General features: G+C 35.9%; 50 protein-coding genes and 1 pseudogene (2 of these 51 cut by a window edge). 20 read left to right on the top strand and 31 right to left on the bottom strand.

From position 1 onward, the window contains the following. On the top strand, positions 1-521 hold the 3' end of the coding sequence (locus CCZ01_RS03145) for a multicopper oxidase family protein (protein ID WP_112051782.1). The gene continues 1012 nt to the left of window position 1, outside the view; 521 of the gene's 1533 nt are visible here — the last part of the coding sequence; its start codon lies beyond the left edge, outside the window; it ends in the stop codon at positions 519-521. Positions 522-579: 58 nt separating this feature from the next. On the opposite strand, the gene CCZ01_RS03140 is transcribed toward CCZ01_RS03145, so the two are convergent. The 8 genes from CCZ01_RS03140 to CCZ01_RS03110 form a co-directional block, all read right to left on the bottom strand. Continuing rightward, positions 580-1014 carry a hypothetical protein gene (locus CCZ01_RS03140; RefSeq protein WP_112051781.1) on the bottom strand — a complete coding sequence of 145 codons (435 nt, stop codon included), beginning with the start codon at positions 1012-1014 and terminating at the stop codon, positions 580-582. Between the two features lie 65 nt (positions 1015-1079). Beyond that, the gene (locus CCZ01_RS03135) at positions 1080-2657 is read right to left on the bottom strand and encodes a class I SAM-dependent methyltransferase (RefSeq protein ID WP_112051780.1); all 1578 of its coding nucleotides are present in this window, start codon (positions 2655-2657) and stop codon (positions 1080-1082) included. A 73-nt stretch (positions 2658-2730) separates the two neighbouring features. Further along, a complete protein-coding gene (locus CCZ01_RS03130) occupies positions 2731-3489 on the bottom strand; it encodes a VTT domain-containing protein (RefSeq protein WP_181566291.1) in 759 nt (252 codons plus the stop codon). Positions 3490-3608: 119 nt separating this feature from the next. Further along, the gene (gene nusA, locus CCZ01_RS03125) at positions 3609-4742 is read right to left on the bottom strand and encodes a transcription termination factor NusA (RefSeq protein WP_112051778.1); all 1134 of its coding nucleotides are present in this window, start codon (positions 4740-4742) and stop codon (positions 3609-3611) included. 49 nt (positions 4743-4791) lie between these two features. Further along, on the bottom strand, positions 4792-6135 hold the full coding sequence (locus CCZ01_RS03120) for an MATE family efflux transporter (protein WP_112051777.1): 1344 nt from the start codon (positions 6133-6135) through the stop codon (positions 4792-4794). Then, on the bottom strand, positions 6132-7013 hold the full coding sequence (locus tag CCZ01_RS03115) for a carbon-nitrogen hydrolase (RefSeq protein ID WP_112051776.1): 882 nt from the start codon (positions 7011-7013) through the stop codon (positions 6132-6134). Before CCZ01_RS03115 ends, CCZ01_RS03120 begins: the two co-directional genes overlap by 4 nt. A gap of 8 nt (positions 7014-7021) precedes the next feature. Next, the gene (locus CCZ01_RS10315) at positions 7022-7180 is read right to left on the bottom strand and encodes a hypothetical protein (RefSeq protein WP_181566290.1); all 159 of its coding nucleotides are present in this window, start codon (positions 7178-7180) and stop codon (positions 7022-7024) included. A 16-nt stretch (positions 7181-7196) separates the two neighbouring features. Continuing rightward, entirely contained in the window at positions 7197-8765 is a 1569-nt protein-coding gene (locus tag CCZ01_RS03110; protein WP_112051775.1) for an autotransporter outer membrane beta-barrel domain-containing protein, read from the bottom strand. Between the two features lie 122 nt (positions 8766-8887). Between CCZ01_RS03110 and purH the strand changes: the two genes are divergently transcribed. The 3 genes from purH to CCZ01_RS03095 all read left to right on the top strand — a co-directional run bounded on the left by purH (position 8888) and on the right by CCZ01_RS03095 (position 13221). Further along, positions 8888-10420 carry a bifunctional phosphoribosylaminoimidazolecarboxamide formyltransferase/IMP cyclohydrolase gene (purH, locus tag CCZ01_RS03105; protein ID WP_112051774.1) on the top strand — a complete coding sequence of 511 codons (1533 nt, stop codon included), beginning with the start codon at positions 8888-8890 and terminating at the stop codon, positions 10418-10420. A 17-nt stretch (positions 10421-10437) separates the two neighbouring features. Further along, entirely contained in the window at positions 10438-11724 is a 1287-nt protein-coding gene (gene hemL, locus CCZ01_RS03100; RefSeq protein WP_112051773.1) for a glutamate-1-semialdehyde 2,1-aminomutase, read from the top strand. A gap of 609 nt (positions 11725-12333) precedes the next feature. Next, on the top strand, positions 12334-13221 hold the full coding sequence (locus CCZ01_RS03095) for a cation diffusion facilitator family transporter (RefSeq protein ID WP_112051772.1): 888 nt from the start codon (positions 12334-12336) through the stop codon (positions 13219-13221). On the opposite strand, the gene CCZ01_RS03090 is transcribed toward CCZ01_RS03095, so the two are convergent. Both CCZ01_RS03090 and CCZ01_RS03085 read right to left on the bottom strand, forming a co-directional pair. Continuing rightward, positions 13173-14558, bottom strand: a complete 1386-nt coding sequence (locus CCZ01_RS03090) for a UvrD-helicase domain-containing protein (RefSeq protein WP_112051771.1) — start codon at positions 14556-14558, stop codon at positions 13173-13175. The two genes, CCZ01_RS03095 and CCZ01_RS03090, sit on opposite strands and share 49 nt — an antisense overlap. Before the next feature lie 50 nt (positions 14559-14608). Then, entirely contained in the window at positions 14609-15874 is a 1266-nt protein-coding gene (locus CCZ01_RS03085) for an argininosuccinate synthase (RefSeq protein WP_112051770.1), read from the bottom strand. 90 nt (positions 15875-15964) lie between these two features. Between CCZ01_RS03085 and CCZ01_RS03080 the strand changes: the two genes are divergently transcribed. The 5 genes from CCZ01_RS03080 (at position 15965) to CCZ01_RS03060 (ending at position 21922) form a co-directional block, all read left to right on the top strand. After that, positions 15965-16216 carry an RNA-binding S4 domain-containing protein gene (locus tag CCZ01_RS03080; protein ID WP_112051769.1) on the top strand — a complete coding sequence of 84 codons (252 nt, stop codon included), beginning with the start codon at positions 15965-15967 and terminating at the stop codon, positions 16214-16216. 11 nt (positions 16217-16227) lie between these two features. Continuing rightward, a complete protein-coding gene (locus CCZ01_RS03075) occupies positions 16228-16584 on the top strand; it encodes a methionine-R-sulfoxide reductase (RefSeq protein WP_112051768.1) in 357 nt (118 codons plus the stop codon). A 73-nt stretch (positions 16585-16657) separates the two neighbouring features. Next, a complete protein-coding gene (gene tkt, locus CCZ01_RS03070; protein ID WP_112051767.1) occupies positions 16658-18631 on the top strand; it encodes a transketolase in 1974 nt (657 codons plus the stop codon). 28 nt (positions 18632-18659) lie between these two features. Continuing rightward, on the top strand, positions 18660-20969 hold the full coding sequence (locus CCZ01_RS03065; RefSeq protein ID WP_181566289.1) for a PD-(D/E)XK nuclease family protein: 2310 nt from the start codon (positions 18660-18662) through the stop codon (positions 20967-20969). A gap of 38 nt (positions 20970-21007) precedes the next feature. Beyond that, positions 21008-21922: an AEC family transporter gene (locus CCZ01_RS03060; protein ID WP_112051765.1), complete on the top strand. Its 915-nt coding sequence runs from the start codon at positions 21008-21010 to the stop codon at positions 21920-21922. Here CCZ01_RS03060 and CCZ01_RS03055 read toward each other — a convergent pair. The 7 genes from CCZ01_RS03055 to CCZ01_RS03025 form a co-directional block, all read right to left on the bottom strand. After that, positions 21907-23592: a lytic transglycosylase domain-containing protein gene (locus CCZ01_RS03055; RefSeq protein ID WP_258436497.1), complete on the bottom strand. Its 1686-nt coding sequence runs from the start codon at positions 23590-23592 to the stop codon at positions 21907-21909. The two genes, CCZ01_RS03060 and CCZ01_RS03055, sit on opposite strands and share 16 nt — an antisense overlap. A 19-nt stretch (positions 23593-23611) precedes the next feature. Next, complete coding sequence (locus tag CCZ01_RS03050) at positions 23612-24733, bottom strand: FkbM family methyltransferase (RefSeq protein ID WP_112051763.1); 1122 nt, start codon at positions 24731-24733, stop codon at positions 23612-23614. After that, positions 24726-25571: a bifunctional hydroxymethylpyrimidine kinase/phosphomethylpyrimidine kinase gene (gene thiD / locus CCZ01_RS03045; protein WP_112051762.1), complete on the bottom strand. Its 846-nt coding sequence runs from the start codon at positions 25569-25571 to the stop codon at positions 24726-24728. The genes CCZ01_RS03050 and thiD overlap by 8 nt, the downstream gene beginning before the upstream one ends. Before the next feature lie 144 nt (positions 25572-25715). Then, positions 25716-27200 (bottom strand): malate dehydrogenase (quinone), encoded by a 1485-nt coding sequence (gene mqo / locus CCZ01_RS03040; RefSeq protein WP_112051761.1) that lies wholly within the window; start codon positions 27198-27200, stop codon positions 25716-25718. Positions 27201-27369: 169 nt separating this feature from the next. Next, complete coding sequence (locus CCZ01_RS03035) at positions 27370-28824, bottom strand: efflux transporter outer membrane subunit (protein ID WP_181566288.1); 1455 nt, start codon at positions 28822-28824, stop codon at positions 27370-27372. An 11-nt stretch (positions 28825-28835) separates the two neighbouring features. Further along, on the bottom strand, positions 28836-31976 hold the full coding sequence (locus tag CCZ01_RS03030; RefSeq protein WP_112051759.1) for an efflux RND transporter permease subunit: 3141 nt from the start codon (positions 31974-31976) through the stop codon (positions 28836-28838). Then, positions 31976-33130 (bottom strand): efflux RND transporter periplasmic adaptor subunit, encoded by a 1155-nt coding sequence (locus CCZ01_RS03025; RefSeq protein WP_112051758.1) that lies wholly within the window; start codon positions 33128-33130, stop codon positions 31976-31978. The genes CCZ01_RS03030 and CCZ01_RS03025 overlap by 1 nt, the downstream gene beginning before the upstream one ends. A gap of 319 nt (positions 33131-33449) precedes the next feature. Between CCZ01_RS03025 and rpsT the strand changes: the two genes are divergently transcribed. After that, positions 33450-33725 (top strand): 30S ribosomal protein S20, encoded by a 276-nt coding sequence (gene rpsT / locus CCZ01_RS03020; protein ID WP_112051757.1) that lies wholly within the window; start codon positions 33450-33452, stop codon positions 33723-33725. A gap of 6 nt (positions 33726-33731) precedes the next feature. After that, positions 33732-34796, top strand: coding sequence for a peptide chain release factor 1 (prfA, locus tag CCZ01_RS03015; RefSeq protein ID WP_112051756.1), 1065 nt, complete (start codon positions 33732-33734; stop codon positions 34794-34796). Positions 34797-34832: 36 nt separating this feature from the next. On the opposite strand, the gene CCZ01_RS10310 is transcribed toward prfA, so the two are convergent. After that, the gene (locus CCZ01_RS10310; protein WP_181566287.1) at positions 34833-34976 is read right to left on the bottom strand and encodes a hypothetical protein; all 144 of its coding nucleotides are present in this window, start codon (positions 34974-34976) and stop codon (positions 34833-34835) included. A 134-nt stretch (positions 34977-35110) separates the two neighbouring features. Here CCZ01_RS10310 and tolB point away from each other — a divergent pair, with 134 nt between their 5' ends. Further along, complete coding sequence (tolB, locus tag CCZ01_RS03010) at positions 35111-36400, top strand: Tol-Pal system protein TolB (protein ID WP_112051755.1); 1290 nt, start codon at positions 35111-35113, stop codon at positions 36398-36400. Between the two features lie 44 nt (positions 36401-36444). On the opposite strand, the gene CCZ01_RS03005 is transcribed toward tolB, so the two are convergent. The 8 genes from CCZ01_RS03005 to CCZ01_RS02970 are packed head-to-tail and all read right to left on the bottom strand — an operon-like array spanning position 36445 to position 46901. Further along, a complete protein-coding gene (locus CCZ01_RS03005; protein ID WP_112051754.1) occupies positions 36445-38778 on the bottom strand; it encodes a PEP-utilizing enzyme in 2334 nt (777 codons plus the stop codon). Continuing rightward, on the bottom strand, positions 38778-40040 hold the full coding sequence (gene murA / locus CCZ01_RS03000) for a UDP-N-acetylglucosamine 1-carboxyvinyltransferase (RefSeq protein ID WP_112051753.1): 1263 nt from the start codon (positions 40038-40040) through the stop codon (positions 38778-38780). The genes CCZ01_RS03005 and murA overlap by 1 nt, the downstream gene beginning before the upstream one ends. Positions 40041-40048: 8 nt before the next feature. Then, complete coding sequence (locus tag CCZ01_RS02995) at positions 40049-40492, bottom strand: hypothetical protein (protein WP_112051752.1); 444 nt, start codon at positions 40490-40492, stop codon at positions 40049-40051. An 11-nt stretch (positions 40493-40503) separates the two neighbouring features. Next, positions 40504-41325, bottom strand: coding sequence for a UTP--glucose-1-phosphate uridylyltransferase GalU (galU, locus tag CCZ01_RS02990; protein WP_112051751.1), 822 nt, complete (start codon positions 41323-41325; stop codon positions 40504-40506). 8 nt (positions 41326-41333) lie between these two features. After that, complete coding sequence (locus CCZ01_RS02985; protein ID WP_112051750.1) at positions 41334-42104, bottom strand: ATP-binding protein; 771 nt, start codon at positions 42102-42104, stop codon at positions 41334-41336. Then, positions 42079-44616 (bottom strand): ATP-dependent Clp protease ATP-binding subunit, encoded by a 2538-nt coding sequence (locus CCZ01_RS02980; protein ID WP_258436528.1) that lies wholly within the window; start codon positions 44614-44616, stop codon positions 42079-42081. The genes CCZ01_RS02985 and CCZ01_RS02980 overlap by 26 nt, the downstream gene beginning before the upstream one ends. Before the next feature lie 3 nt (positions 44617-44619). Beyond that, on the bottom strand, positions 44620-44913 hold the full coding sequence (locus CCZ01_RS02975) for an ATP-dependent Clp protease adaptor ClpS (RefSeq protein WP_112051814.1): 294 nt from the start codon (positions 44911-44913) through the stop codon (positions 44620-44622). An 8-nt stretch (positions 44914-44921) separates the two neighbouring features. Then, on the bottom strand, positions 44922-46901 hold the full coding sequence (locus CCZ01_RS02970) for a cache domain-containing protein (RefSeq protein ID WP_112051748.1): 1980 nt from the start codon (positions 46899-46901) through the stop codon (positions 44922-44924). 366 nt (positions 46902-47267) lie between these two features. On the opposite strand from CCZ01_RS02970, the gene pepE reads away from it, so the two are divergent. After that, positions 47268-48092 (top strand): dipeptidase PepE, encoded by an 825-nt coding sequence (pepE, locus tag CCZ01_RS02965; RefSeq protein ID WP_112051747.1) that lies wholly within the window; start codon positions 47268-47270, stop codon positions 48090-48092. Positions 48093-48541: 449 nt separating this feature from the next. Here the strand turns inward: pepE and CCZ01_RS02960 are convergent, their stop codons facing one another. The 5 genes from CCZ01_RS02960 to CCZ01_RS02935 form a co-directional block, all read right to left on the bottom strand. Next, positions 48542-48742 carry a hypothetical protein gene (locus CCZ01_RS02960; RefSeq protein WP_112051746.1) on the bottom strand — a complete coding sequence of 67 codons (201 nt, stop codon included), beginning with the start codon at positions 48740-48742 and terminating at the stop codon, positions 48542-48544. A 77-nt stretch (positions 48743-48819) separates the two neighbouring features. Further along, positions 48820-49746 carry an ArsA family ATPase gene (locus tag CCZ01_RS02955; RefSeq protein WP_112051745.1) on the bottom strand — a complete coding sequence of 309 codons (927 nt, stop codon included), beginning with the start codon at positions 49744-49746 and terminating at the stop codon, positions 48820-48822. A gap of 12 nt (positions 49747-49758) precedes the next feature. Further along, positions 49759-50031, bottom strand: a complete 273-nt coding sequence (locus CCZ01_RS02950; protein ID WP_112051744.1) for a cory-CC-star protein — start codon at positions 50029-50031, stop codon at positions 49759-49761. Continuing rightward, a complete protein-coding gene (locus CCZ01_RS02945) occupies positions 50031-51716 on the bottom strand; it encodes a carbon starvation CstA family protein (protein WP_112051743.1) in 1686 nt (561 codons plus the stop codon). Before CCZ01_RS02945 ends, CCZ01_RS02950 begins: the two co-directional genes overlap by 1 nt. A 388-nt stretch (positions 51717-52104) precedes the next feature. Continuing rightward, positions 52105-53172, bottom strand: coding sequence for a Gfo/Idh/MocA family protein (locus CCZ01_RS02935; RefSeq protein ID WP_112051742.1), 1068 nt, complete (start codon positions 53170-53172; stop codon positions 52105-52107). A gap of 161 nt (positions 53173-53333) precedes the next feature. Here CCZ01_RS02935 and CCZ01_RS02930 point away from each other — a divergent pair, with 161 nt between their 5' ends. From CCZ01_RS02930 to mog, 7 genes and pseudogenes are all read left to right on the top strand, one after another. After that, positions 53334-53999 carry an LOG family protein gene (locus CCZ01_RS02930; RefSeq protein ID WP_112051741.1) on the top strand — a complete coding sequence of 222 codons (666 nt, stop codon included), beginning with the start codon at positions 53334-53336 and terminating at the stop codon, positions 53997-53999. 81 nt (positions 54000-54080) lie between these two features. Further along, complete coding sequence (gene ribA, locus CCZ01_RS02925; protein ID WP_112051740.1) at positions 54081-54641, top strand: GTP cyclohydrolase II; 561 nt, start codon at positions 54081-54083, stop codon at positions 54639-54641. A 9-nt stretch (positions 54642-54650) separates the two neighbouring features. After that, a complete protein-coding gene (locus CCZ01_RS02920) occupies positions 54651-55904 on the top strand; it encodes a molybdopterin molybdotransferase MoeA (RefSeq protein WP_112051739.1) in 1254 nt (417 codons plus the stop codon). Between the two features lie 15 nt (positions 55905-55919). Next, positions 55920-56147: a MoaD/ThiS family protein gene (locus CCZ01_RS02915; protein WP_112051738.1), complete on the top strand. Its 228-nt coding sequence runs from the start codon at positions 55920-55922 to the stop codon at positions 56145-56147. A 6-nt stretch (positions 56148-56153) separates the two neighbouring features. Then, positions 56154-56720: a molybdenum cofactor biosynthesis protein MoaE gene (locus CCZ01_RS02910; RefSeq protein WP_258436481.1), complete on the top strand. Its 567-nt coding sequence runs from the start codon at positions 56154-56156 to the stop codon at positions 56718-56720. Then, positions 56717-57217 carry a molybdopterin-guanine dinucleotide biosynthesis protein B gene (gene mobB, locus CCZ01_RS02905; protein ID WP_112051737.1) on the top strand — a complete coding sequence of 167 codons (501 nt, stop codon included), beginning with the start codon at positions 56717-56719 and terminating at the stop codon, positions 57215-57217. The genes CCZ01_RS02910 and mobB overlap by 4 nt, the downstream gene beginning before the upstream one ends. After that, a pseudogene (mog, locus tag CCZ01_RS10225) lies at positions 57217-57671 on the top strand (molybdopterin adenylyltransferase); its annotated part runs 73 nt beyond the window's last position; the annotation flags it as partial. The gene mobB and the pseudogene mog, both read left to right, overlap by 1 nt.

Genomic DNA, 57671 nt, shown 5'->3' with positions numbered 1-57671 from the left:
TACCTGAAACATTAAATCTTGCGACTATCAACCTAAATACAAACAACCAAAGTATCACGCAACTACCCAAAACATTACGCAAATTTCAAGCCTTAGAAAAGGCGATTAGTCACAAAAAAGTTATTCTTAGCGAAATGGATATGGATCATCATTCAATGGATGCAGAACATATGGCAACAATGCTCACCTCTATGTTTTTAATCAACGGAAAAACCTTTAGCTTAAATCATGTGGAATTCCAAAGTAAAATAGGAGAAGTAGAAGAGTGGGAAATTATTAATGAATCGCACATGGACCACCCATTCCACATTCACGGCACACAATTTGAATGCGTAGAGTCAAAGATTCAAGGTAAAAGCACGAAACCAAATTATCGTTGTTTAAAGGACACCATCAACTTGCGTCCATATGAAACAATTAAGCTAAGAATGAAGCAAGATTTCAAGGGAAAAAGAATGTTCCATTGTCATATCTTAGAACACGAAGATTTAGGTATGATGAGTGTTGTAGAAATCATTTAACCCAAAACCATTACAAAAAAGGAATCTTTTGTAATGGTTAAAAGCCCACAAGGAAGAACTATTGCTTTAGATTCTGCTCAAGTGTATCTGTAAAAATAGATGCCGCACCGCCAGTCTTCTCATCAGCTTTCTTAAGCAAATTCTCCTTTGTCGTAGTAATTTTGCTTTCAATATTTTGTTGTGTTTTTAATTTCTTCTCCTCAATTCTTTCTTGCAAAGATTTTTCAGGAAGAGAAACCTTACCACCTGTTACATTTTGAAGTTTTTTATCCGCTGCTTGCTGAATTTTTTGCTCAACTCGATCACTCACCTCTTGTTTTGCTTTTTCTCCCTTTTCTGCTGCAACTTCACCTAAAGTTTTTCCACCAATTGTTGTCTGAATCAACACATCAGCTCCCTGCTTTATTGCCTCTTCTTTGATCTGTTCTTTGTCTGCAGCCCAAGCAAAACCGCCCACACACAAAATTAACAAATATGTATTCCAAGTTTTCATTAATTACTCCTTATTGAAAACATAATAATAGCATAACTTTTCCAAATATTTCCACTAAAGCTATTTTAGCAAATACTTAAAGCTTTATAAATACTTAATTTATTCTCTAAGAATACTTGTGCCATTTTCTTAATCTCTGCCTCATTCTCTTCTTCACTCTCCAACACTTTGCCAGCTACAACCAACTTCCTACCTTGAGGCTTATAAATATCTAATATATGTTTCGTTAAATCATTCACATTTTTCTTTTGGTGTTCAGTATAAGCAAGAATAAAAAGCTGTTCCGTATCAGACATAGAAATAGCTGAAGCCGTTGCTGGAGAAGCAACATAGGCATTCCCATAACCCTTAGATTGTGCATAAAATAATGCTTTATTGAATGCGTCACATTGTTTTTTAATTTTTGATGTAACTTTTTGCGTAGGGAGCAAGAATTTTTTCTGAATGAGAATAACCAAAGAAAGCAAAAATTGCTGATAAGTGAGTTTTGATTTCTCAAGAATCTCTCTTCCAGATTTTGGGCGACAAAGATCACTACCCAAGCACTCAAGTATTTTTGCATAATTTTCCTCACTTAATTCTGCCTGACCGCGTGAAGTACCCAACTTGTAATCAAAGTTTGAAGTAGGTTCTATAAGGGCATATTCAATCTCTAAAATGCGTTCAACTTTTTCTGAAGGACTTAAGGGAAGTGCACCTTTAACGAATAAGTCAACACGGAATTGTTTATTAGTATAATAATCTCTTAATTGTTCTTTAAAAATCTTATCTTTGATGGTTTTTAAGAATGCAACACCTTCTGGTGGAATAGTTAAATCATCATATAAATCAATAGGCTTCCCTGTGCAAACAAACTGACATTTTGCAATATCCATATTCTGCACCATATCAAAAAAGTAGCAACAATTCCACCCTTCATTCATATATTCATGTGCAATATAGCTAGACTTTCCGTTAGTTATAAATTTTTTTAATTCCTCTAAAAGGGCATTATTTTGTGGATTATTCTTAGCATACAGCGAACCTGTTTTTAAAAATTCTTCTAAAAATTTTAACGCACCTTGTATTTTATCTTCTGGCCTACCTGTAGTGTAACGATTGTAGAGTGCCAAAAGTTGCCTTGTTGGATACTTAGGCGACCAGCCTGGAAAACAATTATAGCTATTATAAACAACACCACCGATTTTCAAAAATTTACGGATAATCTCAAGAATGATATGTTGATTCTTTGGGCTAACCCAAGTCCAAACTCCATGCAATACAATATAGTCAAAAAAAATTTTTTCATCATTTAAACGTTCTAATAATTCCTCAAAACTATCATTCAAAATACGCAAATTCGCATGCCCTGTTTTTGCCTTTTTTTGTGCCATCAAGGCATGAGTGGGGTTAAAATCTGTCCCGATAAAACTCCCTTGTGTTGTCACTGCATGGATATTCAGACTACTTCCACGTCCAAAACCCAATTCGAGGTAGGTAAAGGTATTCGTATCGTTTGGGGGGGGGGAATTATGTTGGCTATTTGGATCAATACCAGATAATACACGATTAAAATCCAATAGCAATGGATTCATCTCTACTACATAACCATCAACATACTCTATTTCTGTAAAATATCCATCGCTCCAACTTGCTTGTGACATTTTTATTCTCCTTTAAACATACTACGAAATCTAATACCGATTTTAGCATAACCAAACCTAAAAATCAACGCACCTAATCCCATTTTTTAAGCGGACAAGTTGCCTCTTTATAGCAGATTTTAATATTCATAAAACAGCCACATTCTTTACAAACTCTTGCACGAGTGAGGCGAGTGCAAGAAAGACAAATTGCAAAACGTTGCTTTTGTTTGCTTGGCGGAGAGTAAGGAGAATCACCACGATAATAATACATAAACTCTGCTTTAAGTGCCTTCCCAATGTGAAAAGAAGATGGATTAAAAATTTTTTTAAAAATAATAAAAATCCAAAAAAGACAAAAAGCAATAATACATTGCAACAAAGCTGAATGGATAAAAAAAGATAAAATAATAAAAAATAATATCCCGATACTTGTGTAAAAGATATAACTTGAAAATCGCATAATTGTTGCTCCTGACAACAAACTCACCACATCAAAACAAGCAATAGGCAAAAGACGCAAACAAAAAAGTGTAATTCCACCATAAACGCGTAAATACGCTTTCTGTCGGATAATCCAAGAATGTGGAAATTGATAAGTGATTCCCAAACACAAAAAACGCATTAATAAAAAGTTCAGTAAAGAAGAAAATAAAAGCCCCACAAAACAAATCATTGTGCCAATCCATTCTCCGTAAAGAAGTTGACTCACAACAAAAAGTTGCTCACTAGGAATCCAAAATAACAACGCTTGAAATAAAAATAGCATAATAAGGGTTATAAAAATAGGTATATCCAAAGATTCAATCTGTTGCTTAAGAAGATTTGGATAAGGATTATCTAAAAGTATCATAAAAGAATTGGCCTGGTTCTGCCAAAAAGGGGATAATTGATACAACAAAAAAAATCCAGCAAGAATTGCAAAAAAGCTCAATTGTAGGTAATAGATTCTTTTGATACTCATAGAGGGCTTTATTGCTTAAATAATGATGCTAAAGTACTGATGTCTGCCTTCTCTTCTGTAGCATTACTTTGTTGTGGTACAAGAATATTATTTTGCTCAATCAGTTCAATTTCATAACCAGTCAGCATTGTTGCTAGACGAATATTAATCCCATTTTTACCAATCGCTTTAGATTTTTGTTCGCCTGGAAGCATTACAATCGCCTTCTTTTGCTCGGAATCTTTTGATTCTTCAATTCTCACACTCGAAATAAGAGCTGGAGCGAGTGATCTTGCAACAAACTTTTCCCCAATTTCTGAAAACTCTATACAATCAATATTTTCATTCTTTAGTTCCTTGCTAACAGCATTAATGCGAACACCCTTAACGCCAACTGTTGCACCAATAGGGTCAATTTTTGGACTATTAGAGCTGATAGCCACCTTAGAACGTTCGCCCGGAATACGTGCACATTTGTGAATAATTACTTCTGAATCGTGAATTTCAGGTACTTCTAGCTTTAATAATTCTTCTAAAAATTTAGGTGTTGTACGTGAAAGCTCAATAGCAATCCCATTCTTTCTATCAATGCTAACAAACTTCAAAATGGCTTTTACAATGCTACCCATTTGGAATTTTTCACCCTTAATACGATTTTTCATCGGCAATAATGCCCGCACTCCCTCAATATCAACAAAGGTATTTTCTTTATCATCAATTCGCACAACTGTTCCTGTAACAATTCTGCCTATCTGAGATTGGTATTTTTCAAAAAGCTGAATTTCGACTAAATGCTGAATATGAAATTCCAACTCTTTAAAAAGAATATTCACGCCAGTATGCCCCATCTCCTCCAATTCAATATCATCATGAGCCTCATCACCCACCTCAAAATCTTTATTAAGTTTGTATGCCTCACTCAAGGACATAAAACCCTGCGGGTCATTCTCCAAACGTTTATCATCATTTTCAACAATCACTATTTTTCGATAAAGAGAAATTTTTTTTGTTTCTGTATCTAAATTTGCACCATAAGTATAATTCTCATTATGGACTTTCTTAGCGGTTGCAATCAATGCACGTTGGACAGCTTCTGTTACATTCTCAACCTTTAAACCTTTCTCGCAAGCAATTAATTCTATAATGTCTACAATTTTTTCCACTCAAATACTCCTGAATTGAATTCTTGAATTATAGGCAATGTTTACTTCATTACGCCTTTAGTGGTTGCTTCAGAGAATCTCTCCAAATGCCCTTCTGAAACAGAAACCAATAAACCCCAGCACGTAAAAAGGTCTCAAGACTCATAACTAAATAAATCATTTCTATACTCACTCCAAAATACCCAATTACAGAAGCTGATAAAATTCTTATTCCCCAAATCGAACAACTATTTACAATTAAAGTAACTTTTGTTGCTCCTGCCCCCCTCAATGCACCATCAAGGATAAAAATCATTGCAAGAGGAATTTGCGAAAAACCGATATAAAAAAGATAAAGAGCACTGTATTCAAGAATTCTTATATCATCGTTAAAAGGACGTGAAACAAAAATGGGTGCAACAATCAACACAATCCCTAATGTTCCCATAAAACTCATACCCAACCATAAAATCATCTTAATACATCGCTTCGCTTCTGCCTCTCTTTTTGCCCCTAAATTCTGCCCCATAAGACTCATAGCCGCAATCATCAAGCCAAAACAAGGCATAAACACAAAAGATTCAACGCGACTACCAATCATATATCCAGCAAAGGCTTCTTCCCCATAACCTGCAACAATCAATGTTAAAATTGCCATAGAAGTGATGGTAAAAAGCCTCTCTAAACCACTAGGAAAACCGATTTTTAACGCTGCCCATATTTGTTCTTTAGAAAAAAAATAGAGCCATGAAAGAGGGTATCGGGCAGAAAAAAGAATCGCAACAAGCACCAAAGTTTCTGCAATATTCACAATAAGATTCGCAATGCCTGCACCCTTCAATCCTAAAGCAGGAAAACCAAAATTACCTTGAATCAACAAATAATTTAAAAGAATACTTAAAAGTGTTGCAAGAATCTTCACGCGAAAAGGTGTTTGCGTATCTCCACTGGCACTCATCGCTGCAACAATTACAATTTTTGCAATAAAGAATGGGATAATATAAATAACGAAAGATAAATATTCCCTTCCCAATTCTTTTGCTTCATTGCTAATATCTCTCAAGAGTAAGAAAAAAGGTGAATAAGTAAAAAAAGCTAAAAGAAAAACAAAAATACTCACAATCAATGAACAAAATAGCATAGAACTTGTAATTTCTGAAGCAGATTGATAGTCTTTCATACCAATTTTGCGAGAAACACAAGCATTTGTTCCAACATTAAAAATTGTCGTAATAGCATAAATATACATAAAGTATGTTACAGATGCACCTAATGCACTGATTGCCGCACCACCCAAGCTTCCAATAAAAATAAAACTCACAAACATAGAAACCAAATCAAGCATAGACTGCAAAGCAGCAGGAACAGCTATTCTAAGAATTTTTTTAAGGCGAGCATGTTGCGTCAACGTCATTGTGAATCCAAAAACCTTTGTGTTAATCCCGCATAAGCGTCAATTCTCCTATCGCGTAAAAATGGCCACATTCTACGCACTTCATGCAAACGTTGTCTATCTAAACAAACATAAAGAATCCCCTCTTCTTCCCCTAACTCTCCAAGTAACTCACCTTGAGGACCAAAAACAAAACTATTACCCCAAAAATGAATCCCATCTAAAAAACCGCTTGTATCTTTTTCAAAACCAACGCGGTTGCACGCCATCACAGGAATACCATTAGCAATAGCATGCCCTCTTTGCACAGCAACCCACGCTTCTTTCTGTCGCCTTTGCTCCTCTTCTGAATCTTGCGCAAAATAACCAATAGCGGTTGGATAAATTAAACATTCAGCACCACCTAATGTCATTAATCTAGCAGCTTCAGGAAACCACTGATCCCAACACACCAAAACACCCAGCTTTCCTACAGAAGTTTGAATAGGTGTAAAACCTAAATCACCCGGTGTAAAATAAAATTTTTCATAAAAAGCCGGGTCATCTGGAATGTGCATCTTGCGATACTTTCCTGCAATTCTTCCATCTTGTTCAAAAACAACTGCCGTGTTGTGGTAAAGCCCGATAGCCCGTTCTTCAAAAAAAGAACCTACAAGCACAACATTGCATTCTTTTGCGCATTGTGAAAAGATTTGCACATCTTTTTTAAAATCTATTGCATAGTCGCAAAATGCAGGATTTTCACTCTGACAAAAATATTCCGTGCAATGCAATTCCTGAAGCACAACTAACCTTGCCTCCTTACTTGCAATGCGTATTGCCTTAAGAGTAGATTCAATCATACTTTCTTTGTCACCACTGAAACACTGCTGAATCAGAGCAATAGGTAATTTATCCATATCGTTCCTTATTTAGTATTCATCATTGTCATTGCCATACTCATCATCATACTCATCACTACCATCATCATAGTCATCATCATCATAATAATGTTGATGTCCATACCCATACGACTCATCGTCGTCAATATCGAAATCTTCGTCGTCATCAAAATCCCATTCTTCATCTGCCATATCTATCCTTTAAAATTGATATTGGTATTGTAAAAAGAGAGTGTTTCTCTGTGCTTTTGCGCTATATTCGCCACCATAACGAATACCAATTTCATGGTTTTGTGCAAAACCCACACCTAATCCTGCTTCTAAAAGTGCTGTTGTTGCATCAACTTTACCTTTTACTTGATAAGATTGAGACAATGTTGCACCCATCAGCATATCATTCTTGTATTCACGACTTGCAAGAACATGCCTAATTCCCCCGCTCAACATAGGGGCAATAGAAAATCTCGTCCAATGAAATCGCCTATCATAGCGGACTAACCCCATAATGTAGGGAAAATTGAGTGTTGTCGCTGAATAACGTTGATTGAATTGTGCAGAAGTAAAATCTTCGAAACCATAAGCTTGCATTGAAATAGCTTGATAGCCCAATCCAACTTCAGGTGTAATCACCCCTCCACTATCAAGATGAATCGCATTCGCAATAAACACTTCTGTATTAAAACCAAATGTATCTGGAGAAGTCTTGATTGTACGGTCACCATTGGGAGTCAGAGAGTAATCATGGTTACCATAAAGCAAGTTTGCATTGATATGTATGTAGGTCAACAAAGAATCGCTTTGGGCTAAATCAGCCTTAAAATGCCCGCCTGCAACAATAAAAAAACTATCACTTTCAAGATTGATACCTTGTGTAAATGCTGCCTTTTTCAGTCTATCTTCTGAATAACCAACATGAACACCATAACGAAATCCCTTGTATTGCTTTGAAAGTCCACCAAAAATTCCTAAACCATCGCCCTTAATACGCGTTCCATTATCAATAGAAGGCGATTTTAAAGAAACACTTGTAAAATAGGGGGTCACAAAAAGCATTGTATCCTCACCAACCGGCTTAAAACCACCTTGTGTCGGGGTGCTATAGTAAATAGGTTCTTCAAAATCACTACGTATCAAATTATTGTTTGCATACAATGCAGATGATGGCACAGAAGCAATTTGCATTGGAATTTCATACATAATGCGTAAATTTTTATTAATGTTTGTAAATTGCATTCCTGCAGTCGCCATTGCGTAATAAATTCCATGTACTCCAGCAGCCGCACTTAAGCCACCAGTTCCACCCGAACTTCCGCCAGAACCTCCGCTACCGCCTGAGCCTCCAGAATCTCCGCCAGATCCACCGCTACCACCTGAATCTCCGCCTGAGCCTCCAGAACCTCCGCTACCGCCTGAATCTCCGCCTGAGCCTCCAGAACCTCCGCCAGATCCACCGCTACCACCTGAATCTCCGCCTGAGCCTCCAGAACCTCCGCTACCGCCTGAATCTCCGCCTGAACCGCCAGAACCTCCGCTACCGCCAGAGCCACCTGAACCTGAATCTGCTAAAGTATTTGCTGCGACTAACAAAAGAGTATCATTATTTGTTTGGTGATAAATTTGCGTTAACCCACTCTCTTGCTGAACGCTAAATGGTTGATATTTTGAAGTTTGTCCTAAATCAATGAATGTGTCCGCACCAGCACCGTATAGGCTACTTCCGGCTACAATACCCATTGAAAATGTCCATAATTTTGAACGATTTTCGCTCATTCCTTGCCTCCTTAGTAAATCCTCTTAAATCATTATTAAATGCGAATTGTAACGAATTTTTCCTACAAGCAGATTAATTTTGTTATAATGCAAACTCGATTTTCTAAAAACAAAGGTTTTCAATGAAAGCATTATTAAGCGTAAGCGATAAAAGCAATATTGTATTTTTTGGTCAGGAACTTCTAAAACTAGGCTATGATATTCTTTCTACAGGTGGAACATTAGAAATTTTAAAAGCGAATGGAATTCCCGCACAAGAAGTCAGCGAATACACACAATCTCCAGAATTATTTGATGGACGCATTAAAACCTTACACCCAAAGATTCATGGCGGAATTTTATTTCGTCGTCATCAACCATCAGATTGCCAAGTAGCAAAAAATGCAGGTATTCAAGGCATTGATATTGTTTGTGTAAATCTCTATCCTTTTAAGCAAACCATTCAACGTACACAAGATTTTGATGAGATTATTGAAAATATTGATATTGGTGGTCCTACTCTTATAAGAGCTGCAGCGAAAAATTTTGCTTCTGTTTTAGTTATTACTTCACCTAATGATTATGAAAATATTATTAAATCATTAAAAGAAAATAAAAATAATCTTGAATTGCGGCAACAAATGATGATACAAGCCTTTGAACATACCGCAGCCTATGACGCAATAATTGCAAATTATATGAATCAACGTTTTAATGGTGGTTTTGGGGCACAACATTTTATAAGTGCAAAGAAAGTTGCAATGACAAAATATGGCGAAAACCCTCATCAAAAAGGAGCAATTTATGAATTTGAAGATTATTTTAGTCAGCATTTTAAATGTTTGAAGGGCGAGGCAAGCTTTAATAATCACACAGACTTAAATCAAGCACTAAAAATCGCGACAAACTTTGGCGATAAACCGGCCATAACAATTGTTAAACATGGCAATCCATGCGGTTTTGCACTGAAAGATTCCTTAATGAGTTCATTTCAAGCCGCATTAATGTGCGACCCTATTTCCGCCTATGGTGGTGTCTTAGCAGTCAATGGCATAATCGATAAAGCATTGGCAGAACAAATCCATTCACACTACTTTGAGATTGTTATTGCAGGAAGAATCACAGAGCAAGCCTTGCAGGTTTTTGCAGATAAAAAACGAATTAAGTTATTTGAGTTGGGCAAAGATTGGCTTTTTGTTAAGCATGACGCTTATGACTTTAAGCATATTGAGGGTGGTTTTGTATTGCAAGAGACAGACAAAGTTTGCAGTAAAGAGATTCTAAATGCAAAACAAGTGAGTAAGCGCAAAGCAAACGAACAAGAAATGCAAGATTTAAATATTGCTTATCGTTTAGCGGCTTTGGTGAAATCTAACTGTGTTGTTTACGTTAAAAATAGCACAATGGTTGCAATTGGAATGGGTATGACAAGCCGTGTCGATGCAACAAAAGCAGCGTTGCGTAAAGCACAAGAATTAGAGCTTGATATCAGTGGAGCAGTCTTAGCATCAGAGGCATTTTTTCCTTTCAAGGACAGCATAGAAGCCGCAAATAGTGCAGGAATAAGTGCGATTATTGAACCCGGTGGTTCAATTCGTGATAATGAGGTCATAGAATCAGCAGATTCTTTTGAAATTGCACTTTATTTTAGCGGTGTGCGACATTTTTATCACTAAATATTAAGGATTAGCTAATGAATTTAACATGCAGTCTCAATGATTTTAATGAGGCAAAACAAGTTATTCCAGGTGGGGTGAATTCCCCTGTAAGAGCCTTTAGGGCGGTAGGTGGAACTCCTTTGTTTATACATCACGCAAAGGGTGTACATTTATATGACGAGGACGGTAATCGTTTTATTGATTTTGTACAAAGTTGGGGACCACTTTTATTTGGGCATTGTGATACTGAAATTGAAGAGGCAATTATCGAGGCAGTCAAACGAGGTTGTGGATATGGAGCACCGACAACACTTGAAACACATCTTGCAAAACTTATTATCTCTTTGGTTGATGGTGTTGATAAAATTCGATTTGTCAGCAGTGGTACAGAAGCGACAATGAGTGCTATTCGTCTTGCAAGGGCTTATACTCAAAGGGAGGATATTATTAAATTTGAAGGGTGCTACCACGGACATAGCGATTCTTTATTGGTAAGTGCTGGAAGTGGTTTAGCGACTTTTGGAAATCCAAGCTCCCCTGGTGTCCCTAAATCTCTAACTCAACATACCCTAGTTGCACGTTACAATGATATTGATAGTGTTAAAAAATGCTTTGAGGCAAGTGGTAAGGTTGCTTGTGTAATTATTGAGCCAATTGCAGGTAATATGGGACTTGTTCCTGCACAAAAAGATTTTTTAAAGGCACTCAAAAACCTTTGCGAGCAAGAAGGTGCATTACTCATTTTAGATGAAGTGATGAGTGGTTTTCGTGCAGCTAAAGATGGTTCGCAATCTTTTTATGGCATTCAAGGTGATTTGACAACCTTTGGAAAGGTGATTGGTGGTGGAATGCCTGTGGGTGCATTTGGAGGTAGAAAGGAGATTATGAATCTCTTAAGCCCTGATGGTGCGGTATATCAAGCAGGAACCCTTAGCGGAAATCCTGTAGCGATGGCGGCTGGAATTGTAGCTTTAAGTAAAATTATTAGCAATCCAAACCTTTACGATTATCTAGAGACATTAGCTAATCGCTTAATGGATGGATTCAAAATGGCAGCGCAAGAAAATGGCATCCTTTTACAAACAGCAGTCAGAGGGAGTATGTTTGGATTCTTCTTTAACCAAAATCCTGTATATAATTTTGATGATGCAAAATGTTCTGATACACAAATGTTCGCTCGATTTCATCAAGCATGCCTTGAAAAAGGTATTTATCTTGCTTGTTCTCAATTTGAAACCGGCTTTATTTCTGCTGCTATGCAAGAAGAACACATTGATATGGCCATTAATGTTGCAAGAGAAGTTTTAGCAACAATCAAATAACCACTTCTATTATGCTCTATGACTCAGCCGCTTTGGTTGAGTTGCTTTAGCATAAACGCTAAGCACAAAGTTTTATTTTTATATTTTGTCCATCTTTTGCAATCATAGCATATTATTTAATAATTTTTAACTATATCCTAACTTATGATATTCCTGTATCCTGTTGTTTGTATTTTTTTAATTCTTACAAGCTATCTATATGCGATAAATATGATTAATATTGTATTTTATCTTTAGCAGTTGTATGTTTTAACTACGCCATACAATATGGAGTTTTAACCTAGTTAAATAATTAATGATTTTATCTAGTAGCAAACGAAATTCATCTCTTACATAAAAGGAAAAATTTTTCTTGCATATTTATAATAAAATATAATTATAAAAAACTATAATATATATTTTAAATTCCTATTAATAACAAATTATATTCCTAATATTAAAATATTTTTAATAATAAAATCTGTTTTAAGTTCCTTAAATAAGTAATTTTAAAGAATAATTGAATATCGATTAAGTATTTATGTATTCTTAAAAATTAAATACTATAATACTATTTTACATAATATTATTATCTTCTATTTTTAATAATAGAAATTAAAAGGAGCATTAATGTCATTACCAAAAATTGCAACTTTTGTCGCTATTGCCACTGCTACCCTACTTGCAATCGTTAAACTTATCGCTGGCATCTTAAGCGGTTCTGTGGGCTTACTTGCTTCTGCTATTGATTCTTTACTAGATGTTGTTATTTCTATTTTTAATAGTTTTGCTATCAGCATCTCTGAATCTAAAGCTAATGAGCAATATAACTATGGTAAAGGTAAAATAGAGGCTTTGGCAGGTTTCCTAGAGGGTTTAATTATTGCAATTTCAGCCATCTATATTTTTTATGGTGCAATAGAAAAATTATTTCAAGATAAACCAATTGAGTATTTAGATATTTCTATTGCTATAATGATTTTTTCACTTATTATTACAATATTTTTATTTTATTTCTTATTGTATGTTGCTAAAAAGACCAATAGTCTTGTAATTAAAGCAGATGCTTTACACTATAAAACAGACCTACTCACAAATGCTGCAACGCTTTTTGCTTTAAGTATTATTGCAATAACTGGATGGGAAATTGTGGATTCTATTTTTGGAGGAATCATTGCCTGCTATATTTTATACAATGCTTATTCTTTATTGTTGCAATCTGTTAGAATCTTACTAGACCACTCTGTAGATCAAAAATACGTCAATCAAATTAAAGAAATCCTTGAGCAAGAGACTGAAATTCAGGGTTATCACCTCTTACGTACACGCATTTCTGCTTCCTGGAATTTTGTAGAAGCACACTTGATATTCAAGTCTGAGCATTCATTTACAAATGCCCATCAAATCGCCCATAACATCGAAGACAAAATTAAAGAACTTGATAAAGCCCAACAATGGAGCATCACACTTCACTTAGACCCTGATGATGATTTAGAGTATGATTTAAAATCCTCATAAAATTTATCATTCGCACTTTTATCAACAATTGTATTGTAAGAACGTGTGAGTGCGACATAATAAAGATTGATTTCATTTTCATACTCCAAACGTTCCTTTTGTGTAGGATTTTTACATTGAAAAAAATATTCTGAAAGTTCACTTAAAGCACAAAAATCATCTTCAATGCATACATGATTAAATTCTAAACCCTTAGCGGTATGAGCCGTGAGGAGCAGAGTCTGCCCACGACTAGGTTGCTGAAAAAAAGTCATCGCCTTGTTAAAAATATCTAATAAGTATTGACGGTATTTTTTAAAGATGAAAATAGAATTACACAATTCAGTATCCTTAATAGAGTTTGCATACTCTTCTAAATCTTCAAAATCAGAAAATTTCTTAATCCACGTACATTGCGGAAAAATATTTTGGTATTGTTGATGATAAAAATAAAATACACTTAAGGTAAGAGCAAAAATCTCTTGTGGTGACTTAAGAGTTTTAAGAAAAGAAGTTTCCGTCATAGCAATAATATCAATAATTTTAGCGTTTGTACGCGTAATAATTGCTGATTGCTGATTACGACTTGATATATGATTTTTAGCAGATACAATACGAGTAGGTTGATGCTTGAATTTCTCTAAAAAGAAAACAGCCTTATCTAGGTGTTCTTGCGGACAACGAAATGAATAAGTTAATGTCTGGGAATAATCTGCGGTAATTTGTTCCATCGCATTTATTGCCCCCCTAAAAAAATAAATATTTTGATGCTTATCGCCCACAAGAATCTTACGAGTTTGTGCAGAGTTGAAAATGTCAAGCGTTACATCATTAGTATCTTGAGCTTCATCTAATAAAATATAATCAAATCGTTCTAAATTCCGTTCTTGTGGTGAAAGCAATTGATACTCTTTTAAATAAAAAGAGTGCGTTAGAGGAATTCTCCCCTCCCTCAAGAACAAATAAAACTCTTTTATAGCCTGAGAGTGTTCTTCTTTTCCTAATGCCTCTAAGGTGTAATAGCTTTGACAAAACTGATAAAACCCCTCTGAAATCTGTCGTAAAAATTCAAAATCATCGCGAATCCCTAAAATTTCAGCAATTTCTAAGGGTTTATATTCAGGACGCACCCCTATAGATTGATAGTGTTCAGAAATAATTTTCTGATAAGCTAAAGAGTGAACTGTTTTTGCTTGCATATTAGCAGGAACAAGAGATGCAAGCTCATTTACAACAGAGCGATTAAAAGCTAGGTAAAGAAACGAAGAATGTGAAAGCACTCTTGCAATCTCTAACAAAATAAGTGTTTTTCCAGCCCCTGCAGGAGCTTGAATTTTAAAAACCTCCCCCACCCGCATTTTTGATGCAGTTTGGATACTTTGGAGTTGTTCCTGATTAAGAGTGATTTTTATGCTTTATCCTTCTTTTTTTTATTTTTTTTCTTTATCTCTTGTTGTGTTGAATGAGTTTTTGTCTTTTTTGCAATAATAAAACGCAAAGCATTTAGTTTGATAAAGCCAGCAGCATCCTTTTGATTATAAACACTATCTTCCTCAAAAGTGCTATACGCCTCATTAAACAAAGAACAAGCAGATTCTCTCCCTAAAACCATCACATTACCCTTATAGAGCCTAAGATACACCTTCCCTTCCACTCTTTTTTGTGTATAATCGATGAGCTTTTGCAATGCCTTTCTTTCTCTTGAAAACCAATAACCATTATAAATCAAAGAAGCATAACGTGGCATAATTTCATCTTTTAGATGGGCTTCCTCGCGATCAAGGCAAAGGGATTCAATTGCACGGTGAGCTTTAAGATAAATTGTTCCTCCAGGAGTTTCGTAGCAACCACGCGACTTCATACCCACATAACGATTCTCAACTAAATCTAAACGTCCAATGCCATGCTTTGCACCCAATTGATTTAAAAGATCCCAAAAAGCACAAGGGGAAAGTTTTTTACCATTAATCGCAACACCATCTCCTTTTTTGAATTCAATGCAAATATCCTCTGGTGTATTTGGTGCTTTTAGCGGTGAAACACTCCATCGCCACATACTCTCTTCAGGCTCTTTTTTAGGGTCTTCTAAAATTTGCCCCTCATAACTGATATGCAACATATTTGCATCCATCGAATAAGGCGACTTCTCCCCCTGCTTTTCAATAGGAATTTTCGCATCTTTAGCATAACTTAAGAGTTTTTCACGGCTATTTAGATTCCATTCTCTCCAAGGTGCAATAACTTGAATGTTTGGGTTTAATGCATACGCACCAAGCTCGAAACGTACCTGATCATTTCCCTTGCCTGTCGCACCATGCGCAATTGCGTCTGCACCAACCTGTTTAGCGATTTTAATAAGATGTTTTGTAATAAGGGGCCGTGCAATACTCGTGCCTAACAAATATTCACCCTCATAAATTGTATTAGCACGAAACATAGGAAAAACAAAATCCCTGATAAATTCCTCTCTTAAATCCTCAATAAATATGTGTTCAGGCTTAATACCCAATTCAAGAGCTTTCTTACGTGCAGGCTCCAATTCTTCACCCTGCCCAATATCAGCCGTGAAAGTAATCACTTCACAACCATAATGATCGCCCAACCATTTAAGAATCACACTTGTATCCAACCCACCAGAATACGCCAAAACCACCTTTTTGATTTTCTTTGCCATGACTTCTCTCCTTGAATCCTCAAAATAGATGCTATAATTCTACCATAAAAAATTAAAACGATTGAGAAAACAAGTCTTAAAGGATAAAAAATGCGAATTGATGCCTTTATGAATGCGACAAATATTGTCAAGAGGCGAAGTATTGCACAAGATATGATTGATAATCGTGTTGTAAAGATTGATGGAGTTTGTGTCAAAGCAAGTCGTAATGTGAAGGTTGGCGATGTGATTGAAATTGCTTTTTTTGAAAAATCGCAATTCTTTAAGGTTTTAAAAATTCCTGAAATAAAAAATGTCCCTAAATCGTTGAGTTACGAATATGTAGAGAAAATTGTTTCATAAGGAGGAAGAATATGCGACAATTAACAAAAGAAGAAGAATATATCATTCTTCATAAAGGCACAGAAGCACCCTTTAGTGGCGAATATTGTCATTTTAACGAAGCAGGAATGTATCATTGCAAACAATGCGATGCAATCTTATTTAATTCTTGCGATAAGTTTCCCTCACATTGTGGATGGCCTAGTTTTGACCAAGCTGTTGAAGGACAAATTACCTACCAACTTGATGCGGACGGACAACGTACAGAAATTGTTTGCAAGCAATGCGGTGGGCACTTAGGACACATTTTTGAGGGTGAAGGTTTTACGCCGAAGAATCGTCGCTATTGCGTTAATTCTTTATCGTTACTTTTTAAAAAAAATAAATAGCATATTTTTTACTCTCTGAAGCCTTTTTTGTGCAGTTTTTGTGTAGAATGTAGAAAATGAAAAGGAGTGTTAAATGTCTTTATCTGTAGTTCTTACTCAAGAGGATATTCCTGTTATTCAAAGAATGGCAAATTGTATCCGCTTTCTAAGTGCTGATATAGTGCAAAATGCAAAAAGTGGGCATCCAGGCGTTGCTATGGGGTTAGCAGAGGTAATGAGTGTTTTAACATTACATTTGCAACTTTCGCCACAGAATCCAAAGTGGCTGAATCGCGATCGCTTAGTATTTAGTGGTGGGCATGCTTCAGCTTTAATTTATTCCTTGCTACATTTGTGGGGCTTTAATCTTCCACTGGAGGAATTGAAAGCATTTAGGCAACTTGATTCATTAACGCCCGGTCATCCAGAATATGGCATAACCGATGGGATCGAAATAACAACAGGTCCGCTTGGGCAAGGGTTAGCCAATGCAATAGGATTTGCTATGGCAAGACAATATGCAGCATCTTTACTGAACGAGGAGCAAGAAATTATTAATCACGACATATATTGTCTATGTGGCGATGGAGACTTGGAGGAGGGGATTAGCTATGAGGCATGTTCTCTCGCAGGGCATTTAAATCTTTCCTCGCTAATTGTAATTTATGATTCAAATCGTATTACTATTGAAGGTGATAGCAGTATTAGCTTAAGTGAAAATATCACTCAACGTTTTGAATCACAAAGGTGGGCAGTTTTTGAGTGCGATGGACATGATCCAATCGCTATCAATACAGCTATCAATGCCGCAAAAATCGCCAATAAACCCTCCTTAATTATTGCTCACACCACTATCGCAAAAGGCTCAAAGAATCTAAGCGGTTCAGCCAAAACACATGGTGCTCCTTTGGGAGCAGAAGAAATTGCTGCATCAAAGGAAGCAAGTGGCTTTTGTTGTGCTAATGATTCTTTTTATATTCCAGAAGATGTTTTATGGAAATTTAGAGTTTTGCAGGATATGGGAAACGCCTTAGAAAATCAATGGAATCTGAAACTCAAAAAAATGAGTCAAGCAAAAAAAGATTTGTTTCATCAACTAATTTATCCTGATTTTAATGCCATTACTTTTCCGCAATTCAATGAAGGGGAAATGCTTGCAACGCGTAGTAGCAATGGACAAATCCTGAATGCCATTGCTAAAACAATTCCGGGCTTCTTAGGGGGAAGTGCCGATCTTGCACCTTCTAACAATACACACATTCAAGGGGAAGCAGATTTTCCTTTGGGGCGAAATCTGCACTTTGGCATTAGAGAACACGCAATGGGTGCAATCACAAATGGACTTGCTAATTATGGACTTTTTCTCCCTTATTGTGCAACATTTTTTGTATTCAGCGATTATCTTGCACCATCAGTTAGAATTGCCGCATTAATGCGTGCAAAATGTTACTATATCTGGACTCACGACTCTATTGGTGTTGGTGAAGATGGAGCAACACACCAACCTATTGAACAATTGAGTCATTTTCGTGCAATGCCAAATCTATACACATTTCGTCCTGCCGATGCACATGAAAATGTAGCTGCTTGGAGGGTTGCTTTAAATTTAAATTCCCCCGCAGCCTTTATTTTAACGAGACAAAATCTTCCGGTAATGGAGAAATGCCTTGTTGAAAATGTGCAAAAAGGTGGCTATATTCTAAGGGGTGATGTGAATCCAAAAATTGTGCTTGTTTCCAGCGGTTCTGAAGTTTCTTTATCGCTTGAAGTTGCCCATCTTTTAGAACAGAATTCTATTGCTGTACAGGTCGTGAGTGTACCATGTTTTGAATTATTACTAGAAGAGATACATAGGGATAGGGAATATAAAGAATTGTTGTTTCCAAACCACTCTTTGGTAGTGGCGATTGAGGCTTCAAGGGGGCTAGAATGGTATGCATTTGCCGATATTTTATTTGGCATGGAAAGCTTTGGAGAATCTGCACCGGCAACAGATTTATTTAAGCACTTTGGTTTTGAAGCTTCAAATATTGTTGAAAAACTTTTGCCATTAGTCAATAATGAATAAACTATATCTATTTAGCAATGGACGCTCATTGCAATCTTTTTATAAAAAGAATGTGAAGAAGAATGGGGGTGGGATTCTACCTGAAGCAAGACTATGGGGTGAGTTTTTGCAATCTCTGCTCCTTGTCCCCAAAAAACGTTTGTTGCCCTCCTTTTTACGCCCCTTATTTCTAGCAAAAGCAGCAGAGGGCATAGAGACTACGAAATTAGGATTTGATTCAGCCTTTTTAAACTTTTTGGAACATAGCCATTTTATTTTTCCATTCTTAGATGAATTAGCAAGTGCGTTGGTTAATATAGAAGATATCCAAACCCATGATATTTATGATGAATATGGAGAACATTTAGCGATTATTCAAACTTTGTATCATAGTTATTTATATCTTTTAGAAAAATATAATTTTTATGATAAACTTAGTAAAAATGGAGAAATGTACACACCAATCATTCAACATTACGATTGGATTGAATTTTTTATGGAAGGTTTTTTATCTCGTTCTGAATGCAAGATTTTAGAAAAAATTGCCTCTTTTACTCCTTTATATATCCATACTTCTGTGGATAATTATAATCAAGAACATATTCAAGCTACAATGGGCATTCCTTTAGAAGTAGGCTATCGCCTTTTAATTCATTTTAATGAAAAAAAAATTATTAGTCGCCAACCTTTAAAACGTGATATTCAAATTGATGCCTATGAACTAAAAGATGCAATGGACGAGGTTGCTCTGAGTATTGAGTTGATTCATCAGTGGGTTGAAGATGGAGTCAGCCCTGATGATATTATTATTGTCTTACCTGATGAAAGTTTTGCACAATATTTAAAAATTTTTGATACTTATCGGAATTTTAACTATGCTTTTGGCGAAAAAATTTCAACCACCTTTGCCTATCAATTCCTTGATGAAATTTGCCAATATATCTATTCTCTAAATACAGATTATCTACCATATACTGAATATTCTTTATTGCAAAAAGAATCCTTGCAGAAAGTTATAGAAGATTCTTCTGTGCTGTTTTCAAAAAAGGGTTTGGGTTCATTAGAAAGTTTTATTTATATTTTACAAAAAGAAAAAAGTCTTTATAAAGTTGTAGAATATTTAGAAGAATTTTACTTATATACAAATGAACTAAAAGAACTTTTTTTAAATATCCCATTTGTTGAAATTTTAAAATTTGTCTTATTATATTTACAGGATAAAAGAATTGATGATACACAAGGTGGAAGAATCCGCGTTATGGGAATATTAGAAACAAGGGGTGTCGAATTTGATTCAGTAATTGTTCTAAACTTCAATGAAGGGCTTGTCCCAAAACCTCAAGAAAAAGATATTTTTCTTAACTCACTACTACGCAAAAAAGTTAATCTACCTACAAGAAAAGATAGGGAAAACTTGCAAAAACATTATTATCTATCTCTTTTTTCTTTAGCAAATAAAAGTGTAGTATGTTTTGTACATGATGAAAAAAAATCAGTCTCTCATATGGTCCTAGAACAACAACTTAAAAATGAAATCTCCATCAAGATTCACCCCATGCAAAATTACAAAAACCGATTGTTAGGGCAAGCCAGAGAACATCAACACATTATTCCTACAATTGAAGATTCTTTATCCAGAATTATTCGTGAGCAAAATTTTATTTTTTCATATACTTCATTAAATGATTTTGTGAAGTGTAAAAGAAAATTTTATTATGCTCATGTACAAAAACTCAAAACTAAAGAAGAAGTTATTATTGGCTCTATCATACACCATTTCTTAGAACAAGCCTACACCCATTACCAAACACCTGATGAAAGAAGGGCTTTTTTCTATCATCAGATTCAACAAGCAAAAGGTGATTATAGTGAAGTAGAATACTTTAATTTAGAACTTGCTGGACAATATTTAAAAGTATTTTTTGAGACAGAAAAACAAGATTATCAAAAAGGTTACAGGACTTTATTTTGCGAGTATCCTTTCCAATATAATTTAGAAGGGATTTGCTTTCATGGAAAAATTGATAGAATTGATAAAGCTACTGATGGCTCAATTATATTAATTGACTATAAGTTAAAGCAAAATTTTAAAATTGCCACTCAAGACTTACAATTTACACTTTATAAAATTGCAGCACAACAATTAAAAGAGACAGAGGACTCCAAAATTTCTGCATTCTATTATGATTTATATCATGGTAAAAAAGTCAGCGAAGATGAAAAAAATATCCAAGGATCTTACGAATTACTCCAAACCACCCTGAAAGAATTACAACAAGATTTAATCTGTTTTGATCTCACAGAGGAAAAAAAAGATTGCTTATATTGCCCTTATGCTACTTTATGCGATCGCGATTAAGATTCATCCTACCTAAAAAATCAAATTAAAGGATAATAATGTTTGTTGCAATGTATAGTATTTTCGTATTCATCGCTATCGGTTATATTGCGAAAAAGTTACACCTATTAGGTAATAGACAAAGTGGAATATTGATGGGTTTTTTATTAAATTTTGCTATCCCAGCACAAATTTTTAATGGTGTTTATCACGCTGATATTGACCACAATTTTCTATTAATTTGTATCATTTCTTTATGTAGTAACCTATTGGTAGCAATTTTATTCTTTATATTGGGTAAATTACTTGCGTTTAACAAAGGTGATATTATTGCTCTCTGTATGCTAGCAACGCTCGGAAACACTCTATTTTTAGGCTTTCCACTTGTTGAGGGCATACTAGGTAAAGACTATGCTAATCAAGTAATTATTTACGACCAATTTGTAACCGGTATTCCTTTTGCATTTCTTGCTCCCATCGTGCTTGCAATGGGTGGACAAGGGCATTTTTCTATATTTGGGGTGTTCAAAAAATTACTAAAAAATCCCTTATTTTTATCATTAATTTTCGGATTCTTGCTCCGATTTTTACCTTTTCATATTCCCGATGAATTTTTTGCACCCTTAAAAAGTATTGCACAAACTGCAATTCCTCTTGCTTTATTTGCGGTGGGTGTACAAATCGATTGGAAAGGAATTTTAAATTGGAAATTAACAGCCTTATTACTAAGCGGAAAGATGATTCTTGCTCCACTATTTCTTGCTAGTTTTGTGTATTTTACATACAATGAATTTCAAGATATTTGGCGTATGGCATTAATTGAAGTCGCAATGCCCCCACAAATCAGCGCCATTGCTGTATTATTACGTGCAGGATTTAATAGTAAACTTGCCTTGAATGCAGTCGTGCTGGGTATCCTACTAAGCTTTCTAACCATTCCTGCATGGCTACAATTAAGTTATTTTTTAGGATAAATTAAAGTTTGCTGGAGGAGTTTTTCTAAATTTACATCACCACCAAAATATTTTTCATAGATAATATAATTTGCCAGTACACGCATACCATAAAAACGTGTCTCCTCGTAAGGAATGAGCTCTAAACTTAACCATGGCTCATATTGGCGATTCTTTAAAAATAATTCCTCTTTTGCTAAAAGTTTGCGTAAAAATGTCGGACCCCCATTGTAAGCATAAGCAACAAAAAGAGGATGTTTGTATTCTTTTTGTAATTTACGGATATAATGGCGTCCCATTTCTAGTGCAATCTTAGGTTGAAATAAGTCATTATATTCAATGTCATTACGCCCCATTTCTTCAGCAAATGGTTTGACATAAGCAGGCATAATCTGCATCATACCCAAAGCAAAAGAACGAGAGATTAGAGTCGGGATAAAATGACTCTCCTGTCTAGCAATTGCTAGCACAAAGCTTTTTTGCTCTCTACTATCCCAAGAAACTAGATTTTCAAAAGGAACAATAAAGTAATTTATTGTAAATTTATTTATTTTTTGCATAAGAAAAGCCAATTGAGGCATTGTTTCTTGATAGGAGAAATAAGGAATTATTTCTGTGAGCTTTGCAACATCTGTCGTACTTAATTGAGTAGATGAAATATTTTGCCACACATAAGGATCAGTCGCATCAAAGGGTGGTTTTTGTGTAGAAATGGAAGGAAGGGAATGCACAATCTTAAAATTAGGTTGTTGAGCAAGTTTCTCAGCCGCAAAGAGACTAAAAATATTCACATGGTTACTAGCAAGAATCTCCTGTAAAAATTGCTGATTCTGGGTGATAAGATATTGCCACAATAGTGCACGATCAATAAAAAAACGTTGTGCTTTACTGTTTTGGACACGTTGCATATACCGCAAAGCTTTTTGTTTAGAACCAAATTGTAACTCATTCAAACCTAACAAAAAAAGGGTATTGTGTGGAGCTTGGATAATATCGCTGTGTAAAAGAATTTTTTTCAAGGGAGTAGAATAAGCATTCAAAGCAGCCGTATTTAGCATATTAAAGAATGGCTGATGATTTTGTTGACTTAATTTTTCAATCACAGGAATTGCTGATTGTTGTGATATTCTTTGTTTCTCTTTAAGGCTTAGGGCATCGTATACCATCGTAAAAACAACTGCATTAGCTTGTAAAATTTCCTGGTAAAATTGTGATGAACTTAAAATGCGAATCGCCGAAGAAAGATGAGGATAAGCATTTGCCAACTTATCAGCTATAGCTATTGACTCCTTTTTAGGCATTGTCTTAAAAAGCTTTAACTTGCCAACAGAAGCTAAAGAAAGACATTTCTCATCTTCTTTAAAAGCACGTTTAATATCCATTTTGCTACATTCTATATCTCTTGGCATAGGCTCTTTAGAACCCAATCGGTCAAGAACTTTATTTAAGTATGGATTTTTTGCATTTAAAAGTGCATAGGCGGTATGAATCTGCTGACTATTGAGTTGATTTTCATTAAGATATTGCCAAATATAAAAATCACGGACGATACCTTTAGGCTTATCTTTAATATAAAAATCAAAGAATGCTTGACCTTTGAGTGGTGCAACATTTTGCGATGCAACAGGCTTGATAATAGAATCCGCACACAATTGCACAATAAATAGAACAACTAAAACAACATACCTCATACACATTCTCCTTTAAATATCAATCAACCTCGCAATAAAGGGCTACTTCAATCAAAGATGTTTCATCAACAGCTTTATGAATCTTGAAGCGATAACCAAGATTCCAAGATTCGATTAAAGGTTTAATTTCCAAAAAGTCACTAGGTGAATGATAAATACTTAAAATCATAGCTGGTTTTTGTTGCACAATCGTTTGTTTTGCCCCTTTGAGAAATTCCATCTCAAAACCCTCAATATCAACTTTAATAAGGCTAACTTGAATATTATGTTCAGCAATATAAGAATCCAGTGTAATCACCTCAACTTCCTCGCTATCATTACCATGATGTGCAACAAAGCTTGAGGCACTTCCATTCAAATTAATATATATTTTCTCTGTTTTTGAGCCTAATGCTTTCTGTATGGGGATAATTTTGTTACTTTTATTAAGTTCTATAGTTCTTAAAATTTTTTGAAAATTCCCTTGCGTTGCCTCAAATGTATAAACTTTTTTGTTAGTGTACTCCTGTAAAACTATAGCACTATCGCCAGTAAATCCGCCCACATCAAGGATATGTCCTTGTGCTATTTTATCCAAGTGTTTAAAGAGGTGCATACTATGTTTATGCCAAAATACGCCCACTTCAAGATGAGAACTACTTACCCAATAACCATTATAAAAATACGCATCATCTGCAAATTTAATAATATTAGGATAAAACTCCCTTTGGATTCTGTAAATTTGGTTTTGTTCCTCTTGTGTGAGATTGAAAGTAAGAGTTTGTTTGGTAAGGTAAGAATATTTTGCACGTGCAAGAATGCGGTTGATAGTTTGTACGCTTTCTGAATCTAATCCTTGCATTAAGGTTTGGAGTTTTGTGATAATATGAGGGTCAAGGCATAGCACTTCGCCCAACTTACGTTCTAGCTGGTTACTAATAAACATTTGAATGCATTGACGACGAACACGTATACGCCCCTTCCACAAACGAACACCTAAAAAACGATAATCATTACGATAGAGCTCATCCCCAACACAAGTTAAACCCTCATTGATAGGGATTATCTGCAACAAAGGAATATAAAAAAGAAAGAATGACCACCGCTTAGTTTGTTGTTCTATAACAATACCTAAGAATTTAGAGGATATATTTCTACCCATCTATTTTAGAGTTCCTTTTTAATGCACTGGAATTCAAGTGATAAAAATGGTTTGTTGGTCCATTACCCTGCCCCAATTTTAAAGAATGCAAAATTGCTTGAAAAACATAATCTTTAGCATTTTGGATAGACTCTAACAGGGGATTATTAAGGGCTAAATTTGCAGCAATAGCTGAACTCAGCGTGCAACCTGTACCATGAGTATTTGTTGTTTGAATCTTCTCTGCACTCAAAACATAATATTCTTTACCATCAAAAAAAACATCATTAGCCCCCTGTTTACTATGCCCACCTTTTACCAAAACACTTTTTGCACCCATTTGATAAAGCATTGCTCCTGCTTTTTTCATATCCTCTTGGTTATCAATCTCAAAACCACACAATTCCTGTGCCTCCGGAATATTAGGGGTGAGGACATCAGCAAACTGCAGAATTTTTTGCTTAAAATCTTGGCGGTGAGCTTTTGGCATTAAAGCAAAGCCATTTTTAGCAAACATTACAGGGTCAATCACAACATTTTTAGGCTTAAGATTACGAAGATGATGTGCAACGCATTCCATAATTTCATCAGAACCTAACATACCAATTTTTGTTGATTCTGGAGGAATATCTTCAAAAACAGCTTGAATTTGGTCGCTAATAATTTGCGATGGAACATCAAAACTTGAAATCACACGAACAGTGTTTTCAGCAACAACACTCAAAACAACACTCATACCAAACACACCATGTGCACCAAAAGTTTTCAAATCAGCCTGTATCCCTGCCCCACCGCTACAATCACTACCAGCAATACTTAGTGCGGTTGGGATAGGCGAAGTCGAAGTATGAGTTTTCATATATTATTGTCCTTTATGGCTTATAAATTCTATTAAGGATATCTTTTATCCTTAATAGCAACATACTAACATTTTTTAGTAAATGGGGGTAGTAGACTTTATCCCCCCTGCATCTATACGGGGATAAAGAAATAATCAGTCCTATCAAATGGCAACAAAAGGTATTTTTAAAACTTCAGCCGTTTTAGAGCGATATTCATTAAAATGGGCAATATCTTCTTCTAAAGTATGCTCATAAGAAGGAATCATCTCTTGAAGTTTTTCTTTCCAGTTCTGTGTGTATTCCTTTGAAAAACAGCGTTCAATGACTTCTAACATAATTTCTACTGTCGTCGACGCACCAGGTGATGCACCCAACAACGCTGCAAGTGAACCATCACTAGAGGTAATCACTTCCGTTCCAAATTGTAAGCTTCCTCGACCTTGTGCATTGCGTTTAATGACCTGGACCCTTTGTCCTGCAAATTTACCTTCCCAATCTGATTTTTGTGCTGAGGGCATATAGACATCAAGCTTTTTCATACGTCCATCTTGACTCATTAAAACTTGCTTAATAAGATAGATTGTGAGAGGAACATTATCTATTCCTGCTTGGAGCATAGGAATCCAATTACTACTTTTAAGTGATAATGGCATATCAAGCCAACTTCCATGCTTGAGAAATTTCGTGTTAAAACCTGCATAAGGACCAAAAAGTAACTCTCTTTTACCATGAATAATGCGTGTATCAAGGTGGGGTAGAGACATAGGAGGAGCACCTAAAGAAGCTTTACCATAAACCTTTGCGTGGTGCTTAGCAATAACCTCTTGGTTTTTGCAAACAAGCCATAAACCACCCACCGGAAAACCACCATAACCTATTCCTTCCGGAATACCACTCTTCTGAAGAAGAGGAAAAGAACCTCCACCAGCACCCAAAAAGACAAATTTTGCCTTAACTTTTTTTTGCGTATGGTTTAGAGTATCTTTAATTTGCAAAACCCATTCATTTCCCTCTTTATTTAAATGCGTTACTCTATGATTTAAGTGAATTTTAAAATTCTCTCTTTTAGAAAGAGAATCCTTAAGTTGATGCACCATTTCACCAAAATCAATATCACTTCCTTCTGCCATATAAGTTGCAGCAACTTTCTGATTAGGATTTCGACCTTCAATCAAAATGGGTGCCCATTGTTTAATTTGTTCGTGATCTTGCGTATACTGCATACTTTTAAAAAGGGGAGATTTAGAAAGTAACTGAAACCTCTTTTGCAAGAAAGGAACATTATTTTCAATCACAAAACTGATATGAGGGAGAGGATTGATAAAAGTGGAAGGTTCTTTGAGAATATTTTTTTGAATACAATAGGCAAAAAATTCCTTGCTTAGTTCAAAGCTACGATTAATCTTTAGTGCCTTTGTAATATCCACACCTCCATCAGCAGTTTCTGGTGTATAATTTAATTCGCACAAAGCTTGATGCCCAGTTCCTGCGTTATTCCATACAGCACTACTTTCCAACGCAACATCATCAAGCATCTCATAAAGAGTAATCTGTAAAGAAGGTTGCAATTCTTTTAAAATCGTGGCAAGAGTAATGCTCATTATCCCACCGCCTACGAGAGCAATTTCTGTTTCCTCAAGGTTCATTTCAAACTCCTTTTGCAAAATTCCATTCTCTAAGCATAACTAATTTTACTTACAAACGAGGTTATTTTAAGAGAAAAAAGGAACTTTTTTAGATAAATATCCAGTTTTTAGCTACCCGTTCCTATAATACTATCTCAAAAAAGTATCAAAAAGAAACAGGTAACAATATTTATGGTCGTTCATACATTGTTTTCTCTTCTAAACGTCGTGCTTCAAAGCCACCACCTAAAGCCTTATAAATGCTTAATGCAGAGCTTAAGAGGTCAGCTTTAGCAACACTCAATTCTAATTGTACACTTAGCCATCCCCTTTCTGCATCAAGCAATTCTAAATGCGTTGTATAACCAGCTTCAAATCGTGTCTTTGCAATTTGATAAACTCTTTCTTGCGATTTTGCTTGTGCAATAATTGCATTCAGTCGCTTTTCAGAATTTTCCCTTGCTACAAGTGCATCTTTAACCTCAGAAAAAGCCTTTGCGATTGTTGCACGATAATTAATCAAAGCTTCTTCCTTCTTTGCTTCTGCTTCTAAAACACGATTAGAAGTCTTACCAAAATCATAGATTGGACCCTGCACGCCCAACCCCACACTTCCTGTTGTTGCCCCAAAGAGCTTTCCCATTTCAGACGAACTCAATCCTGCTAATGCAGAAAGAGAAAGTATCGGAAAATACGATGCCTTTGCAACGCCAATAGAATGATTTGCAGCTAATAAATTTTCTTCTGCCATTTTGATATCTGGGCGGTGAGAAATAAGCGTTGAAGGCGTTGCTAGAGGCACAACAGGCACATCTGATGGTAAAGATTGACTAATTCTCATCTCTCCTGCTACAATCTCACGTGCACTGCGTCCTAACAAAATGCTAAGAGAACTCACTACCTCACTTTTTTGACGAATAATTGCATATAGATTCGCCTTAGCACTTTCTAGTTGCACCTTGGATTGTTGCAAAACAATTTCTTCAATTCCACCCACTTGATATTGCTTCAGTCGATACTGATAACTTTCTTCATAGGTTTTAACAGTTGATTCTAAGATTTTTCTTTGATTTTCAAGATTCAAAAGTAAAAAATAAGTATCAATTACACCTGAAATAACACTCAAACGAACCGTTTCTTGATTAGCTGCAATTGCAAGCAATGAAGCAGTTGCAGCCTTGCTACTCTCTCTTACTCTTCCCCATAAATCTATCTCATAACTCAAAACAGCACTCAAAGAAAACGCACCAACGCTACCTCCGCCCATTCCTCTAGGGTCAGAATCTGCTGAATACTGATTCTGGGCAAAATTTCCGTTATAACCAATTGTTGGAAAAAAATCTGCATTTGCCATACCTAGCACAGCACGTGCCTGTAAAACACGAGAAGCGGCAATTGCATAATCTGTATTCTTACGCAATGCCTCCTCAACAAGGAGGTTAAGATTAGAATCACCAAAATCCTCCCACCATTGATTACTTAAAGCTCTATTACTGGGAGTAATACCCACGCTAAGGGAATGACTCCCATCAAGAGTTTCATAATTTGTGGGGGTATCTAAAACTTCTTTCTTTAACTCTGGAGTTAAAGAACAACCCGCCAACAATAGCCCAATAAAGGTATTCACTAGAAGATTTTTTTTCATCTCTATCCTTATCATGATTGCGTCGCTTTTTTGCCGCGTACAATATCATTGAGACGTTCAAATAAAACATAAAAAAGTGGGACAAAGAAAATTGCGATTGTAGAAGCCGCAGTAATTCCTCCCAAGACGCCTACCCCAATTGAATGTCTTGAAGCAGCGCCCGCACCAGAACTTAATACAAGCGGAATTACACCAATTCCAAAAGCAAGCGAAGTCATCACAATCGGTCTAAAACGCAATCTTGCTCCCTCTAAAGCCGCCTCAATTAAATCTTTACCTGCATTTCTTTGCTCCATAGCAAATTCAACAATCAAAATTGCATTTTTAGCAGATAAACCAATCAGCACAACCAATCCAATCTGGAAGTAAATATCATTGCTAATACGTGGGTCAATCAAATTCCCCATAAATGTGAATAAAATTGCACCAAATACCGCAAAAGGCACGGCAGTGATCACAGCAAAAGGTAATAACCATCGTTCATATTGTGCTGCCAAAATTAAGAATACGAAAATAAGTGCAAAAATAAACGCATTCATACTAGAACCACTAATTTGTCGTTCTTGATAAGAACTACCCGCCCATTCAATCGTATAACCTTCATCTAAAACTTCGTTTGCTACTTCTTCAATCGCCTTAATTGCGTCACCTGAGGTAAATCCTGGTTTTGGTTCTCCTGTAATCTGTGCTGCTGGAAAAAGATTAAAACGATTCATAATACTAGCACCTGTAATACGATTAAAAGAGAGTAAAGAACTTAAAGGCACCATTTCACCACTATTGGAACGAACAAAAACTTCATTCAAACGTTCAGGACCACTGCGATAAGAGCCATCAGATTGAATATAGACTTTATAAGGACGTCCATAAAGATTGAAATCATTGATGTATGCACTACCAAAAATAATTTGCATTGTACTAAAAACTTCGCTTACACTTACACCAGCGGCTTTTGCCTTTTCTCTATCTAAATCAACATAGAATTGAGGAGTATTTAAATCTAATCCTGTGCGTAAATTAGTCAACTCTGGACGCTGTGAAGCTTTTGCAATAATCGCCTGAACACGTTTATTTAATTCTTCATAGCCTGTTCCTGCACGATTCTGCACATAAATTTCAAATCCTCCTGTTATACTCAAACCCATAATAGGTGGCGGATTCAAAAGCATTACAATCGCCTCTTTATTTGTTCCCATAAACATACCGGTTAATTGCTGTGCAATAACTTGAGCGTGTGCCATTGCATCTTTCCTTTGATCCCAATCCTGCAACGAGACAAAGAATGCTGAAGCATCAGATTTCAAAGCTGCATTCAAAAAGTCAAATCCACCAAAGGCGGTCACATATTTAACATTTGGGTTTGCCATCAAGGTTTGAACAACCTCATCACGAACTTCAATCGTCCTTCCCAAAGAGGAAGCAGGAGGAAGAATAGCCACACCAAAAATAGTCCCTTTATCTTCTGGAGGTACAAGAGAACTAGGTAACCTTGAAAAAAGTGCATATGCTGTTGCAAAAATCAATGCAATAGCAAGGAGGCTTAAAAATATATGATGCAAAACAAAACGAACACCTTTCACATACATCTCTGTCGACCAATCAAAAAATTCATTAAACTTTCGCACAAACCAAAAAGGTTTTGGCTCTTTTTCTTTGATAAAAATCGTACATAATGCTGGAGTAAGTGTTAATGCGACAAATCCAGAAAGCACAACTGAAATCACAATAGTTACTGCAAACTGCTTATACATTTGCCCCGTAAAGCCACCCAAAAATGAGACAGGAATAAACACTGCCGAAAGTACCAAAACAATAGAAATAACAGGAGATACAATTTCACGCATCGCCTCAATGGTTGCATCTTTAATTGAAAGCCCTTGCGATCGATGGATTCTTTCAACATTCTCAATAACAATAATGGCATCATCAACAACGATACCAATGGCTAACACCAGCCCAAAAAGCGTAAGGAGGTTAATGGAGAATCCTAAAACCATCATTCCGGCAAATGCACCAATAATAGATACCGGCACGGCAAGCAGAGGAATAATTGTTGTTCGCATATTTTGCAAGAACAAATAAACAATGATAGCAACCAGCAAAATAGCTTCAATGAAAGTTTTTACAACCTCATTAATAGCGACATTCACAAACTTCGTTGTATCAAAAGAAATTTCATGGGCTACCCCTTGTGGAAAACGTTGTGCTATTTCTGTCAATCTTTTATTAACAAGCTCTGAAACTTCAAGTGCATTTGCACCAGATTGCAAAAATATCGCTACAGGAATGGTGGGCTTACCATTAAAACTTGCCTCAAAACTATAATTGGCAGCTCCAAGCTCAACATTTGCAACATCTTTTAAACGCAAAAAACTTCCGTCATTCTGTGCTTTAATAATAATATTACCAAATTCTTCAGCATCAACTAATCTCCCCTTTGTTGTAAGAGTGTACGTAAACATTGGTTTGGAGGCTATCGGTTCTTGTCCAAACTGCCCAGTTGCAAATTGAGCATTCTGCTCCTTGATAGCCGCCATAACTTCAGAAACAGTAATTCCAAAAGAGGCAAGTTTGTCAGGACGCATCCAAACACGGATAGAATAATCTTTGCTACCAAAAATTTGTGCATCACCTACGCCTTTTACCCTCTTTAAATCATCTAAGACATTGATCAAAGCATAATTGGAAAGAAAAATAACATCTCTTGAATCATCAGGTGAGTAAATAGAAACAATCTCTAAAATACTTGATGAACGTTTTCTTGCCGTAATACCTTGTTGCTGCACCTCTACAGGAAGAGTGCTCATTACAGATTGCAACCGATTGTTAACATCAATTGTCGCTAAATCTGGGTCAGTACCAATCTCAAAATAAACATTAATACTTGCCATACCGCTTGCTGTTGCCACAGAGGAAATATAAATCATATTCTCCACCCCATTGACGGCTTGCTCAATAGGTGCAATAACAAGATTTGCAAGCGTTTCAGCATCAGCACCCGGATACATTGTTGAAATACTCACTTGAGGTGGCGTAACCTGTGGATATTCCTCAATTGACATATTATAGATAGAGAGTCCTCCAGCAATGACGATAATGATAGAAATAACGGTCGCAAAAATGGGTCTCTCAATAAAGAATTTTGAAAACATTATTTGCCCCCATTGTCTGCTTGTACAGGTGCATTAGGGCGAATCATCATTAGGTTATTTAAGATTAATTCATCGCCATCTTCAAAAAGCCCCGTGACAACAAAATCTGAACCGATTGATTGTTCAATGCTAACAGGCACCATCTGTGCTTTTCCTTCCTTAAGCAAGTAGATAAAAACACCTTGTGAAGTTTGCAGAATCGCTTTTTGTGGAATTGTTGCAGCATTTTGAAGCTTCACACCCTCCACTCCAACGCGCACAAACTGTCCAGGCATAAGCATTTTTTTCTCATTAGGGACAATCGCACGTAATTTCACGCTCCCAATTGTTTCATCAATACGACTATCAATAAAGTCAATCACACCTTCATCAAGGACATTATTCATTCTGTCAAGAACCTTAATTTTAATCTCTTCCGTGCTTAATCCCCCTGAACGCATACGTGCAATAGTATTCATCAGGGTAATGTCTGCAACAGCAAATTCAATATGAATGGGTGCAACTTGTGTAATTGTCGTTACTGTAGAATTTCCACTAATACCAACATAAGTCCCGATATCCTGCAATTTCATACCACTCATTCCACTAATTGGGGCTGTAATTGTTGTGTAACCCAAATCTAATTCGGCTCTTTGTAAAGTTGCTTCAGCATTAGTAACATTTGCTTTTGCAGACTCATAAGCAGCCAACGCGTCATCTTTTTCCTTTTGACTAAGAGCTTTTTGCTCAAAAAGAGTGCTAGAACGTTCCCAATTTCTTTCAGCTTGCATCAAATTTGCTTTTCTCACCTCTAGTGCTGCCAATGCCTCTTGATATGTTGCTTGATATTTATCTGGATCAATTTTATACAGGGGAGTTCCTTGTTCAACATACTGCCCCTCTGTATAAAGTTGCTCCAAAAGCGTTCCAGACACTTTAGCATATACTTCAACCGTCCCAATACTACGCACTCTTGCAGGATATTCAAATTGCAAGGGTTGGTCGCCCTTAGAAATTTGCATTGTATTTGCTTTGATTGCCGGCATTTGTTGCCCAGCACCTTTTCCTGCAACTCCTTGTGCATTTTTTGCCTCCTCAGAGCCACCACAACCACCTAAAAACACTACGCCACATAAAAGTAGTGCTATATTTTTTTTGAATGACATCAATTTCATCGTCAACCTCTTTACTTAGATACCATAAACAAGGTACATTTCATTGTATTAATAATGTAAAATTTACAACATCAACGGCAAAATGATACATTATGATTCCTAATAAAGTGTAATTTAAATTACACTTTTAATTCTTACCTCATACCAGATCGTAAAAAAACGGCGACATTTTAAAGCATATTCCCTTAAAAATGAATTTATTTCTTAAAAAGATAGGTTTAAGCCAAAATAATTTTATTAAAATTAATACAGGATTAATTAAAAATAGGATAGAATGTCTGTTTGAAATTTTTATAAATTTTTGTCGAAAGGATTTGTTATGGCTAATCATAAATCAGCGGAGAAAAGAATCAGGCAGACTCTTAAACGAACAGAACGTAATCGTTACTATCGAACCCGCATCAAAAACATTGTACGTGCGTTAAGAGAGGCAATTGAAGCAAATGATTTACCTAAAGCTCAAGAGTGCTTTAAAGTTGCAAATAAAGACTTACACAAATTTGTAAGTAAAGGAATTTTAAGCAAGAATTCTGCTGCAAGAAAAGTCAGTCGTTTAAATGCGACACTTAAAAAATTTGCAATAAAGGCAGCATAATTTTAAATGTTTGCAAGTAAACTTCAGCCTTTTATCGACCGCTATTCGGAAATCTCATCGCTCCTTCTTTCTCCAGAGGTGATGAATGACATTAAGAAAATGACACAATTAAGCAAAGAACAAAGTTCTTTAGAATTACTTGTTATTAAAGCACGTGAATATCTGGAATCTAAAAAATGCTATGAAGACAATAAGTTGCTCTTTGATGATAAAGAGTTAGGGGACCTCGCCAAAGAGGAAAATAAGGAGATCGAGGGGAAGCTAGAGAGACTAGAATCTGAGATTAAAATTCTTCTTATCCCTAAGGACCCTAATGATGATAAAAATATTTACCTCGAAATTCGTGCAGGAACAGGCGGTGATGAAGCGGGAATTTTTGTAGGCGACTTATTTAAGGCGTATTGTCGCTATGCGGATACTAAAGGGTGGAAGGTTGAAATAATCAGCTCCAACGAAAATAATGTAGGTGGCTACAAAGAAGTCATTGCTCTCGTGAAAGGAAACGGTGCTTATTCGCGCTTAAAATATGAAGGCGGAACACATCGTGTACAAAGAGTTCCAGAAACGGAATCTCAAGGTAGAATCCATACTTCAGCCATCACAGTGGCAATTATGCCAGAAGTTGATGATGTTGAAGTTGTTATTAACCCCAATGATTTACGTATAGAGGTTTTTAGGGCGGGTGGACACGGCGGACAATGCGTGAACACAACAGATTCAGCAGTAAGAATCACACATATTCCAACAGGTATTTCAGTGTCGATGCAAGATGAAAAATCTCAGCACAAAAATAAAGATAAGGCATTGAAAATTCTAAAAGCTCGTATCTATGAGGCAGAACTAGAAGCACAGACCAGGGAAAACTCTGAGGCAAGGCGTACGCAAGTCGGCAGTGGCGATCGTAGCGAACGTATTCGCACATATAACTACCCGCAAAATAGACTAACTGACCACCGCGTTGGCTTGACACTTTACAGTCTTGAAGAAATTATGCTTAGCGGGAATTTTGATGGTGTTATCGACCCAATCGTTACCCATTTTCAAGCGGAGATACTGCAAGAAATTTCCTAAGGGCTGATAATTACATTTACTCAAACTATATTTACTTTAGTGCCATATTCTTGAATCCAGACATAAGAGGCTATTTTTGCCTTCACAATAACTGGAGTTTAAAAAATGATCGTCCGCCCACAACAAACCGCTTAAAACAGCAGATAGTACGATAACTAAGGCAAAAATTAATCGAAACATACTTTGCTCCTTTCTGATTATATCAGCAAACAAGCAAAGTTTATTCCATAGGATGGAGTAATCTACTTTCTATATTCATTACAGAAAGTATGCTACAATTTCATCTATTATTCTATAAAACTAAGGGAGTCAGAATGCGATTTATACAATGGGTTGGACTTGTTGTTTTGGCGATGGTTGCTTCTTTAAAAGCTGCACCAAATGATATTGATGCAACAATGGAGATTATTAGGCGCAGTGGGGCATTACCAACAATCAGCGTTGAATACATACAAAGTGACAGCAAAAGTAAGCCGATGGTGGCACGTGTCCATAAAATGCTAGTTGGAGATCTAAAGGTCAGTGGACATTTTAGTGTTCAAGAAGAAACTTCTCCAAGTAATCTTAATGCATTGAATTTTGATAAATATCGCTCCAATGCTGTTCATTTTGTTGCAAAAGTGAATGCAAAGTATGACGGAAAAGCAATCTCAGCTCAGCTATATTTTTATGATGTCAATAAAGGACAAGAAATTTTTTCAAAACGTTATAGTGTGGGACAAGATTCACATTATCCATTACTCGCACATAAAATGGCGGTTGATATTAATCAGCACTTGAATTTTCCTTCACTAGAATGGATGGAGAGATTTGTTCTTGTCTCTAAATATATTAGCCCCAAGCGAACACAAATCTTACTTGCCGACTATACCCTAACCTTCCAAAGTGTTCTTATTGATAATAATTTGCTTAATACCTTTCCTAAGTGGGCAAATAAAGAGCAAACAGAATTCTATTATACAAAATATTTAAAGCGTCCGACACTTTTTAAGTATAATATTCAATCAAAAAAGGAAGAACAAATCTTAAATAGCAAGGGTATGCTTGTTGTATCAGATGTCAGCAAAGATGGAAATAAACTTCTTTTAACAATGGCACCAACAAGCCAATCTGATATTTATCTTTATAATTTAGGCAATAAAAAATTGACGCAACTCACGCGTTATGCAGGTATTGATGTAGGTGCAAGTTTTGTTGGTAACGAGAGTAAGATTGTTTTTGTTTCAGATCGCTTAGGCTACCCTAATGTATTCACAACAGACGTTGATGGTTCAGAAAGGGTAGAACAACTTGTTTATCATGGCAATAATAGCAATGCAGCAACCGCATTTGAAGACTATATTGTCTACTCAAGTCGGACTTCGAGCAATGAATTCGCACCCAACTCCTTTAACCTCTTTTTAGCTTCCACAAAAAGTTCTGCTATTCGCCCCTTAACAGATGGTGGAATTAATCAAATGCCAAGATTTTCTAAAGATGGTAAATCCATTTTATATATTAAGCACACGCCTGCACAAAGCTCCTTAGGCATTATCCGATTAGATTACAATAAAAGCTATCTTTTTGCACTTCCAAAAGGTAAGATTCAAAGTTTAGACTGGTAAATTTATCTAAAAATACCCACCCTTCCTTTTTAGGGGGTGAAGCATTAGCCTTCCAGGCAAAATATTTGTTCACTTTCACAATCAATACGGATTTTTCTACACCGTAAATAAAGATTAAAGTTCTCCTCTCCAACACCAATTACTGCAGGAAGTTGCAATTCTGAAGCACGGATTGCCATGTGTGAATTTGCTCCGCCATAGCATGTAATAAGCCCAGCTATATTCTTAGTAAATAAATAATCATAACCCGGATCAGCAGATGGGATAAGGACAATTTTATGCATTAAATGTTCTGATGATTCTTGTGCGGTTTCTGCCGTAATGCTTTTTTGAGTAATAAAATTAGGAGAAATTTTTGAAGAATGAAAACTAAAAATATCTTCACCATCAATAATAAGTGGCGGAAGTTTAAGGGCTAAGGTGAGATTGAAATTTTCCTTATTAATTTTAATCTCATTTAAAAGTTTTTCACGTGGGCTGTCCTTATAAAGGCTTGAATATAAACCTAAAATACTTTTTATATCCACATGAGCCATATCTTCCACAGAAATATCTAAATAATCTCCTAAATCTTTAATATAGCTTAAAGTTTGTGAAAGCAGCTTTGAAAAGGCAAATTTCACAGATTCACGTCCCTCAATCACAATTTTAAAGAATGCAAATAATGCCCTTGCATCAATTTCTAAACCATTTTCCTTAAGGGCTTGATTGATGGCTTGCTCCTCTGTTTGCGTAAGGTTAAAAACAATCGGTATCGACGAGGAAGTTGTATGCTGCGTTAGTGAATGCTTAAAATAACTCTCAAAAGCTTCATCATAACGTGGCGAAAGAATATTATAACTCCCCGCACGCAAATGCCCATATTTAGCTAAGAACACTTCTTTATTGTGGGGTAAATTCTGAATATCATCAGTTAGCTCTTTACTAATTGTACGCAAGGAAGCAAGAAAATTTTGCCTTCGGCTAGAGCTTAAAAGCTTTGTTTCTACAAGTGAATTGAGAAGTTGCATTGCAATGAATGCTGCACGTGCAATTCCTGCAAAAGGCAAAGTTCCAAAACGTTTGCAATCCTCAATTAACCAATAAATCTTATCATACAAGGACAGTGAAGAACTTACAATCGAATGAAAACGCTCCTCTAATAATGAAGCACGTTGCAAATCCTTCAAGTAAAGCCCATTCTTAGGATTTAAAATTTCATTGGTTAATTCCAACAATGCAAACTCGATTCTTTTAATTTCATTCTGATTAAAGCCACAATCAAGAAGTTCTTCTAGTTTTTGAGGGGTATTCAAATCATAACAAGAATGCACAATTTCAAATTCAACTTTATCATGAAATTGAGGCATTCTCGCCAAAGAATCTAAATAAAAATTAACTAATTTTTGTGCAATTTCTTCATCAAGTTTTTTAGGGATAAAAGAATTAAAAGATAATCGTACATCAATATAAGGAACACCCAAGAAAGAATGCATAAGAGGATAAGAGCGCAAATTGCGATAACCATAATTATCGCGCTGGTATGCCCAAATATGATCAGTGATAATTTCTTTATATAAACTTAAAGCCAATGTTTTTGGCTTAAACCCAATCATTTCAGCAGGATTCCAGTCAGGCATAACACCAAAAATTGCCCGTTTTCCTAGAATATGTGGTAATTTTTGATTCAGGGTATTAATACGTCTACAAAGGCGCGAAAGGGCATTTTCTGTAACATAATGATAAAAATTAGGTTTATTTTCCATTACTAAAGGACGTACTTGCAAACAATAAAGCACACCATCTGCAAGAGCAAATTCAACATCTAAATAGGAGTGCTGAAAACTTTCTTCCAACTCTTGCATCATCATAATAATTTTTGCAAAAATCTCATTTTTTGGAGGTTGAGCATAGCGATAATGACAAAGGCTTTGTATTTCAGCATTAATACCACTTGTGATGCTATAATGAGAGCCACTTGTATCATAGCTAATTGTGTAGTAAGGAGCAGCATTTTCTTTATCCACGCTAAAGCAAACACCACAAAGTGAAATTGAAGAAAGCATAGGTTGAATAAGAATTTCATCATCAGCCAAAGGCATTGACTTTCCAACTTCCAAGATAGCTGATTTAACCTGAACAAAGTCATTTGGAATATTTGCAAGACTTAAGAATGCACCGGCATTAGAATGGTTTTGACTATCCTCTGATTTTGAAGAGCTACGAATAATCAAAAAATTTGCCTGAAGATATTGGATTTGCAAATAAACTTCTTTAGGATTATGATTGAATTCTTCTAAAGAAGTGATAACAAGAGGAAGAATCTTTGCACTTGAAAGCCGATGGTAAAGGGCTTTAAGATTTTGTGCCTTACTCTTAAAAGTGAGTGAATCTAGCATTATTCCCTACCCCTGTAAACTTTTGCACCCAACTGCGTTAATTTTTCCTCCAGCTGCTCATAACCCCGGTCAAGGTGATAAATGCGATGGATGCGAGTTTCACCCTTTGCACTTAAGGCAGCTAAAACTAAAGCACTTGATGCACGCAAATCTGTAGCCATCACATCGGCACCTAAAAGATGTGTCTTACCATGCACATTTGCACAATTGCCATCAAGCGTAATTTTTGCCCCCATTCTTTGTAGCTCATTCACATGCATAAAACGATTTTCAAAGAGTCGTTCAATAATTTTACTTTCGCCTTCTGCTTGAGTTGCTAATGCCATAAATTGTGCTTGAACATCCGTAGGAAACCCTGGATACTCAGTTGTGATAATTTCAAAGGGCTGAATACTGCTTAAAGATTCAATACTGATGGTATCCTCTTGTACATACAATGTAAACCCAGCTTCTTTCAATTTGAGAATAATGGCTTTGAGGTGTTCTGTGCAAATATTTTTAAGCGTGATAGCTGATTGGGTAATGGCTGCCGCACAAAGATAAGTTCCAGCTTCTATGCGGTCAGGAATAACATTAAAAGACGGAATATTAAGCAATTCTCTGTCACTTCCCTCAATAATAAGTTCATTAGAACCAATACCTTCTATCTGCACGCCAGATTCTTGTAAAACCTCACACAATTGAACAACTTCAGGTTCTCTTGCAGCATTTAAAATACGTGTTTTTCCTCGTGCAAGAGCAGCTGCCATCACAATATTTTCTGTTCCAGTCACGGTAATTTTTTCAAACTCAATCTCTGCTGCTTTTAGCCCTTGTGGTGCTTTTGCAATAATATATCCAGACTCAATATGAATGGTTGCACCCATTTTTTCTAAAGCTTTAAGATGTAAATCTACAGGCCTTGCACCAATTGCACACCCACCCGGCAGAGAAACCTCACAATGCCCAAACCTTGCCAAAAGAGGTCCTAATACCAGAATAGAAGCACGCATTTTACGCACAATATCATACACAGCCTTTGTTTGATTAACAGATGTTGTATTAATGCAAGCATTTCCCGCTTCAAAATGTGTTTTTGCACCTAACATATTAAGTAAAGTGATAAAGGTTTGAATATCCACAACCTGAGGAAGATTGTGTATATGAATGTCGTTTTTTCCCAGTAGTGTTACGCCCAAAAGTGGTAATGCAGCATTCTTAGAGCCAGAAATATGAACCTCTCCAGAAAGCCTTCCTCCTCCTTGAATACATAAAAAATCCATATTAATCCTTACTTTTTCTTATTTTTTTCACGACTTTTAATTGCTCCACCGATAGCGTGTTCAATTTCTTTTTTAAAATTGCGGTTTTGCACAACAAGAGCTTCGGAAAACTTTGCAACTTTATCAATCTCATAAAAATCTAGCAAAGCAAAACTTGTGATAAAACGTAAGCGCTTTTGGACATCTTCACCTTTTGGGTCTAGTCCTTCAAACTTTGCAAAATTTTTATTGAATGCGTCGAGTGCCATTTGCTTTTCTTCTTGAGTATTATCAGGGTTAATTAGGGTAAAAAGAAAATCAATATTCTGTAATTTTCGTTCAATTTTATTCGCCTCCATTCGAGCTAGCTTTAAATGCTGGAGCATAATAATTAAAGTGGCAATGATGACGGTTGGAACACCAACAACAGTAACTAATGCCCAAACTAAAACATAAAACTTTATATCATACATTCCCGCTAACCTTAATGGTATTTTCTGTAAAAATCATTAGTTGCCTCCACGAAACCATCAATACTACCGCAGTCATAACGTTTTCCTTGAAATTTATAAGCAAGCACCATTCCTTTCTTGCATTGCTCTAAAAGAGCATCCGTAATTTGAATTTCTCCATTTTTTCCAGGTGGTGTTTGACGCAAAATATCAAAAATGTCAGGTGTAAGAATGTATCTCCCAATCACTGCAAGATTGCTAGGTGCCTCCTCCTCTTTTGGTTTTTCTACCATATTATCTACCATAAAAATCCCTGAATCAATCTCTTTTCCACTAATGACACCATACTTATACACCTCACTCATCGCCACTTCTTCAATTGCAACAACAGAGCAACGATAACGTTCATAAACCTTTCTCATTTGTGCAAGAACACTTTCCCCTTGCGGATTGTCACATAAATCATCAGCCAAAATAACAGCAAAAGGTTCTTTTCCAATTAATGTCTCACCACTCAGAATTGCGTGCCCCAACCCCTTCATTTCAATTTGTCTTGTATAAGAAAAAGTACATTGCTGAATCAAAGAGCGAATCTCTGTAAGGTAAGATTCTTTAGAGCTACCCTTAATTTGTTGTTCTAATTCATAACTAATATCAAAATGATCCTCAATAGCCCTTTTTCCGCGTCCTGTAACAATTGCCATTGTTTTAATGTTTGCTGATAATGCCTCCTCTACACCATACTGGATCAAAGGCTTTGAGACAATCGGAAGCATCTCCTTAGGCATAGCCTTTGTAGCAGGCAAGAATCGTGTACCATAGCCCGCTGCCGGAAACAAACATTTTGAAATCATAAATCCTCCTATAAAAGTTGATTGCAAAAAGCAATATGAAATTGTTTAGCCACACGCCCACTTTTTCCACCACGTGAACTTGCAAAAACAAGCGCTCTAGAAAAAAGGGTATCATCAATGGGTTTGCCAAAATAATATTCCACCTGTTTGCGATATTCTTCAATACTTGAAGCATAAAAACCAAGACTTAAGCCGAACCTATCACTAAGACTTAATTTTTCATCAATTTGATTTTGGGCATGCAACTCTTGAGTATAGAGAGTTTGATTGTCACTTTGCAATTCCTTTATTAAATGATGACGATTGGAGGTTGCATAAATCAACACATTTTTAGGAAATTGTTCGAGCGAACCTTCCAAAACGCTTTTGAGAGCTTTATATGATTTATTAGGTTTCTCAAAAGAAAGATCATCGCAAAAAATTATAAAATAATAATTATATTTTCTTAAATTATCCATTAAAATAGGTAAAATCTGTAAATCATCACAATTTACTTCCACCATTCTTAATTTTTTAGATGAAAAATGCTCCAATGTAGCTTGAATCAGAGATGATTTTCCCATACCTCTAGCTCCCCACAATAAAACATTCATCGCTTCTCTTTCCTCTAAGAATGCAATAGTATTTGCAAAAAGCTTTTGTTTTTGTGTTTCAACACCAATAAGCCATTCTAATTTCGGGGGTAAAAGGTCGCGGATAGGGTGCAGATATTTTCCATATCCCCTCCAAGAAGCAGCAGAATAAGTATCCCAATCACAATTTAATGCATTCTTTTTCATATTTCTCACACTTCCCTTTCTCACTTTTTTCTTTTTTATTTTCATTTTTGTGTGTAGAAGACTTAAATATGAAGCTAATGCCCTCTTTTTGGGTGTATTTAACCTCTACTTCCCCACCCCTTTTAAGTTGTCCAAAGAGAATCTCGTCACTGAGGGGTTGCTTAATCTCATCAGAAATTACTCTCTGTAAAGGTCTTGCACCCAACTCTGCACTATAACCATGTTCTGCAATATAATTGAGAGCAGAATCTCTTAAGGTAATTTTTATATTTTTATGGCTTAACTGTAAATTTAAATCATCAATTTCTTTCTGCACGATGGATTTAAGTTCTTTTTCTGTGAGGGGTGAAAAATAAATAATACGGTCAAGGCGATTACGAAATTCAGGCGAAAAGTAATGCTTAATTGCCTCATCATGTTTTGTGGTGGCATCTTTCTTGAATCCCGCTACACCACTTTCTTGAGAACCGACATTAGAAGTCATCACAATAATTGTATGTGCAAAATCCGCTTTTCTACCATTATTGTCACTCAAAGAAGCATTATCAAGCACTTGTAATAAAATATTCATTACATCAGGATGAGCTTTTTCAATTTCATCAAGCAATAAAAGTGTATGTGGATGCTTACGAATCATATCTACAAGCATTCCACCATCTTCATAACCCACATAACCTGCTGGAGCACCGATAAATTTAGACACACTATGCTTCTCCATAAACTCGCTCATATCAACACGTTCAAAATGAATGGCTAATTCTTTTGCAACTTCCTTTGCTAATTCTGTTTTTCCCACACCAGTTGGACCGGCAAATAAGAATGCACCCACCGGGCGATTGGGCATATTCAAACCCGCACGTGAACGTTTAAGTGAATTAACTAAATCTTGGATGGCCATTTTCTGTCCAAAAATACGTCTTTCTAATCGCTCTTGCAAGTCTTTTAGCAACGCACATTCATCACTTGATGCATTAATATCTGGAATTTGAGCAAGCTTACTAATTGTTCGTTCAATTTCTGCAATATCAATAAGAGATTTTTGTTGCATTTTTGCAACCGCCCCAGCTTCATCAATAATATCAATAGCCTTGTCGGGCAAAAAACGATCATTGATGTAGCGACTAGAGAGTTCAACTGCTTTTTTAAGAGAATCTTTCGTATAAGAGACCTGATGGAATTTTTCATATCGTCCAATTAAGCCTTCAAGAATCAATGTTGCTTCGTGAATAGTCGGTTCTTTAACATCAATTTTTACAAAACGTCTAGAAAGAGCTTTATCCTTTTCAAAAAATTGACGATATTCGCCGTAGGTACTTGCACCGATAATTCTAATTTTACCGCTACTCAAAGAAGGCTTAAGAATATTGGAAGCATCGAGAGAACCCTCCTTATTTGTTCCTGCACCTACCAAAGTATGAATCTCATCAATAAACAAAATAATATTTTCCTGTTCTTCAACTTCTGCAATTAACCCTTGCAATCTTTCTTCAAAATCACCTCTATAGCGCGTCCCTGCAATCAACTCCCCCATATTCAGGCTAAAAATCTCGACACCTTTTAAATAGTTATCATTGAGGGCTTGAATAGCTAAACCTTCAATAATAGCACTCTTTCCCACACCAGCCTCTCCGATAAGAATGGGATTATTTTTTTTACGCCTACCTAAAATCTCCTTAATTCTTTGAATTTCAAAATCACGTCCAATAACGCTATCAATCTTACCTCTCTTAGCTAACGATGTGAGATTTCTACAATAAAGCTCCAGATAGGCAATACTCGTTTTTTGTTCTTTTTCATCATCTTGTTGCTGTAAACGCTTTTTAATATCCTGATATAACAAATCTTCTTCAATATCTTGCAAAAGATCATCATCTATTTCTAAAACTTCGCGTTCATAAATATGCTTAATTTGTTTTGGAGTAGGTGTATTTTTGGAGATTTTTTCCCAAAACATTTTTGCACTCTTATCACTACAACATAATTCTGTAACATAAACTTTAAGAATTTGTCCAGCCAATGTTTCTTGATGCTCATACAAAGCTAAAATAATAGGCATTAAAATAATTTCAAGCGATCGTTGTCGCTCTTCTTGACTCAGATTCTTGAGAGTTTCTTTTAAGGATTGCTGTGAATCTTGTGTAAAATTTTGCTCATAGATAGGCGTTTCAACGCCCTCAAAATAGTGCAGACCTAATTCCTCTTGAGAGGTTCTCCGCACCTCATTAATCACCTCTGTAAGATCAGGAGAAATAGCTAAGGCTTTCTTAAAACTTTCAACTTCTATTTTTTCCTGATTTGTTCCAAAATTTGCGTTTAATTCTTCCTCAATCATACCAATAATAGTACCATGTGAAAACTCTGTCGTTTGAAAGAAGGGTTCAAATAGGGATTCTTTCAGTAAAGCTAAAAACAAATGTTCACATAGAATAAAGCCATCATTTCTTTCTAAGGCAATTTGAAAAGACTGCTGAAAAAACTTCTCTCTCAACTGACTAAAATCTTTTTCTGTCATCACTTAACATTCCTCTATTTCAACTCTCAACGGAAAACCCTCTTCCTGTGCATACTGCAAAGTTAACTCTCTTTTTGCTCGTGCAACTTCATAGCTATAAGTTCCAGCAATACCAAAGCCCTGACGATGAACTTGAAGCATAAGATTAATCGCCTCTTCTGTATTTTTTTTGAAAATATCCATCAAAACCCATACAACAAAAATCATTGTTGTTTCATTATCATTCAAAATAATAACATTAAAACGCGATGCCTTACATTCTTTAATCTTATCCCTTAAAGAGATTTTTACCTCCACGCTCAAAATTACTCATTTCGTATTTTAATAAAAACAAGGCAAGAAATAACGCCACAACGCGTATTCCCTAATTTAAATTCTCGATAACCTACAGACGATTCAATTGAAACAAGATAAATCACATTATCTATTTCAATAAACTCGATTTTAGACTTTGGATTCTTGAGGTCACATTTACCTTCAAGGTCAAGAGCATTTAAATCAAAATCTTGACGCGTTGTTGCAATTAAATTCTTGTCTTGGTCAATAAAAAGAGCGAAAATATCACTCCCATTTTCTAGCAAAAAAGATTCCTTTTGCAAGATTGAAAAAAGAATATTTTGAATACTCTCACCAGAAACAATAAAAGCAATGCCTCCCAAAAAATTCCCACGAGAATCACGAATGGGTGACGAAAAAGTATAGCTAGGTACTTCAATGCTACTAAAAGCTGGTACTTCAAAATTAGACAGATGGTAACGATGTGTTTTTGTCATTCCTCTTAATGCACCAATAATCTCAGTAGAAACAATATTACGTGTTCCTTTCACATGATGAGAATTCGCTAACACAACACCGTTTGCATCAAATAAAACAATATCACCATACGAAGGATAAGCTGTGTTAATTTCTTCCAACTTCTTTAGAATTTTACTTGTACCTTCTGTATCAATTTTATTTTCCAAATAAGTTTTAAAAATACTTGATTGGCTCATCCATCGACAATCATTAGCCTTTTCATAAAGATAGCGGTCAAGCAATTCCACAGAGGATCTTGCATAGTGATCGATTGTATTATAGAGTGAAGAAAAAATCCCTTTTTGCAGATTCTGGATGGATTCAATACATAATGTGTTGATTTGGTCACTCAAAAGACGGATATTATCTAAAATCGGATTAAGTGCATAAGAACGGCTCTTTGAGGCGATAATCTCACCATTAATCACCACATCACCTAAATCCTCATTGATATTTTCTGCTTCAAGCACTACCGCGTCAAGATTCTCTGTTCTTAGAGAACAACCGTTTTGCATAAAATTATCTGGAATATTAAAATTTTGATTAACATTCCTCGAATCAAAAGCAACCTGCAAGGGAACAATACGACAAAACCTCCAATTTGCAGTGATATTTTTTTGCTCTGAAATAAGAGTATCTGCGACAAGGGCATGACGTTTACCAATATCTGTAAAGCGAATATTGTCGCGTTCTGAAAAAGTTACTATCTGCCCAACAGGAAAATAACGTTCTTCATCACTAAAAACTACATTACTTTTTGCATCCAAGACAACAAAGGCAGATTGTGGAAGATGATATTTGAAATGCTGACAAATTTCTGTCAACTCACCTTTTAAATCAAAAACTGTACCCAATGCACCTAATATATGGCCATCTTGCTTTTTGACAGGAGCAATATTAAGGAGCTTCCTCTCATTGTGATAAAAATCTAGAGATTCAAAAATCTCCAAAGATTCTCCCTCCCTAATAGCATTTCTAATGCTACTATTTGTAGTGGTTTTCTCTAATCCATCTTCTAAGGAGAGAAGAACATTTCCCTCAATATCAAATAAAATAAGATTGTGATAAATCGTGTAAAGCTGAATATAATTTTGCAAGTGTTCCCGAATATCTTGCATACCCTCTTCACTGCGTTCTTGCAGAAAATTTGCCAAACGACTACTTCTAGCAAGAGCAATAACATCTAAAGACCGCTCGCCAATAGTATGCAAAAGGAGGCTAGCAATAATATTTGATGAGACACTTGCCTCCTTAAAACGATTAAGAAAATTCTGCTCAATCAATGTATTAATGAGTCTATCTTGCAGAGAATTAAATTTTTGCTGAGTTGTTCCCATAAATTGAAATAAATTCTCTGCAATATCCAAAGAACTAATTTTTCCTGTGAGGGTAGTTTTGCCTAATAAAGAGTTCAAGGAGAGGAATTGCGTCCTATAATGTGCAATGTCTGGCATATAGCCACCTAAAGTGTTGATGGTTTGTTGTTCCATGATGTAATTTATGCTCCTAACGACAGAATTCTATTTGTGGCTATTTTATCTATTTTTTGATAAAAATATGGCTTAATTTCGATTGGAAATGAAAAATTTCATTTTTTATCCCTTAAATCCATTATTTATCATTATTTACACAAGTTAAACATATAGTATTCAAGCACTATAAATTGCATTATTTACAAATGTAAATAGACTATTTTATTGCCACTTGCCATCTTAATTATTTGTCTAATTTGTTTTTGTGAAGAATGAAATATTATAATGATATTATTTATAAAGAATATTTATGTTTTTTTAAAGAGTTTTCACATATGATTCTCAGAAGATTATATTCTTTATATCATTTAGGAATTGCTTTTTATGAAAAGAAAATGGTTGCTCAAAATAGGAATGGTAACTTTAGCTGTCTTTGTATTTAATATAGATTTAAATGCGGAAGAAATTGCATTATCTCACTTTAGTAAAGACAAACAGAATGCTTTGTTGCTTTCAAGTTCCGGTTACAAAAATACTGGCTATCTTACACATGCCCTGCCTTGGTTAAAAAAATTTGTGGCAATCAATAATCTTGAGGGAAAAAGGGTAGCTTTCATCCCCTATGCCGGAGTAAGAAAAACTTATGATGATTATGAAATGCAAGTTAAGAATGCTTTAATAAGTTTGAATTTAAATATTATTAGCGTGCACAGAGGTAATGCAAGAGATGAAATCCGAAAGGCTGATGCAATTTTTGTCGGTGGAGGGAACACTTTTGAGTTAACCCATCAACTGCACAAAAATGATTTAGTAGAAATTATCACCAAAAGAGTGAATGAGGGTGTACCGTATGTGGGCTGGTCTGCTGGCTCTAATGTTGCAGGTGCAACAATGAAAACAACAAATGATATGCCGATAGCAGAACCCCAATCTTTCAATACCTTTAATATCTTTCCTCACCAAATTAATCCCCATTTTATTTCTGGCAAACCCATCGGACATAACGGAGAAAGCAGAGAAGAAAGACTTGAGGAATTTCTGATTCTTAACCAAGAATCTATCGTTTATGCCTTACCTGAAGGTGTTGCACTCTGGTTAAATGGCAGAAAAGCTAAGGTTTTAGGAATGGACAAAAATACACCTCTTTTAAAACTAGAATATAAGAAAGATATTCAAAAAATTTCTATTGATTCTGAATTTAGTTACTGACATTCATTAATATAAAATCTTTCAGAAATTTATTAAACCAAGAAGTAGCACAGTGCGTAGGGTTACACATTTGTTGCAACTTGTAAATATTTAAACACATCAACTCGCTACTTACCTATTTGATAAACAGAAGTGTATTGTTTAAACTTGCTAAAAACTGCGACGAATCAGCTATTGAATATTTTAATCCCGTTTTATGTTTTGGTCAATATCTCTATAACGCCTACACATTATTAATCATTCACTCCAAAGCAAGAACCCACCATACTCACTAAACAATATAGCCACAAAAGCGACACTAGGCGAAAACTACCTCAAAATAAACAGGGAAGAATCGAAAGAAAAAAGGCCACCAGCACTACAAGAAGATATGCTTCAACACACCCCAAATGCTGATGGAAAGCAGGATTCTAAACTCTTACTTCAACAAAAACTCAGAATCACAATCACTAAGCTTGAACATTCAAGCGACTTGGCTCCATAAGATAGGAAGTGTCAGTTGCTTGCTGTTGTTGCTGTTGTGTAGCCTGAATTTCCTGTGCTCTAGCTTCTTCCATCCTTGCTGTCTCCTGCTGAGTCTGCTGTGCATTCATTGCTGAATACGCACCTGCACTATTTCCTGCACCAACTGACATTGCAATTGCATCCATAATTTTTCTCCTTTTTAATGAAATTCCTCCATTTTACCTTACACCGACTTAAAAATAACTAAATATTCCTACCTTCCTCAAGATTCGAGTTGGAATAAGATTTCCTTGACAATCTCATTAAGCCCTTGTTTATGAAGAATATCATAGGGTTTTAATGGAATTTTAATCAACAAAAAAGACTGAAATTGTTGTTCAATTTGCTGTAAATATTTTTCACTCATTTCAAAACGTTCTTGAAAAAAGGAATCCTGGCTAGGGGGTGGAATTTTATTAACAATAATTGCATAAGGTTTTAAATTCTCTTTTTTTAAACTCTCAACTGCTCTTTGCGTTTCTTGAATAGGGAGAAACTCCGGATTTAAAACAAAAATAATTCCACACTCCTGTGGGTTATGTAATTGATTAAAAAATTTTGTATAAATTAAATACCGTTCTTCAATTCTATCTTTTAGTATATTTTTGCCTTCAATATGTCCAACAATTCCTTCCAGATGGCTACTCTTTTCCTGCTCACTCAAAAGAGTTTGACTCCAAGAACGTAAAACTTTTGGTAATGCAAAAAGCCTAAGAGTATGTCCCGTTGGTGCTGTATCAATCACAATTTGCCCCCATTCTTCTTGTGTGATAATACGAATCAATCGGTCAAATAAAGCCGACTCTTGTGCAACACCACTCTCTTTAATGTTTTCATAATAAGAATCCATCATATGATAAGATTTTGCTGTAATAAAGCTTTTTGTTGCAGTTGCCACAGAATCAACATACTCTTGCACTTCCTTAAAAGGATCGATTTCCAGAATAAATAAATTTTTATCAATTTGTATAGCTGTCGGTGATGGCTTAAAAGTGAAAATATCTTTCAGATTATGAGCAGGATCAGTAGATACAAGTAAAGTCTTTTTGTTTTGCGAAGCAGTAAATGTCGCAAAGGCACTCGCAAGAGTACTTTTACCCACACCCCCTTTTCCACCAATAAATACTATCTTAGGCAAAGCTACAGACATTCTCACCCCCCATCAACAGCAATTTAAACATGGAAAATGATCAAATGGAGAATGGGGCAACCCCATACGTTTATGCCAATCATGAAAACGCGGTGCTAGTTCAGGAAGCATCTCTAGCGTATAAAGCATAAACGGGTTAGGTATGCCCATCATTTCAGAAAATGTAATAATCATAAAAAAGTCATCAATCTCACGCTTTTCCTTAATTAAGGCAGGACGATAGCGAGAGAAATAGAAATTTTCAAGACCTCTTGAAAGAGAAGCAAACCATCTTATCCCCACCATTACGATTTCTCTTTAAGGGTTTTGCTAATTGTCGAGAGTGCTGACAAGACAACAAGCACCGTTACAACAAGTACCAAGACATCAATCCCAAACAAAAGCCAATTTTCTGCCAAGTAGAATTCTTGTGCTTTAATCATCGCACCCCAAAATGCCATTGCAAGAATAAAAACAAGCGGAACAAGCACAACCAATGAACCACCGACTTTTTTGTTTTTAATCAAAATCACCGCAATAGTCAACAAAGTTAAAGATGCAAGAATCTGATTTGTCGCTCCAAAAAGTGGCCAAATAGCAACTTCATTGCTTCCGCCTTCACCAATCCCATTAATTGCCATTAAGAATGAAACACCAACAGCAACACAAGTAGCGACAACATTCTTCTTAAGGAATGGAATCTTATACATCTCGCCCCACTCTTGAATAATATAACGTTGCAAACGAATTCCCGCATCCATTGTTGTTGCAGCAAAAAGAATCAACATTAATGAAAAAAGTGTTTTTCCTGCATCAAGGGGTAACCCTACACCTTCATAAACAATCGCTCCACCACCGCTTGCAAAATTACCTGGACCACCCTTAAAAAGTGTTGTCCAAGTTTCAGGATTTAAGCCTGCATTTGTACTCAAAAGCCCAATACCTGCGACACAAGTAATGATTGTTCCAAGTGCCAAACTACCTTCACCAACAGCACCTAAGTAACCTACAAAACGAACATCTGTTTCTTTATCAATCTGTTTAGAAGTCGTTCCACTTGCAACAATACCATGAAATCCACTAATTGCACCACACGCAATTGTAATAAATAAAATTGGCACAAGCATTCCCCAATCCCCCATTTTAATTGCAGGAATAATATCAGGTGCTAACACCGGCGGATTAACAATCAAGATTGAGCCATACAAAAGAGCAAGCCCAATAACAAGTTGAACACCATTGACATAATCACGCGGTTGCAAGAGCATCCAAACAGGTAAAATAGAGGCAATACCCGCATAAACAAACAAGATAATCACCCATTGACGCAACGGATCAAGCCCACCAACATTTTCTGGTAAATAAACGGGTACAGCAACACCAATTGGTACAAGGACATAAAGTAAAACAACAGCGACAACTGTTACAAGCGTAAGATTCATTTTAAAGCGATAAATCGCTTGTCCCATAATCAATGCAATCGCAATCGCACCCCAAGCAGGGATAATTGTCGTAGGATATTCTACTGACTCCTTAGCAATAATCACACCAAAAGCAGCATTCACCATCAAAAGTACCAAAAAAATGACAACCATAAAAAGTTGTCCCACTTTTGAACCAACAACCCTTTGACAAACCGTCCCAATAGATTTTCCTTGATGTTTCACGCTTGCCCAAAGTGCAGACATATCATGAATTCCTGCAAAAAAAACAGTACCCAAAACAACCCACAAAAATGCGGGTAACCAACCCCATTGCACGGCAATAGCAGGTCCAACGATAGGTGCAGCCCCAGCAACGGCGGTAAAATGGTGTCCCCACAAAACAAACTTATTAGTAGGAATATAATCCAGATCATCACGTAATGTATGCGAAGGGGTAATGTTTGCATCATCAAGTTGCAAAACCTTTCCGGCTACGAAGCGAGAGTAAACAAACCAACCAAGTGCAAACATTACGACACCACTCAACAAGAGAACGAGTGAACTCATAGGTAGCTCCTTTTAGAAAATTAATGTTCCCATTGTAACCTAAATTTCTCAAGCTCCCTCTATATTTAGCCCATTATAACAAAGAAATTAATCTAAATATTACCAAACGAAACAAAACAACCCTTATTAACTCTTAAATTCTATTCCCTATGTCCCAACTTGCATTTTTGTGGATGAAACTTTAAAAAAACCTCTTTTCCTGTTTCAATGCTTTCATACATAGCAATAATTAATTCAAGACTCTTTCTGCCTTCCAGCCCATCAACAAGAGCTTTTTTGTATCTATGGTCTAAATTTCTGAAATTCTCTATATTTAGTCCATTATAACAAAGAAATTAATCTAAATATTACCAAACGAAACAAAACAACCCTTACTAACTCTTAAATTCTATTCCTTATGTCCCAACTTGCATTTTTGTGGATGAAACTTTAAAAAAACCTCTTTTCCTGTTTCAATGCTTTCATACATAGCAATAATTAATTCAAGACTCTTTCTGCCTTCCAGCCCATCAACAAGAGCTTTTTTATTGTGCAGAATTGCATCAACAACATGAAGATAATACTCCTTATGCCCAAAGCCATAGACATTAGGTGGATTCACAGAAAATTTTTGCATTACCTCATCATCACTTGCAAGCGGTGTTGTAAAATTCCAATGCACAATCTGATTAACAGCAAATCCACCAATTTCAACACTACCATACTCCCCTAAGATTGAAATACTCCCTTCTAAATCTTTTGGACGCGTTGCAGTTGTTGCTTCTATAACGCCCAATGCCCCATTACTGAATTTAACAAGAGCAATTCCGGTATCCTCTGCTTCAATTTGGCTTAAAGCCGTACGACTTTTTGCAAACACACTTTCAACATCACCGAGCATCCATTCAAGTAAGTCAATATGATGGCTAGCCTGATTAGTAAAAACGCCACCGTCCATTGCCCAAGTTCCCCTCCATTTTGCCTGATTGTAATAATCTTGATTTCTACACCAACGCACACGAACGCTACCCATAACAAGTTTACCAAATCGCCCTGCCTCTAAAGCTTCACGCAACTTTTGTACGGGAAGATTATAACGATTCTGTTTTACAACAAATAGCTTAATGCGGTATTCATCACAAGCCTTAATCATCGCATCAGCATCTTCAAGTGTTAAAGCCATTGGCTTTTCAACAATAATATGCTTCCTATAAGGAGCAATCTCTAAAGTATTATGTGCATGCTCACCACTCGGTGTCAAAATCGAAACAATATCAATTTGTACGCCACATTGCTGCATCATTTCCTCTAAGGAATAAAAATAAGGGACGGCATATTTTTCTCCAAATTCTTTCGCACGTTCTTTGATGATATCGCATACACAAACTAACTTTGCACCCTCTATTTCTCCCTTACTCAATAGTTCCGCATGCCGTATGGCAATTCTCCCGCAACCTAAAAGTGCGACTCCTAACATAACACTCTCCTTGAAAATCCTCTTAGTAAAATTTTTGTTATTGTAGCATAGTTTATTTTGTTTTTTATAATTTACGCTATAATTCACGATTACTCTGTAGCTTTTCTAGTTTGCCACATAAAAAAGCAAACCAATATCTAATCATTATTTAAGGACATACAATGCCGCATCAAAAAGAACCCTTTCGCTTAAATTCTCTTAAGGACATTCAACATATTGAATGTATTATTGAACAACAAAAACACGACCATTCATCTAAGGGGCTTGTTTTTTTTGGGAGTGCAAGACTGCAGGAAACAAATCAGCATTATCAAGCTGCTTATCGTGTAGCTAAGGAATGTGCCAAAAAGGGTTATTTTATTATCAGTGGTGGAGGTGGAGGTATTATGGAAGCGGCAAATCGTGGAGCTAAGGAGGTTGGTACGCTTTCAGTTGGGCTTAATATCCGTCTGGCTTTTGAACAATTTCCAAACCCTTACCTTGATATGGAAATTATGTTTGAAGAATTTTGGTTAAGAAAATTATTCTTTGATCGTATTGCGTCTACTTTTATTTTATTTGCTGGCGGTTTTGGAACGCTTGATGAATTATTTGATATTTTGGTTTTAATACAAACCCAAAAACGGACAAAGCGTCCGATTATTTTATATGGGGAAGAATTTTGGCAACCCATGATAAAATTTTTTTCAGATTCTTTATTACAACAAGGTTGCATTAACGCAAATGAATTAAATTTATTACAGATTGCAAATTCGACAGAAGAGGTATTGAAGATTTTATCACCCTCAAAAGATTTAAGAAAAAAAATGCTTGAGGGTAAAATATAGCGACATTTATCTTATTTTCAAAGAGTTTTCTATACAATAAGCCCCAAAAATTTCAAGAAATAAAACAACAAAGAGAAATCAATGAATTTATCAAAAATAGCAAGTCTTCCAACACGTTGGGGTAAGTTTTCGGTTCAAGTTTTTGCAAATGGGCATAAAGAGCATTTTGTGATTTTTAGTCAACCTTTACCTGATAATCCACTTGTGCGAATTCACTCTGAATGCCTAACAGGTGATGTTTTTTCATCAATGAAATGTGATTGTGGGAATGAGTTAGATTTAAGTATGCAAAGAATTGCAAAGGAAGGCGGAATGCTTATCTATTTGCGACAAGAAGGAAGGGGTATTGGACTTTTAAACAAAATCAATGCTTACGCTTTGCAAGATAAGGGTATGGATACTGTGGAAGCAAACTTATCGTTAGGCTTCAAAGAAGATGAGAGAGACTATCAGTGTTTAGAGCGAATTTTTCAAGAATTTGGACTTCAATCTATTCGTCTACTTACAAATAATCCGCGTAAAATTGAGGCGATTCAACCCTATGTTAAACAAATTGTGCGCGAGGAAATTATTGCTCCAAGCAATGATTATAATGCACACTATCTAAAAGTCAAAAAAGAAAAATTAGGGCATTTGCTATAGGTATAATGAATGCGTATGAATTTAATTGATTACGAGGAAGCAGTTAGGCTTATTTATTCCTCTTTACCACAAAATATAGGAGTTCAACGCGTTTGGCTTTATGACGCTCTAAATCATATTCTTGCAGAAGATATTTTTGCTCCTTTTAATATGCCTGAATGCAGACGTTTAGCGATGGATGGCTATATTTTCTCTTTTTCTCAAATACAAGAGATCTTAAGCCATTCCCAAGATGAGGTATTTTGCTTTAAAGTTCATGCAACATTGGCTGCACAAAGTGATTGGGAAGAATTTCAAGAACCCGTTGTATTAAAAGCTTTTACGGGTGCAAGACTACCAATTTGGGGAGATTGTTTGGTGTTAATTGAAGAAATTATACGTACGCAAGATGAACAAATTTGGATTTCTCGCAAAATTTTAGAAAACCTCAAACCCCTTAAGCATATTCGTGAAAAAGGTGAAAATTTTTCTGTTGGAGAGATTTTATTGCAAAAGGGTACGCATGTTCAAGCCGCTGAAATTGGGTTACTTGCAAGCTTAAATCAGCTTTTTGTACAGGTTTATCAACAACCAAAAATAGCAATCTTATGCGGAGGAAATGAGTTGGTTGATATTGGAGAATCCCCATCACAATCACATTTTGTACGTAGTATTAATAACCATCTCCTATATAGTCTTGTATTGCAAGAAGGAGCGATTCCACTCACTTACCCGTTATTTAAAGACGATAAAAAGGAAGCTTTAGAATTATTACAACAAGCCTTGCAACAGGCTGATTTAATTCTTTTTAGCGGTGGTATGAGCTATGGAGATTTTGACCTTATTCCTTATCTGTTGGAATCTCAAGCCCAAAAAGTTTATTTTTATGGTGTCAACATGAAACCCGGAAAACCTACTGCTTATGCCACCATCAATGACAAACCATTGTTAGGGTTAGCAGGTTTTCCTAATGCAACTTATATGGGATTTTATTTATTTGCACGTCCAATCATCAACGCTTTAAAAGGTAGCACATCACAGAATACAACATTTTATGCTACACTTCTGCAGGATTTCTTCAAAGATGATCCGCGTGTAGAATTTCGCCCAGCATTTATTCAATTAAAAGATGGACAATTTTATGCCTCATTAGAAAATAAAAAGCATATCCATTCTGCAGCCATTAATAATCTCTGTGGAGAAAATAGTGGTTTTGTGATTGCAAAAAAAAATCACTATAAAAAAGGGGAACAAATTGAAATAATCCCTAATCGACAACTATAAATAAGGATGTGACATATGGTGCGGGTGAAGGTAGAATTTTTGGGACCATTACAAAGAGAACCTTTGGAATTGGAAGTAGAAAATCTCAAAGAATTAAGGCGACTTTTAAGGCGTGATGATTCTTTGTTGGATTGGCTTAGTGAATGTGCAGTTGTGATTAACGATGAGGTGGTGAATAGCCTAGATTACCCCCTTGTTGATGGTGATATTGTAATGATTTTACCGCCGGTTTGTGGAGGCTGAGTCGTTATGGAAGGAATGGCATTAGAAACGGGTGGCATTTTGTTGCATGAACCTCAATCAAGTGAACTTTTAATTTTTGAAGGTGCACTGGAATTGCTCACTTTATATGAAAGGTGGAATAGTTTTGCACAAAAAAATAATTATGGTGCGGTGATAAATTTCAGTGGTATCGTACGACAAGAATCTGAAATGAACAAAGAAGAAGATGGCTTATACTTTGAAATATATGAGCCCCTACTTGTTAAATGGTTTGATTCTTGGCAAGAAAAACTAAAACAAAAAGGAGCATTTTTGTGCATGGCACATTCTAAGGGATTTGTAGGCGTAGGGCAGTCATCTTTTAGTGTCTCCATTCTTTCATCAAAACGTTCTACCGCTTTGCAAAGTATTGAAGAATTTGTAGAAGATTTTAAAGCAAATGCCCCTATTTGGAAATATGACCAAATCAGCCATCAGCGATTTTTTGCAAAGGCACGAAGTCAATCGATTGCAGGTAGTGGATTGTTTGGAGAGCTAACATATTTAGATTCAGAGTCAAACAATGAAGAATCTAACACAGAAGAGAATAAATGAAAAAAATTTTTGGTTTCAGCGGTGCTTCTAATAGCGGAAAAACAACACTTATTTGTGATATTATCCACTTCCTGAAGGGTTCTATCCGTGTTGCTGTTATCAAGCACGACCCAAAAAATAAGGCGGAAATTGATACAAAAAATAAAGATTCTAGCTTGTTCTATGACGCTGGTGCAGATGTTTCAATTCTCTCCCCAACACAAACAATGATTCGCTTCCATCAAAGCTTAAATATTCAGCAAATTGCAAATAGCTTCGATGCAGATTGGATATTAGTTGAAGGCTTGAAAGAATTAAAAATTCCACGCTTAAGCGTCATGAGACATCAATTAGATTCTAGCTATTTTTCAGTAAGTCAAGGACTTGTTTGTTTTCAAGAAATTTTAGGTTCTTACTCCAAAGAAGATTTTTGCGGTTTACAAATTTTAAAACGAGAAGATTTGCAAGGCATTGTAGACTTTATCCATACCCACGCAATGCTGATTAAGGAGGACTAATGGATACGATTAAGGTGGGAATTCTTACTTGTTCTGACCGTGCAAGTGCGGGTACATATCAAGATGAATCTGGCAAGGCAATAGAGGAATGCTTAAGACGGTACATACGCAATCCTTTAGATATTTTTTATATTGTCTGTCGTGATGAACTAGAACAGATTACCAAACATCTTTGTGCTTTTAGCGATGAACAACATTGTGATTTAATCGTAACGACAGGTGGTACGGGTCCTGCAAAACGCGATGTTACACCAGAAGCAATGGAACATGTTTGCGATAAAATGCTACCCGGTTTTGGGGAGTTGATGCGACAAATCAGTCTTTTATCTGTTCCAACAGCAATTCTCTCTCGTCAAACCGCCGGTGTTCGTGATTGTAGCTTATATGTGAATCTACCGGGCAAACCAAGCTCTATCCAGGAATGCCTAGAGGCCGTATTTCCTGCTATTCCTTA

The sequence above is a fragment of the Helicobacter monodelphidis genome (genome assembly GCF_003288845.1).
Lineage (GTDB): Bacteria > Campylobacterota > Campylobacteria > Campylobacterales > Helicobacteraceae > NHYN01.
Note: the sequence above shows the minus strand (reverse complement) of the source record. Positions and strands in the feature narration are given on the sequence as shown.

What these genes read in the sequence shown, in the direction of transcription:
- CCZ01_RS03025 (WP_112051758.1), bottom strand. Translation starts at nt 33,130, where the DNA reads ATGAAATTGATGTCATTCAAAAAAAATATAGCACTACTTTTATGTGGC.
- CCZ01_RS03115 (WP_112051776.1), bottom strand. Translation starts at nt 7,013, where the DNA reads ATGGATAAATTACCTATTGCTCTGATTCAGCAGTGTTTCAGTGGTGAC.
- thiD (WP_112051762.1), bottom strand. Translation starts at nt 25,571, where the DNA reads ATGAAAACTCATACTTCGACTTCGCCTATCCCAACCGCACTAAGTATT.
- CCZ01_RS03130 (WP_181566291.1), bottom strand. Translation starts at nt 3,489, where the DNA reads ATGATACTTTTAGATAATCCTTATCCAAATCTTCTTAAGCAACAGATT.
- CCZ01_RS02910 (WP_258436481.1), top strand. Translation starts at nt 56,154, where the DNA reads ATGGAAGGAATGGCATTAGAAACGGGTGGCATTTTGTTGCATGAACCT.
- CCZ01_RS10310 (WP_181566287.1), bottom strand. Translation starts at nt 34,976, where the DNA reads ATGTTTCGATTAATTTTTGCCTTAGTTATCGTACTATCTGCTGTTTTA.
- CCZ01_RS03005 (WP_112051754.1), bottom strand. Translation starts at nt 38,778, where the DNA reads ATGCTAGATTCACTCACTTTTAAGAGTAAGGCACAAAATCTTAAAGCC.
- CCZ01_RS10315 (WP_181566290.1), bottom strand. Translation starts at nt 7,180, where the DNA reads ATGAAGAATGGGATTTTGATGACGACGAAGATTTCGATATTGACGACG.
- CCZ01_RS02985 (WP_112051750.1), bottom strand. Translation starts at nt 42,104, where the DNA reads ATGAAAAAGAATGCATTAAATTGTGATTGGGATACTTATTCTGCTGCT.
- CCZ01_RS03085 (WP_112051770.1), bottom strand. Translation starts at nt 15,874, where the DNA reads ATGGCAAAGAAAATCAAAAAGGTGGTTTTGGCGTATTCTGGTGGGTTG.
- CCZ01_RS02920 (WP_112051739.1), top strand. Translation starts at nt 54,651, where the DNA reads ATGCGTATGAATTTAATTGATTACGAGGAAGCAGTTAGGCTTATTTAT.
- CCZ01_RS03140 (WP_112051781.1), bottom strand. Translation starts at nt 1,014, where the DNA reads ATGAAAACTTGGAATACATATTTGTTAATTTTGTGTGTGGGCGGTTTT.
- CCZ01_RS02945 (WP_112051743.1), bottom strand. Translation starts at nt 51,716, where the DNA reads ATGAGTTCACTCGTTCTCTTGTTGAGTGGTGTCGTAATGTTTGCACTT.
- rpsT (WP_112051757.1), top strand. Translation starts at nt 33,450, where the DNA reads ATGGCTAATCATAAATCAGCGGAGAAAAGAATCAGGCAGACTCTTAAA.
- CCZ01_RS03120 (WP_112051777.1), bottom strand. Translation starts at nt 6,135, where the DNA reads ATGACGTTGACGCAACATGCTCGCCTTAAAAAAATTCTTAGAATAGCT.
- murA (WP_112051753.1), bottom strand. Translation starts at nt 40,040, where the DNA reads ATGGATTTTTTATGTATTCAAGGAGGAGGAAGGCTTTCTGGAGAGGTT.
- CCZ01_RS03110 (WP_112051775.1), bottom strand. Translation starts at nt 8,765, where the DNA reads ATGAGCGAAAATCGTTCAAAATTATGGACATTTTCAATGGGTATTGTA.
- CCZ01_RS02935 (WP_112051742.1), bottom strand. Translation starts at nt 53,172, where the DNA reads ATGTTAGGAGTCGCACTTTTAGGTTGCGGGAGAATTGCCATACGGCAT.
- pepE (WP_112051747.1), top strand. Translation starts at nt 47,268, where the DNA reads ATGAAAAGAAAATGGTTGCTCAAAATAGGAATGGTAACTTTAGCTGTC.
- purH (WP_112051774.1), top strand. Translation starts at nt 8,888, where the DNA reads ATGAAAGCATTATTAAGCGTAAGCGATAAAAGCAATATTGTATTTTTT.
- CCZ01_RS03090 (WP_112051771.1), bottom strand. Translation starts at nt 14,558, where the DNA reads ATGCGGGTGGGGGAGGTTTTTAAAATTCAAGCTCCTGCAGGGGCTGGA.
- hemL (WP_112051773.1), top strand. Translation starts at nt 10,438, where the DNA reads ATGAATTTAACATGCAGTCTCAATGATTTTAATGAGGCAAAACAAGTT.
- CCZ01_RS03055 (WP_258436497.1), bottom strand. Translation starts at nt 23,592, where the DNA reads ATGAGGTATGTTGTTTTAGTTGTTCTATTTATTGTGCAATTGTGTGCG.
- tolB (WP_112051755.1), top strand. Translation starts at nt 35,111, where the DNA reads ATGCGATTTATACAATGGGTTGGACTTGTTGTTTTGGCGATGGTTGCT.
- CCZ01_RS03080 (WP_112051769.1), top strand. Translation starts at nt 15,965, where the DNA reads ATGCGAATTGATGCCTTTATGAATGCGACAAATATTGTCAAGAGGCGA.
- tkt (WP_112051767.1), top strand. Translation starts at nt 16,658, where the DNA reads ATGTCTTTATCTGTAGTTCTTACTCAAGAGGATATTCCTGTTATTCAA.
- CCZ01_RS03030 (WP_112051759.1), bottom strand. Translation starts at nt 31,976, where the DNA reads ATGTTTTCAAAATTCTTTATTGAGAGACCCATTTTTGCGACCGTTATT.
- CCZ01_RS03035 (WP_181566288.1), bottom strand. Translation starts at nt 28,824, where the DNA reads ATGAAAAAAAATCTTCTAGTGAATACCTTTATTGGGCTATTGTTGGCG.
- ribA (WP_112051740.1), top strand. Translation starts at nt 54,081, where the DNA reads ATGAATTTATCAAAAATAGCAAGTCTTCCAACACGTTGGGGTAAGTTT.
- galU (WP_112051751.1), bottom strand. Translation starts at nt 41,325, where the DNA reads ATGATTTCAAAATGTTTGTTTCCGGCAGCGGGCTATGGTACACGATTC.
- CCZ01_RS02980 (WP_258436528.1), bottom strand. Translation starts at nt 44,616, where the DNA reads ATGACAGAAAAAGATTTTAGTCAGTTGAGAGAGAAGTTTTTTCAGCAG.
- mqo (WP_112051761.1), bottom strand. Translation starts at nt 27,200, where the DNA reads ATGAACCTTGAGGAAACAGAAATTGCTCTCGTAGGCGGTGGGATAATG.
- CCZ01_RS02930 (WP_112051741.1), top strand. Translation starts at nt 53,334, where the DNA reads ATGCCGCATCAAAAAGAACCCTTTCGCTTAAATTCTCTTAAGGACATT.
- CCZ01_RS02995 (WP_112051752.1), bottom strand. Translation starts at nt 40,492, where the DNA reads ATGTATGATATAAAGTTTTATGTTTTAGTTTGGGCATTAGTTACTGTT.
- CCZ01_RS02955 (WP_112051745.1), bottom strand. Translation starts at nt 49,746, where the DNA reads ATGTCTGTAGCTTTGCCTAAGATAGTATTTATTGGTGGAAAAGGGGGT.
- mobB (WP_112051737.1), top strand. Translation starts at nt 56,717, where the DNA reads ATGAAAAAAATTTTTGGTTTCAGCGGTGCTTCTAATAGCGGAAAAACA.
- CCZ01_RS02970 (WP_112051748.1), bottom strand. Translation starts at nt 46,901, where the DNA reads ATGGAACAACAAACCATCAACACTTTAGGTGGCTATATGCCAGACATT.
- prfA (WP_112051756.1), top strand. Translation starts at nt 33,732, where the DNA reads ATGTTTGCAAGTAAACTTCAGCCTTTTATCGACCGCTATTCGGAAATC.
- CCZ01_RS03135 (WP_112051780.1), bottom strand. Translation starts at nt 2,657, where the DNA reads ATGTCACAAGCAAGTTGGAGCGATGGATATTTTACAGAAATAGAGTAT.
- CCZ01_RS03060 (WP_112051765.1), top strand. Translation starts at nt 21,008, where the DNA reads ATGTTTGTTGCAATGTATAGTATTTTCGTATTCATCGCTATCGGTTAT.
- CCZ01_RS03050 (WP_112051763.1), bottom strand. Translation starts at nt 24,733, where the DNA reads ATGGGTAGAAATATATCCTCTAAATTCTTAGGTATTGTTATAGAACAA.
- CCZ01_RS03075 (WP_112051768.1), top strand. Translation starts at nt 16,228, where the DNA reads ATGCGACAATTAACAAAAGAAGAAGAATATATCATTCTTCATAAAGGC.
- CCZ01_RS02950 (WP_112051744.1), bottom strand. Translation starts at nt 50,031, where the DNA reads ATGGTGGGGATAAGATGGTTTGCTTCTCTTTCAAGAGGTCTTGAAAAT.
- CCZ01_RS03095 (WP_112051772.1), top strand. Translation starts at nt 12,334, where the DNA reads ATGTCATTACCAAAAATTGCAACTTTTGTCGCTATTGCCACTGCTACC.
- CCZ01_RS02915 (WP_112051738.1), top strand. Translation starts at nt 55,920, where the DNA reads ATGGTGCGGGTGAAGGTAGAATTTTTGGGACCATTACAAAGAGAACCT.
- CCZ01_RS02960 (WP_112051746.1), bottom strand. Translation starts at nt 48,742, where the DNA reads ATGGATGCAATTGCAATGTCAGTTGGTGCAGGAAATAGTGCAGGTGCG.